This is a genomic window from Aureimonas altamirensis (genome assembly GCF_001463885.1).
GTDB classification, from domain to species: domain Bacteria; phylum Pseudomonadota; class Alphaproteobacteria; order Rhizobiales; family Rhizobiaceae; genus Aureimonas; species Aureimonas altamirensis.
The window spans coordinates 113,704-169,916 of the sequence record NZ_BBWQ01000018.1 but is presented as its reverse complement, the minus strand read 5'-3'; the positions used below and the strand labels follow the sequence as shown (position 1 = coordinate 169,916).

The following is a 56,213-nucleotide window of genomic DNA, read 5'->3' as shown; positions in this document are numbered from 1 at the left end:
AACGTAGAGGATGATGGCATGACACAGACGGCATTGGTTGTAGGCGCAAGCGGGATCATCGGCAGCGCGACTGCCGACCTTCTCACAAGAGACGGCTGGATTGTCCATGGGCTTGCGAGGCGGCCGGTTGAGCAGACGGGCGTTCACCCTGTCCCGGTGGACCTTCAGGACGCCGCGGCAACGGCGAGCGCCCTGAATGGCCTTAAGCCCGACGCGGTCTTTATCACCACCTGGGCACGCCAGAACAGTGAGAAGGAGAATATCCGCGTCAACGCCGGTATGGTGCGCAACCTGCTGGACGCATTGCGGCCGAATGGATCCGTTCGTCACGTGGCACTGGTGACGGGCCTGAAGCACTACCTCGGCCCCTTCGAAGCCTACGGAAAAGGCTCCCTGCCCGAGACGCCCTTCCGCGAAACCCAGGAGCGGCTGGACGTCGCAAACTTCTACTATGCGCAGGAGGACGAGGTTTTTGAGGCTGCCCAACAGGACGGCTTCACCTGGAGCGTCCATCGTCCGCACACGGTCATCGGCAAAGCGGTCGGCAACGCCATGAACATGGGCACGACGCTGGCGGTCTACGCCACGCTGTGCCGCGAAACGGGACGCCCGTTCCGCTTCCCCGGGTCGGCTGCGCAATGGAACGGGCTGACCGACATGACCGGCGCCGGCCAACTTGCGCGCCATCTCGTGTGGGCGGCGACCACGCCCGCCGCGGCGAACGAGGCATTCAATGTCGTCAATGGCGATGTCTTCCGCTGGAGCTGGATGTGGGGCCGCATTGCCGATTGGTTCGGCCTTGCGCCAGCACCATTCGACGGGACGATCCTGCCGCTGGAGAAGCAGATGCAGGACGATGCGGCAGTCTGGCAGCGCATCGCGGAGCGTGATGGGCTGGTGGAGCCCGACCTCTCGCGCCTCGCCTCGCCCTGGCACACGGATGCGGACCTTGGCCGCCCCATCGAAGTGGTCACTGACATGAGCAAGAGCCGGCGTCTTGGCTTTCTCGACTACCGAGCCACCGACGACGCCTTCTTCGACCTTTTCCAGCGGCTTAGGTCTGATCGTCTTATTCCATAAAGGGTGCGCCCGTATCGACCGGGGCATTCAACGGAGCGGCGCACCATGACACTGCATGCCTTTTATCGAGCTTACATCGATTGTCTGAACCGCCAGGATTGGGATGAACTCGGGCAGTATGTATCCGACGATGCCAGACACAATGGTCGGCCGTTAGGGCTTCACGGTTACCGTGCGATGCTGATCCAGGATTTCGAGGACATCCCGGACCTGCGTTTCGTTATCGATCGTCTGGCGTGCGACCCTCCCCTTATCGGTGCCAGGCTAATGTTCGACTGCGCGCCAAGACGCGACTTCCTGGGCCTCAGGATCGATGGCCGACGCATCACCTTCGCGGAGAATGTATTTTACGAAGTAAAGGACGGAAAGATCGCCGACGTGTTCTCCGTCATCGATAAGGCCGCCATCGAAGATCAGATTGCCCGATAGCGCTGCTGGCAATGCCTACTAGCGAACCGCCAATCCCGGCAGTTCGCTAGCAGCCCGGCGGGGCGCCCCCCGTGTCATACGCGTGTAACAGAATGCGGTTATGCGGAGCCGACGAAACAACCCAAGGTTATATGCGTGGCCCAGGACGCGCTTTTCGATATTGCCGCGACGCTTGTTCGGGTGGCGCGGCCCGGCAAATCCCGCAAGAAGATCATCCGTCAGGTGCAGGCCGTCCATCCCGGCGCCAGCCGCAAGGATGTCGTCAAGGCCGCATTCTATGCGGTCTCCGCCTATGGCGACGACATGGCCCCCAGCATTCGCCGGACGTAAGAGCTGCCCAACCCGGCACGCTGCGCCATATTGCCCCTCACGACAAAAGCGGGGGCGGAAGATGAAGCGCGCATTCTGCATAGCGGCCATCGCGGCAGGCATCGTATCCGGCGTTATGGATGGCGCGATGGCGGCAAGCCGGATGTCGGCCGAACGGTTCGATAGCCCGGCCCTGTCGGCCGCTCTTCCGGCCCTTGTCTACCAGCCGGATGGCCCACCGCCGAGCGGCGGCTGGCCGGTGCTGTACCTTCTGCACGGACATGGCGGCGACGAAACGAGCTGGCGCGACCTCGGCGACATCCAGGCAACCCTGGACCGGATGATCGGATCCGGCGAGATCGACCCGTTATTGGTGGTCATGCCGGGCGTTGGCGATAGCTGGTATGTGGATTCGGCCGATGTCGGCGGCCCCGGCAATTACGAGACGGCGATAACGCGCGATCTGCTGCAGGCGGTGGAAACCCGGTACGAGGTGCGAAAGGATCGCGGCGGACGCGCCATAGCCGGCCTGTCGATGGGCGGCTACGGTGCGCTTCGCCTGGCCCTGGCCCACCCGCAGCTTTATGTGGCTTCCGTCGCGCTGTCGCCCGGCCTGTGGCAGAACATTCCGCAGGATCAGCTTGACCTTGCGCCGGAGGCGATGGCCCTCATCATCGACAGCACCTATTTCCACCACGCCGATCCGACTGACGTCACCGAGGGGGTGGATCTGCCGCCGGTGCCCCCTTACTTCGGCAAGGCTTACGGCTCCCCCTTCGACGGCCGGCGCTACAACAGCCTGAACGTTTTTACGCTGCTGGAAGACCGCCTGGAGGCCGGCGACACCCTGCCCGCGCTGTACGTGACGGTGGGCGACGACGACAGCCACAAGCTGTGGCGCGGAGCGATCGCCTTGTACGAAACCATGAAGGCCGATGATCGCCCCATCGAGTTCCGCATTACCGACGGCGACCACGTCTGGCCGCTGTGGAGCGTGACCATCCAGGATGGATTGCGCTTCATACAGGGGCAATGGGGCGGGTCCGCCCCACACTGACCGGGTTTCAGCCTGCCGCGTCGCTATCCTTGCGCGGCAGGGCATCCACATCCATCAGATGGCCGGAGCGGTTTACCTTGGTGCGCAGGTAACCCTCGTTCTGCCGTGTCACTTCGCCTTCTACCGACACGCGCTCATCCACCACAATGCCGCTGCCGCGCAGATAGGCGATCTTGGCGGGATTGTTGGTAAGCAGCCGGACAGAGCCGATGCCGAGTTGCCGCAGAATGGAGACCGCCGCCTCATAGCGCCGCTCGTCGCCACCGAAACCCAGTTCCGCGTCGGCGTCCACCGTATCCAGACCCTGATGCTGGAAACCATAGGCGCGCATCTTCGAGGCGATGCCGGTGCCGCGCCCTTCCTGATCCAGATACAAAAGAACGCCGCCGCCCAGCGCCTTCAGCTTTGCAAGGCCGCCGCGCAGTTGATCGCCGCAATCGCATTTCAGCGAGCCGAAAAGATCGCCCGTGATGCACGAGGAGTGAACCCGCACCGGGACGCTGCGGGAAAAATCGGGCTCCCCAACGATCAGCGCAAGCTGGTCGCGCTGTGCGAACCCACCCCGAAAGACGGTAAAGACGACATCGCCGATATCCTTCAATGGCACCGGCGTCCGGGCCACCTCGCGGAAGTCGAGCGCCGCGGTGGAGAACCCTTCCTGGATGTCTCCGGGCTCTACTTGCGCGCAGGCATCGAACAGCGATGGTCCCTCGCCGATCACGGCCACCAGAACCGCCGGCAACAGCAGCGCCAGCCGTGCCAGAGCTGCGGCCTCCTGCATCAGGGGTGTCGCCGCGCGCCACTCGGCAGGCGCATCGGCGCCCCGCATGTAACCGAGCTTGCAGATGCTGTCATGATCTCTTGCGCGGGCCGGTATCAGCGCACCCTGCGGAGCGTCGAGGTCAAGCACCGCTGCCCGTGGCGGCGTCAGGTACAGGCACGCATCGCCATCGGTCGCGGCCAGGAACGCCTCGTAGATGGATGGGCTGGCGGCATCCAGCGCCAGGACCGCGACCCGCGATCCTTCCTGCCGCAGAACCACCGGGCGGCCGGCACGCAACTCGGCTGCGCCACGCTCGGCACGAAGCGTGCCGGGCGAGCCGAATACCAGATTGCCGACATCACGTCCCGTAACGGGGGCCTTGTCGATATTCACGCAGGATGCCTCGCAGACTGCATTGTGGCCTTCGCTCCTATATGGCCCATCCGCACGCCGGATTCCAACACCTGACGTTCACTCCCGTCGAACGCTGTGTCACGCGGCCTTGCGCCTGGCTTCGCCACGCGCCCAGCCTTCCGTCACTTCGGCAGCATAGGCCGCAAAGCGCCCTTCTTCTATGGCCGCGCGGATACCGGCCATGAGTGACTGGTAATAGGCAAGGTTGTTCCATGTCAGCAGCATGCCGCCCAATGCCTCGCTGGTGCGCACCAGATGATGCAGATACGCCCTCGAGTAATCCCGCGTTGCAGGGCAATCCGATGTCTCGTCCAGCGGCGAAGCATCTTCGGCATGGACGGCGTTGCGAAGGTTGATACGCCCGTGCCGGGTGAAGGCCAGACCGTGCCGCCCGGCGCGCGTGGGCATGACGCAGTCGAACATGTCGATGCCACGTGCGACGCTTTTGACGATGTCGTCGGGCGTTCCAACGCCCATCAGATAGCGTGGCTTGTCCACCGGCAGCGAGGGAAGCGTCTCGTCCAGCGTTTCCAGCATGACGTCCTGCGGCTCGCCGACGGCGAGACCGCCGACCGCATAGCCCTTCAGGTTCATTGCGGCCAGCTCGGTTGCGGAGCGGATGCGAAGGTCCGGCTGGTCGCCGCCCTGCACGATCCCGAACATCGCCTTGCCCGGCTGGTTGCCGAAAGCGACGGCGCACCGCTCGGCCCACCGCAGCGACATTTCCATGGCGCGCTCGATCTCGCGCCGGTCCGCCGGCAAGCGCACGCATTCATCGAGCTGCATCTGGATATCGCTGTCGAGCAGGCCCTGAATCTCGATGGAGCGCTCGGGCGTCAGCTCATGGACAGAGCCGTCGACGTGGGAGCGAAAGGTCACGCCCTTCTCGGTCAGCTTGCGCAGCGAGGCCAGCGACATGACCTGGAAGCCGCCGCTGTCCGTCAGGATCGGCCACGGCCAGCGGGCAAATTCATGGAGCCCGCCCAGCCGGCCGACGCGCTCGGCGCCGGGCCGCAGCATCAGGTGATAGACATTGCCGAGGATGATGTCCGAGCCGAGGTCGCGGACCTGCGACAGGTACATGGCCTTAACGGTGCCGGCGGTGCCCACCGGCATGAAGGCGGGCGTCCGCACCGTGCCGCGCGGCATGGTGATTTCGCCGCGCCGCGCCTTGCCGTCGGTGTGGGTGAGAGTGAATGCGAACTCTTGGCTCATGCACGTTCCAGAAGGCAGGCGTCGCCGTAGGAATAGAAGCGGTAGCCTCCGGCGATCGCGTGTTCGTAAGCCGCCCGCATCCGTTCGAGCCCGCTGAAAGCGGAAACCAGCATGAACAGGGTGGAGCGCGGCAAATGGAAATTCGTCCATAGGGCATCCACGGCCCGGAAGCGATAGCCGGGCGTGATGAAGATGTCGGTCGCCTTGCGGAAGGGGTGCAATGTCCCGTCTTCGTCGGCGGCCGACTCCAGCAGGCGAAGCGACGTCGTGCCCACGGCCACGATCCGCCGGCCCTCTTTCCGGGCGGCGTTCAACCGGTCTGCCGTTGTAGCATCGATCTCGCCGATCTCGGCATGCATGCGATGTTGGGCGGTATCGTCGGCCTTTACGGGCAGGAACGTCCCTGCCCCGACATGCAGCGTCACGAATGCAGTCTCGACGCCGCGCTCCTGCAAGTGTGCCATCAGTTCCGGCGTGAAATGCAGCCCGGCTGTCGGGGCTGCCACGGCGCCTTCCTCCCGCGCATAGATCGTCTGGTAATCGGCGCTGTCCTGCGCGTCCACGGCGCGGCGCGCCGCGATATAGGGCGGTAGCGGCAGGATTCCGACTTCGGCGATGGCGGCATCGAGGGCCGCGCCGCTTCTGTCGAAGCGCAGGGTCACCTCTCCGCCGTCGCGCTTGTCGGCGATCGTGGCAGTCAGCGCGCCATCGCCGAACTCCAGCGTCTCGCCCGCATCGATACGCTTGGCGGGTTTGACGAAGGCGCGCCATTCATCGGCGCCAAGGCGCATATGCAACGTCACCTCGACCCGCGCCATGGTGTCGCCCCGCCGCCTGACGCCTGCCAGCCGCGCCGGGATCACCCGCGTATCGTTGAAGACGAGGCAATCACCCGGCCGCAGCAGGTCCGGCAGGTCGCCGACGCGCCTGTCCTCGAAGGCCCCATGAGAAGGCACGTGTAAAAGCTTTGCCGATTCGCGCGGAAGAGCGGGTCGCAGCGCGATCCGCTCTTCCGGAAGGTCGAAATCGAACAGATCGACCCGCATGTCCGTCGCCCTCGAAACTAGAGGTCGGCGGCGACGCGCATGGTCTTGATCGAATCGGGATCGCGCACCGGCTCGCCCCGCTTGATCGTGTCGATGACATCCATGCCCTCGACGACCTTGCCCCACACCGAATATTGCTTGTCGAGCCACGGTGCCCGGTCGAAGCAGATGAAGAACTGCGAGTTCGCGGAATTCGGATTGGCCGTGCGGGCTGCCGATACGGTGCCGCGCACATGCGGCTCGGACGAGAACTCGGCCTTCAGGTCCGGCTTGTCGGAGCCGCCCGTACCCGTTCCGGTCGGGTCGCCCGTCTGGGCCATGAAGCCATCGATGACGCGATGGAAAACGACACCGTCATAGAACCCTTCGCGGGCCAGTTCCTTGATGCGCGCAACGTGGTTGGGCGCCAGATCGGGCCGCAGTTCGATAACGACCTGCCCCTTGCTGGTTTCCAGTACGAGCGTGTCTTCGGGCTTTTCGAAGGTCATCGGCCTTCCTTTCGTTCAGAGTGTGCGCAGTGAATGCCCCATCGCGCAGGCAAGCACAACCGCCGGGAGCATTGCCCGCTGGTTCAGGACGCGTTGCCGACCGTTACCGACAGCATCTTGTCCGGGTCTGCGACGCTGCCGTTCTGGGCCTCGTCGCCCTTCTTGATCTGGTCGACGATTTCCATGCCCGAGACGACGTCGCCGACAACCGTGTACTGGCCATCCAGGAAGTCGCCATCCGCAAGCATGATGAAGAATTGCGAGTTCGCCGAATTGGGGTCCTGTGCGCGTGCCATGCCCACCGTGCCGCGATCGAAGGTCTCGTTGGAGAACTCGGCCTGCAGGTCCGGCAATTGCGAGCCGCCGGTGCCGGTGCCCGTCGGGTCGCCGGTCTGCGCCATGAAGCCGTCGATCACCCGGTGGAAGACGACACCATTGTAGAACCCTTCGGCGGCCAGCTTCTTGATCTGCTCCACATGATGGGGCGCAAGATCGGGGCGAAGCTGGATGACGAACGATCCCTTGTCGGTCGTCACGGTCAACTGGTTGTCCGGATCCGGTTGCTGTGCCGAGGCGGAAAAGGTGAAGGCGGATACGAGGATGCCGGCGATAAGGCCAAGGCGGGCAAGCAGCTTCATGAGGCAGACTCCGGAACTTCTGGAAATTTCGCTTTCAGGGCGGTTACGACATTGGCTGGCACGAATGCCGAAACGTCACCGCCCAGCCCTGCGATCTGGCGCACCAATGTGGCGGTTATGGGCCTGACAGGGGGTGAAGCCGGCAGGAAGAGCGTGTCGATGTCGGCGGCCATCGCGCCGTTCATGCCGGCCATTTCCATCTCGTAGTCGAGGTCGCTGCCGCTGCGCAGCCCGCGCAGCAGGACAGACGCCCCATTGGCGCGCGCGGCGTCGACGACGAGGCCCTCGAACGCGATCACCGCCAATCCAGGCATCTGGCTGCCCACCGCGTCGCGGATCATCGTGACGCGCTCGTCGAAGGTGAAGAGCGGCTTCTTGCCCGGATGCACGCCGATCGCCACGACGACTTCGTCGAACAGGCGCAGACCACGGCGGATGATATCCAGGTGACCGTTGGTTATCGGGTCGAACGACCCGGAGTACAGCGCGCGGCGCGGCTCGTTCATAGCTTCGTAACCCTCATCGCAGGCAAGGCCATCTCGTTAAAATTGGACATATCCGCGAAACCCCTTCGCGAGCAAATCGCGGGCAAACTGCAATCAGACAGGAACATGCATGCGGTTTCGCGGAAGGCGACGCAAGGCGATGGAACCAACGGCGGGTTAACCACGTTTTCCATGCAAATTCGGAGGCTTAGGAATGCTCATCTTCGCATTGTCCATGGCCATGGTCGTCACTCTGCTTACGGCCACCGCCATTACCATACACAACGAAGCGGAGAAGGCGCGCGTCAGAGCCTCCGTCCGCAAGAACCGCGTGATGTACTGATATAGGCAGCCCGCCTGCCGTATTGGAAAAGGGGCCGATCCCATGGACGGCCCCTTTTCCTTGTTCTGAATAGACTCAGCTCTCGCTCGCCGGCTCTCCGGGCTCATCGCCACCGCCGCTCTCGTCCAGCTCGGGTACTTCCTCACCCTGATCGGGTATCCGCTCCACCGATACGACACGCTCGCCATCGGCGGTGTTGAAGATCGTCACACCCTTCGTGGCGCGGCTGGCGATACGAATGCCGTCGACGGGCACGCGGATCATCTGGCCACGATCCGAAATCAGCAGAAGCTGGTCGCTGTCTTCCACCGGGAAACCGGCCACCAGCGGGCCGATATCGCCGATGCGCGATACGTCGGTGGCGCGGATGCCCTTGCCACCCCGCCCGATGGTACGGAAATCGTACGAAGACGAACGCTTGCCGAAGCCGAACTCGCTGATCGTCAGCACGAATTCTTCTGCCGCGCTCAGGAACGCATAGCGCTCCTGCGTCAGTGCAACCTCTTCCGTGGCCTCTTCGTCGGCGACAACCTCGCTGGCCGCCTCGCCCTCGACGGCGCGGCGCATGCGAAGATAGGTGGCCCGCTCGGCCGGCGTCGCATCCACGTGACGCATGATCGCCATGGAGATCAGGCGGTCTCCTTCGGCCAAAGACATGCCGCGCACGCCAACCGAGTTGCGGCCGGCAAACACGCGCACATCCGTGGTGGGGAAGCGGATGCACTGCCCCGATGCCGCCGTCAGCAGCACGTCGTCATCTTCCGAGCAGGTCGCGACCGCAAGGATCTCGTCGCCGGCCTCGTCCAGCTTCATGGCGATCTTGCCGTTGCGGTTGACCTGCACGAAGTCGGACAGCTTGTTGCGGCGCACGGTGCCGCGCGTCGTGGCAAACATGACGTTCAGCGCCTCGGCGGCCTCTTCGTCGTTCGGCAAGGGCAGGATCGAGGTGATCCGTTCGCCCTTTTCCAGCGGCAGCATGTTCACCAATGCCTTGCCGCGGGATTGCGGCGTCGCCAGCGGCAGGCGCCACACCTTTTCCTTGTAGACGATACCTCGCGACGAGAAGAACAGGACAGGCGTGTGCGTATTGGCAACGAACAGCCGGGTGACGGAATCCTCGTCACCCTTCAGCGCCATGCCCGAACGCCCCTTGCCGCCGCGGCGCTGGGCGCGATAGGTGGCCAGCGGCACACGCTTGATGTAGCCGCCATGGCTGACGGTCACGACCATCTCCTCGCGGGGGATCAGATCCTCGTCGTCGAGGTCGGCTGCGCCTTCGCTGAGCTCCGTGCGCCGGGGCGTTGCGAACTCGTCGCGTGCGGCGGCCAGCTCTGCCTTGACGATGTCCCGCACGCGCACGCGCGAAGAGAGAATGTCGAGATAATCGCTGATCTCTTCGCCGAGCTTGTTCAGCTCGTCGCCGATCTCATCGCGCCCGAGCGCCGTCAGGCGTTGCAGCCGCAGATCGAGGATCGCGCGCGACTGCGCTTCCGACAGGCGGTAGGTACCGGCTTCGGTGATCTTGTAGACCGGATCGTCGATCAGGCGGATCAGCGGCTCGACGTCGCGCGCGTCCCAGTCGCGGCTCATCAACTGCTCTCGCGCGGTGGCCGGGTCCGGCGCCTCGCGGATCAGCTTGATGATCGCATCGATATTGGCGACGGCGATGGCCAGACCAACCAACACGTGGGCCCGCTCGCGCGCCTTGCGCAGCAGGAACTTGGTGCGGCGGTTGACCACCTCTTCGCGGAAGGCGATGAAGGCCGACAGCATGTCGACCAGTGTCATCTGCTCGGGCTTGCCGCCGTTCAGCGCCACGATATTGGCGCCGAAAGACGTCTGCAGCGGCGTGAAGCGATAAAGCTGGTTCAACACCACGTCGGACGAGGCGTCACGCTTCAGTTCGATGACGACGCGATAGCCTTCGCGGTCGCTTTCGTCGCGGATGTCGGAGATGCCCTCGACCCGCTTTTCGCGGACCAGGTCGGCCATCTTCTCGATCATCGACGCCTTGTTGACCTGGTACGGCACCTCGGTGATGACGATGGCCTCGCGCTCGCCGCGCATGGTCTCGATATGCACCTTGCCGCGCATCAGGATGGAACCGCGCCCGGTGGCGTAAGCCGACTGGATGCCGGCCCGGCCAAGCACGATCGCGCCTGTCGGGAAGTCGGGCCCGGGGATGATCTCCATCAGCTCCGGCAGGGTGATGGCCGGATTGTCGATCATGGCGATACAGCCGTCCACGACCTCGCCCAGATTGTGCGGCGGCACGTTGGTTGCCATGCCGACGGCGATGCCGCCCGAGCCGTTGACCAGAAGATTGGGAATACGTGCCGGAAGAACCGTCGGCTCGAGCTCGCGGCCGTCGTAATTCTCCTGGAAGTTCACCGTCTCCTTGTCGATATCCTCGAGCAGGGTTTCCGACAGTTTTTCCAGGCGACACTCGGTGTACCGCATCGCGGCGGGCGGATCGCCGTCGATGGAACCGAAATTGCCCTGTCCGTCGATCAGCGGCGCCCGCAGGGAGAAATCCTGCGCCATGCGCACCAGCGCGTCGTAGATGGAGGCATCGCCGTGCGGGTGGAACTTGCCCATCACCTCGCCGACGACGCCCGCCGACTTGCGGTAGGGCCGGTTATGCACGAGCCCCATTTCGGACATGGCATAAAGCACGCGGCGATGCACCGGCTTCAGCCCGTCTCTCACATCGGGCAGAGCGCGGCTGACGATGACGCTCATCGCGTAATCGAGGTAGGAGCGCTGCATCTCCTCTATGATGGACACGGGCTCGATGCCGCTGGGGCGTTCCGCCGGCGGGTTATCCTTACGATCGTCTGCCAAGACGCTTCCTTGCCTACACTTCGATCTTGCGCGCTTATAGCCTGCGGCGCATCGGATTGGCAAATCCGCGATCCCGCATCGGCGGGGATTTCCAACGTTTTTTCAACAACTTATTGCCGCTTGCGTTAGATGATGAAAAAAATGCGCCCCATGGTTGTCGCACGCACCGCATCGAGCGTGCAGGATCGCACTCGCGCTGCCGGCGCGATTCTCGACTGAAGCATTTCCAGCCGAAGCGGAATCGCTTCGGCGTGGGGTAATGCGGCAAGACGAAAGAAGGGAGCTTTCCGGTGAACCCGTGTTCACCGGAAGCGCTGTAGGGGTGTTTTTCGATGGCGGATATGCTGCTGACCGGGTTCATCACCCTTATCGTCATCATCGATCCGCTCGGTCTCATTCCGCTGTTCCTGACACTCACGCCGGGCCGCACCCGGCTGGAGCGTCGGCGGATCGCGCTTCAGGCAAGCGTCATCGCCTTCGTCATCCTGGCCGTCTTCGCGCTGTTCGGGCTTGTCATCATCGAGGCGCTCGGCGTTTCGCTGGGCGCCTTCCGCGTGGCGGGCGGGCTGTTCCTGTTCACCATCGCCTTCGAGCTGGTGTTCGAGAAGCGGCAGCACCGCAAGGAGAAGAGCGCCGGAGAGGCCGTGCCTCACCCGGAAGACGCGGCCAATGTGGCGGCGTTTCCGCTTGCCATCCCGCTGATGGCAGGACCGGGGGCCATTTCGGCCGTCATCCTGTTGTCCGGCAATCTTCCGGGCTTTGTCGGGCAGAGCCTGCTGGTGCTGGTGATCGCGCTGGTCAGCGTCGCGACATTCCTGTTCCTGGCCGTGGCCGACCGGGTAGACCGGCTGATGGGCGTGACCGGCCGTGCGGTGGTAACGCGCCTGCTGGGTGTGCTGCTGGCGGCATTGGCCGTGCAGTTCGTGGCCGATGGCGTGCGCCAGCTCTTTGCGCTCTGACGACGGCGCAAGATCAGGGCTCGGATCGCGCGGCCTAAGGCCTCCGCTTGTGCCGGCCGCTATCGGTTCGCCTTTGCGTCGTCGTACCGGGCCCCTGCTCGCTCGATGTCGGGGCCATACGTCAGCGCCCATGAACACAAGGCCTCGAAAGGCTCGCGCAACGAATGGCCAAGTGGCGTGATCGTGTACTCCACACCGATCGGCGCGGTGGGCAACACTGTCCGCGTGACAAGCCCGTTGCGCTCCAACCGCTTCAGGGCGTCGGCCAGTGCCTTGTGCGTGATCCCGTTCAGACGACGCTTGATCTCGTTGAAACGCGCAGGCTTCGGGCATAGCACGGTAAGGATCAGGATTGTCCACTTGTCCGCAATCCGATCCAGGACGGGCCTGATGCGGACCATTTCGACGCATGCCTGCTCCGACAGACGCTCAAGCTCGGTATCGTCCCGCATATCTAGTCTCTTCAAAGTGCGTTCTTGTGATTAGATAGTCATCGTATATCTGGATGCCATCGCTGAGCAAGGAGACTATGCGATGGCAAGAATCGATAATAAGACCGCCCTCGTGGTCGGAGGCGCAAAGGGGATCGGCCTGGCGGTCGCCGAACGCCTATTGGCCGAAGGGGCAACCGTTTTCCTGACCGGACGACGGGATGACGAAGTTAGCGCTGCCGTGCTGAAACTGGGTGGAAACGTCCATGGGCTGGTTGCCGATGCCGGTGTGCCGGAGGACCTCGAGCGCATCGTCGGCACGGTTGTAGAAGCGCGGGGGCGCTTGGACTATCTGGTTCTGAACGCCGGCCTATCCGAACCGTCCTCGATCCTGGATGAGACCCCTGAGCATTTCGATCGGCATTTCGGGGTGAACGTCCGTGGCATGGTGTTTGGCCTGAAAGCGGCCTTGCCCGCGTTAACTCGCGGATCCTCGGTAATCCTGATGGGATCGATCGCAGACGGGATGGGTATCCCGCCCTACAGCACCTATGCGGCCACGAAGGCGGCAGTCCGCTCCTATGCCCGTTCCTGGGCCAGGGAACTCGCCCCCATGGGTATCCGCGTCAACGTGGTGGCGCCTGGCCCAACGGATACGGCCATGATGGCGGCAGTGCCGGAAGAGGGACGTGCGGCGCTGATCGCGCCAATCCCGCTGGGCCGAATGGCCCGCGCCGACGAGGTGGCGTCCGCGGCGTTTTTCCTCCTCAGCGATGAAGCGAGCTTCATCACGGGCGCGGAGCTCTGCGTCGATGGCGGTATGAGGCAGGTCTGAGACCCGGCGCCGACGGCATCCGCTTCCGGGCCCGTTGCGTCCGGAAGCGGATGGTCTGGTTTTCACCTCGCGATTGCCGGTTTCATGCAATCGCCGAGATGTTTCTGCTTTGTGGATGTAACGCCTTTCGAACCACGGTACCGGCGTCCTGTCCCGTCGCTCAGAACGGGATTTCGTCGTCCATGTCGCCGCCGCGGCCACCGCCGCCGCCGCCGCGCTCGTCATAGCCGCCACGGCCGCCGCCGCTGCCACCGTTTCCGCCGCGATCTTCGTAACCGCCACGGCTTGCGCCGCCGCCACCGCCACCGCGTTCGTAGCCGCCGCCTCCGCCACTGCCGCCTTCAAACGAGGCACCGCCCTCGCCGCGCCCGTCGAGCATCTGTAGCTCGCCGCGGAAACGCTGCAGAACCACCTCGGTCGTGTAACGCTTCTGGCCCTGCTGGTCTTCCCAGGACCGGGTCTGCAACTGACCCTCCAGATAAACCTTCGCGCCCTTCTTGAGGTACTGCTCGGCAACCTTGACGAGGTTTTCGTTGAAGATGACAACGTTGTGCCACTCGGTGCGCTCGCGCCGCTCGCCGGACTGGCGATCGCGCCAGGTTTCGGACGTGGCGATGCGCAGATTGACGACGGCGTCGCCGGAATTCAGGCGGCGTATCTCCGGGTCGGCTCCAAGATTGCCGACCAGAATGACCTTGTTGACGCTGCCTGCCATCGGGATACCTCAGTCTATGAAAATGAATTCGAACGGGGCGGACGCTAGACTATCGCACCGTCCGTTCCAAGCGGCCCGCGCCAGGAAATCCGCCGCGATCCACACCCGTTTGATGCGTGATTGACGCGAACAAAGAAAGAACATAGACAATGGGGCGTCAAGTCTTTTTGACAGATACGTCTTTCAACCCGCCGCCCCATGCCCGATATGGGTGGCACAGGAACCGTTTCCCCCACTATCGGCCGGCCAGATGAAAAACGTCATCTCCATTCGCGGTGCCCGCGAACATAACCTCAAGAACGTCGATCTCGACATCCCGCGCGACAAGCTGGTGGTGATGACGGGGCTTTCCGGCTCGGGCAAATCGTCCCTGGCTTTCGACACCATCTACGCCGAAGGGCAGCGCCGCTACGTGGAAAGTCTGTCGGCCTATGCCCGGCAGTTTCTGGAGATGATGCAGAAGCCGGATGTCGACCAGATCGACGGCCTGTCTCCGGCAATCTCCATCGAGCAGAAGACTACCTCGCGCAATCCGCGCTCCACGGTCGGCACCGTCACCGAAATCTATGACTATCTGCGCCTGCTCTTCGCGCGGGTCGGTGTGCCCTATTCGCCCGTCACCGGACTGCCCATCGAAAGCCAGACCGTAAGCCAGATGGTGGACCGCGTGATGGCGCAGGCCGAAGGCACGCGCTTCTTTCTGCTGGCGCCGATGGTGCGCGGCCGCAAGGGCGAATACCGGAAAGAGCTTGCCGAGCTGCAGAAAAAGGGTTTTCAGCGCGTTCGCATCGACGGCGAATTCTACGACATCGCCGACGCGCCGACCCTCGACAAAAAGTACAAGCACGATATCGACGTGGTGGTCGACCGCATCGTCGTGCGCGACGACATCCAGGCACGGTTGGCCGACTCGCTGGAAACCGCTCTCAAGCTGGCCGAAGGGCTGGCGGTCGCCGAGTTCGCCGACGAAAAGGACGAGCAGGGCAAGCCGCGCCAGCTCGTCTTTTCGGAAAAGTTCGCCTGTCCGGTATCCGGGTTCACCATCCCGGAGATCGAGCCGCGCCTGTTCTCCTTCAACAACCCGTTCGGCGCCTGCCCCGTCTGCGATGGGCTGGGCTCGCAGCGCGCCATCGACCCCAAGCTCATCGTACCGGACGAAAACCGCACGCTGAAGGCCGGCGCCATCGCGCCCTGGGCCAAATCCACCTCGCCCTATTACCTGCAGACGCTGGAAGCGCTGTCGCGGGAATACGAGTTCAAGCTGACCGACAAGTGGTCGGCCCTGCCGCAAAAGGCACAGGATGCCATCCTGCACGGTACGGGCAGCCACAAGATACAGTTCCGTTACAGCGACGGCCTGCGCTCCTACAATGCCACCAAGACTTTCGAGGGGATCGTTCCCAACCTGGAGCGGCGGTGGAAGGAAACCGACTCGGCCTGGTCCCGCGAGGAGATCGAGCGTTACATGTCGGCGACGCCCTGCCCGGCCTGCAACGGGTATCGCCTCAAGCCGGAAGCGCTCGCGGTCAAGATCGCCGAGCGCCATATCGGCGAAGTGACGGAGCTTTCCATTCGCGGTGCGGCCGACTGGTTCGAGGCGCTGCCGGACAAGCTGACCGCCAAGCAGAACGAGATTGCCGTCCGCATCCTCAAGGAAATCCGCGAGCGGTTGAAATTCCTGGTCGATGTCGGGCTCGATTACCTGACCCTGTCGCGCGCCTCCGGTACGCTGTCGGGCGGCGAAAGCCAGCGCATCCGCCTGGCCTCGCAGATCGGATCGGGCCTGACGGGCGTTCTCTACGTGCTGGACGAGCCGTCGATCGGCCTGCACCAGCGTGACAATGCGCGCCTTCTGGATACGCTGAAACATCTTCGCGATATCGGCAACACGGTGATCGTCGTCGAGCACGACGAGGATGCCGTGCTGACGGCGGATTACGTGGTGGATATCGGTCCCGCCGCCGGTGTGCATGGCGGCCAGGTGATCGCCGCCGGCACGCCCGCCGAGGTCATGGCCAACCCGAAATCGCTGACCGGGCAGTATCTTTCCGGCACCCTTGGCGTTCCGGTGCCCGACAAGCGCCGCAAGAAGCAGAAGGGCAAGGCGATCAAGGTCGTCGGGGCGCGCGGCAACAACCTCAAGAACGTTTCGGCGGAAGTGCCGATGGGGCTGTTCACCTGCGTGACGGGCGTTTCGGGTGGCGGCAAATCCACCTTCCTGATCGAAACCCTGTTCAAGGCAGCGGCACGCCGCATTTCCAATGCGCGGGACGTGCCGGCAGAGCATGACCGGGTCGAGGGGCTGGAGCTGCTCGACAAGGTCATCGATATCGATCAATCGCCCATCGGCCGCACGCCGCGTTCCAACCCCGCCACCTACACCGGGGCCTTCACGCCCATCCGCGACTGGTTCGCCGGCCTGCCCGAGGCCAAGGCGCGCGGATACCAGCCGGGGCGCTTTTCCTTCAACGTCAAGGGCGGCCGCTGCGAAGCCTGCCAAGGCGATGGCGTCATCAAGATCGAAATGCACTTCCTGCCGGATGTCTACGTGACGTGCGATGTCTGCCACGGCAAGCGCTACAACCGGGAAACGCTGGACGTAACCTTCAAGGAAAAGTCGATCGCCGACGTGCTCGACATGACGGTGGAAGAGGCTGTCGAGTTTTTTGCCGCCGTCCCGGCCGTGCGCGACAAGCTCGCCACGTTGAAGGAAGTGGGGCTCGGCTACATCAAGGTCGGCCAGCAGGCAACGACGCTTTCGGGCGGCGAGGCGCAGCGCGTCAAGCTGGCAAAAGAGCTTTCACGCCGCGCGACGGGCCGCACGCTTTATATACTGGACGAGCCGACGACGGGTCTGCATTTCCACGATGTGGCCAAGCTGTTGGAAGTGCTCCACTCCCTCGTGGATCAGGGCAACACCGTTGCCGTGATCGAGCATAATCTGGAGGTGATAAAGACCGCGGATTACCTGATCGATATCGGCCCCGAGGGCGGCGACGGCGGCGGCGAGATCGTCGCCACCGGAACGCCGGAGGATATCGTCACCGAGCCGCGCTCGTGGACAGGCCGCTTCCTGAAGGAGCTACTCCTGCGGCGGCCAGCCGGGAAGGCTGAAGCCGCAGAGTGAATGCAGCCGGGCGATAGCCTGGGGTACCAGCCCCGGCAGGTCTTCGGCGATCAGGCCCGGCCCGTACAGGCGCGCGGCAACGCCATGCAGCCACACGGCAATGCAGGCCGCCTCGAAGGGCGGCACGTCGTTGGCCAGTTGCGCACCGACCAGACCGGCGAGCACATCGCCGGTGCCGGCGGTGGCCAGGGCCGGCGTTCCCGTCGCGTTGATGGCGGCGCGGCCGTCCGGCGCGGCGATCACGGTATCGCTGCCTTTCAGCACCACCACCGCGCCGGACCGCGCGGCGGCCATGCGGGCCATATACGGCTTGCCGCGTTCCGGCTCCGCCGCGATGTCGGGAAACAGCCGTGCGAACTCGCCCATATGCGGTGTCAGCACCAGGCGGGCGGCGTTGGTGGCACCCAGCAGGAACAGGTCGGCCGCGTGGTCGCGAAAGGCTGTCAGGCCGTCGGCATCCAGCACCAGTGCGCGGCGCGCTTCCAGTATTGCGGCGGCATAGGCGCGCGCCTTGTCCGCGCTGCCGAAGCCCGGCCCCAGCACGAAGGCGTTCAGGCGCCCATCGGCCAGATGATCGGCCAGTTGGCCGACATCGTCGCAGCGGCGCAGCATGACGGCCGTCAGGTGCGCGGCATTCACCGCCATCGCGCTGCCTGCGGCGAACATCGTCACCAGCCCGGCGCCACCGCGCAAGGCGGCCATCGCGGCAAGGCGCGCCGCACCGGTATGGCTTGGGCCGCCGGAAAAGACGACGGCATGCCCACGCGCATATTTATGGTCCGCCTCGCCGGGCTTCAGCAGGCGATGACGCCATAGCGGCGGCTGGTTGGCAAAGGTTTGCGGCTGGATCTGGTGCAGAACGGTTGCGGGGATGCCGATATCGGCCACCGTCACCTTGCCGCAGAGGGCCGCGCCCGGCTGCAGCAGATGGCCGGGCTTGCGGCGGAAGAAGGTCACCGTCGCCTCGGCCTGTGGCGCACTCCCCAGTACCTGCCCCGTTTCGCCGGATACGCCGCTGGGAAGGTCGATGGACAGAACCCTCGCCTTCCCTTCGCCCAGCCGCCGCACCAGTTCGGCCGCCGCGCCGTCCAGCGGCCGCTGGAGCCCTGCGCCGAAAAGGCCGTCGATGACGAGGGCGAACTCACCCGGCAGGAACGCCTCCGGCGATTCGCTTTGCGACGCCCATTCCGACATTGCCCGGCCGGCGTCGTCGCCTTTTGCCGCGCCAGGCATGAACAGCCGGACGGACCGTCCGCGTGCGCGCAAATAGTGCGCCGCCAGCACGGCGTCGCCGCCATTGTTGCCCGTGCCGGCCAGCACGGCGATGGGGCCACTAGGCGCCATCGCATCTGCCCTATTGGCAACGGCGGCCGCCGCAGCCTGCATCAATGAGTAGCTGCAACCGCCTAATTTGGCAGCCATTTCATCTGCTTGCGCCATTTCTTTCGGCGTAAGCAGACAAATACCGCTAACATCCGCATCATGCCGGTTCATTTTTTGCGCACCTTGCCTATTCTTTTTGCAACAAATTGGTGAAACAACGGGCAGAACTGGCCTTCGGTACTGTAGCGTTCAGCAAGCCGACAGGATAGACAACCTTGAGCCCGCGTGCGCATTGGAGACGACCCGATGAAGAAGATTGAAGCGATCATCAAGCCTTTCAAGCTCGATGAGGTAAAGGAAGCGCTTCAAGATGTCGGCCTTCAGGGCATTACCGTCACGGAAGCCAAGGGCTTTGGCCGCCAGAAGGGCCACACGGAGCTGTACCGGGGCGCGGAATATGTCGTCGACTTTCTGCCCAAGGTGAAGATCGAGGTCGTGCTTGCGGACGAGTCCGTGGCGGCCGCCGTGGAGGCGATCCGCAAGGCCGCCCAGACCGGCCGCATCGGCGATGGCAAGATTTTCGTTTCCAATATCGAGGAAGCCGTTCGCATCCGCACCGGGGAAGTCGGCGTCGACGCGATCTGAGCTCCCGAGCTCGTCCAACATTCGAACATTCCAAACAGGAAGGACTAAAATGACTTCGGCCAATGATGTTTTGAAGCAGATCAAGGATAACGACGTCAAATTCGTCGACCTGCGCTTCACCGACCCGAAGGGCAAGCTGCAGCACGTCACGCTCGACATCGCAATCGTGGACGAAGATCTCTTCTCCGAAGGCACGATGTTCGACGGCTCGTCGATCGGCGGCTGGAAGGCCATCAACGAATCCGACATGGTTCTGATGCCGGATCCCGAGACGGCCCACATGGACCCCTTCTTCGCGCAGTCGACCATGTCGATCTACTGCGACATCCTCGACCCGATCTCGGGCGAGTCCTACAACCGCGATCCGCGCAGCACGGCCAAGAAGGCCGAGGCCTATCTGCAGCAGTCCGGTATCGGCGATACGGCGTTCTTCGGCCCGGAAGCCGAGTTCTTCATCTTCGACGACGTCCGCTACAAGGCCGACCCGTACAACACCGGCTTCAAGCTGGACTCGACCGAGCTGCCGTCCAACGACGACACTGAGTACGAGACCGGCAATCTCGGCCACCGTCCGCGCGTCAAGGGCGGCTACTTCCCCGTGCCTCCGGTCGATTCCTGCCAGGACATGCGCTCCGAGATGCTCACCGTGATGGCCGAAATGGGCGTCTCGGTCGAGAAGCATCACCACGAAGTGGCGGCAGCCCAGCACGAGCTCGGCATCAAGTTCGACACGCTCGTCCGCAACGCCGACAAGATGCAGATCTACAAGTATGTGATCCATCAGGTCGCCAACGCCTACGGCAAGACGGCCACGTTCATGCCGAAGCCGATCTTCGGCGACAACGGCTCGGGCATGCACGTCCACCAGTCGATCTGGAAGGGCGGCAAGCCGACCTTCGCCGGTAACGAGTATGCGGGCCTGTCCGAGACGGCGCTGTTCTACATCGGCGGCATCATCAAGCATGCCAAGTCGCTGAACGCATTCACCAACCCGTCCACCAACTCGTTCAAGCGTCTGGTGCCGGGCTACGAGGCACCGGTTCTGCTGGCCTATTCGGCACGCAACCGCTCGGCTTCCTGCCGTATCCCGTTCGGCCAGTCGCCGAAGGCCAAGCGCGTGGAAGTTCGCTTCCCCGACCCGACGGCAAACCCGTATCTCGCCTTCTCGGCCATGCTGATGGCCGGCCTCGACGGCATCAAGAACAAGATCCATCCGGGCTCGGCCATGGACAAGGATCTGTACGACCTGCCGCCGGAAGAGCTGAAGGAAATCCCGACCGTCTGCCGCTCGCTGCGTGAGGCGCTGGAAGCCCTCGACAGCGACCGCGACTACCTGAAGGCCGGCGGCGTGTTCGACGACGACCAGATCGATGCCTTCATCGAGCTCAAGATGGCTGAAGTGCTGCGCTTCGAAATGACGCCGCACCCGGTCGAGTTCGACATGTACTACTCGGTCTGATCGTCAGGCCTAGCTGAAGCATCAAAAGCCCCGGTCGCGCCTGCGTGGCCGGGGCTTTGTCATTCTCCGCCGAACACGCTCAGCAGCACCGCAAGGCCCAGGCCGGCATAGAACTGCAGGCTGGCATCGGCAAAAAAATCGATGATCGAAGACATCACACACCTCCCGTAGGGCCGGTCTTGCATGCCGGCTCGCTGAACGGCGAAGCGGGGCGCGTGTCCGCGCGGATGTCTGGCATTGGCTACACGAACGAGCAGCCTCCTTCGCCATCCATAAGTATAGCGCAACTGTTTGCTGAGGCAACTTTGGCTTCTACTGCGCGAAAACCCAGTTCAACGTATCGCGCCAGTCGACCATGCGGATCGGCGTGCCGTGGCTGCCTGTCTCGAACCCGACGAAGCGGATCGGGTAGCCCGGGAACGCGGCTGCAACCTCATCCGTGACATGGCGCTGCAAGTCGAAATCATAGACCTTGTCGGCCGAGCCATGGGCAATCAGCGTCGGCAGCGGCCGTCCACCCCGAGCCTTCATCGCGGCGCGGACATCGCCCGTCGAACTCTGCCCGCCCAGCAGGACAAGACCCGAAAGAAGGCTTGCCTGACGCCCCTCCGCGATCGACCAGCACAGCCGCCCGCCCATGGAGCCGCAGGCCACCACGATGCGCGCGGACGGATGGCGCGCGGCGATCTCCGCAACGAGGCCCGACGCCCGCTTCTGGTCCGCCTCGGCGAACAGGCCCGCGCTCATGGTCATGTACAGCCCACCGGAGCGTTGGGCGATGTTCTTGAGCCGGTTGAAATTGCCGCCGAACGTCCAGTCGTTCATGCCGAGGCGGCGGTCGCCGCCCTTGCCATGGATAAAAAGCACGACGAAGGCGGGATCGCGCCTGACGCCGGCCAGCGACACCTCGACCGGGCCGGCCTCGGTGTGCCAGGTTTCGTCGGTCTGGCGACGCGTCGGAGACAGGTCCACATAGTCGCGCCGCACCCGCCGTTCCGGAACCTGGTCGCGCCGGTCGATATCGATCTCTGCCGTATAGGGAACATCCAGGACGCGCCCGCCCTTCAGGCTGGCCGTGCCTTCCCGGTAGGCGAACAGCGCGTCCTTGTAAGGCGCGATGCTCTGGCCTGCCGCAGGCAGGCTGCCCGCCGGGATGGCCAAGGCCGCAAGGGCCAGCGCCGGCAGAAACGAGGAACGACGTCGTGGCACGGCTTCTCCGGGGAATCATCTGGCTTTCGGCCACAGAGTGGCGGCTGGGGCCGCGCTTGTCGAGACGCAGGGGCAGCCGACGAAAACCGTGGAAAAGCGCATGTTTCCAAGCTTTTGCCACCTGAAATAGCAGCGTTGCGCTTGTAGAACATTTCGTGAAAGTATACCCAGAGACATGCGGATGGAGGCGGGTGCGAAAGGTTTGGCATTGCGGCACGAAGGTGGGGCACGGATATGAGCGACGATCTGTTTTCCGGTTCCGCCGCGCGCGTCGTTCCAGTGTCTGACGCCTCCGCCCAGAAGCCGCGCGCGCCGCAGCGTGCCCCGCAGGCCCCATCCGACAGCGACTATACCGCCGCCGATATCGAGGTGCTGGAAGGGCTGGAACCTGTCCGTCGACGCCCGGGCATGTATGTCGGCGGCACGGACTCCAAGGCGCTTCACCACCTGTTCGCCGAAGTCATCGACAATTCGATGGACGAGGCGGTGGCCGGCCACGCCACCTTCATCGAGGTCGCGCTGGACACGCAGGGTTTCCTGTCCGTCACCGACAATGGGCGCGGCATTCCGGTGGACCCGCATCCCAAATACAAGGACAAGTCGGCACTCGAAGTCATCATGACCACGCTGCATGCCGGCGGCAAGTTCGACTCCAAGGTCTATGAAACCTCCGGTGGCCTGCATGGCGTCGGCGTATCGGTGGTCAATGCCCTGTCCGATGTGCTGGAGGTGGAGATCGCGCGCAACCGCCGGCTCTACCGGCAAAGCTATGCGCGCGGCGTTGCCACAAGCACCCTCCAGGAGGTCGGCGAGGTACAGAACCGTCGCGGTACGCGCGTGCGGTTCCGCCCGGACAGCCAGATCTTCGGCGAAGGGGCGACGTTCGATCCGGCACGGCTGTTCGCCATGGCGCGGTCCAAGGCCTATCTGTTCGGCGGGGTCGAAATCCGGTGGTCCTGCGATCCGGCCCTTCTGGGCGAAGCCGAAGTTCCGCCCAAGGCCACCTTCCACTTTCCCGGCGGCCTGAAGGACTACCTCGAGACGAGCATCGGCTCCGAGCATCGCGTGACGACGCAGGTGTTTTCCGGCCGCACGCAGAAGGCGTCCGGCCACGGCGCGGTGGAATGGGCGGTCTGCTGGACGGCAGCGGACGGCGCTGTCCGCTCCTACTGCAACACCATTCCCACGCCGGAGGGCGGCACGCACGAGGCCGGACTGCGCAGCGTCCTGCTGCGCGGCATCAAGGCCTTCGCGGAGGTGTCCGGCAACAAGCGGGCCAGCGTCATCACCGCCGAAGACATCATGGTGACGGCCTCGGCCATGTTGTCGGTCTTCATCCGCGAGCCGGAATTCGTCGGCCAGACCAAGGATCGCCTGGCCACCGGCGAAGCCCACCGCATCGTCGAGAACGCCATCCGCGACAGTTTCGACATCTGGCTTGCCAGCTCGCCGCAGGATGCCGCGCGCCTGATCGACTGGGTGGTCGAACGCGCCGACGAACGGCTTCGGCGGCGCGCCGAAAAGGAAGTCAGCCGCAAGACCGCAACGCGCAAGCTGCGGTTGCCGGGCAAGCTGGCCGACTGCTCGCAGAACGGCGCGGCGGGCGCCGAACTCTTCATCGTCGAGGGCGACTCGGCCGGCGGTTCGGCCAAGCAGGCACGTGACCGGACCCGTCAGGCCATTCTGCCGTTGCGCGGCAAGATATTGAACGTCGCCAGCGCCGGCCGCGAAAAGGTGGGCGCCAACCAGCAGCTCGCCGATCTTATCCTGGCGCTCGGCTGCGGGACGCGCGGCAAATACCGCGAGGGCGACCTGCGCTACGAGCGCGTCATCATCATGACCGACGCCGATGTGGACGGCGCGCATATCGCTTCGCTTCTCATCACATTCTTCTTCCAGGAAATGCCGGAGCTGATCCGCGGCGGGCACCTGTTCCTGGCCGTACCGCCGCTTTACAAGCTCAGTCAGGGCGGCAAGACGATCTATGCCCGCGACGATGCCGACCGAGAGCGGCTGATGCAGCGCGAGTTCAAGGGCAAGGGCAAGGTAGAGATCAGCCGGTTCAAAGGCCTTGGCGAGATGCTGCCCGGCCAGTTGAAGGAAACCACCATGGACCCGCGCAAGCGCACGCTGTTGCGGGTCGAAATGGACGACCTTCCGGAATCCGGAACCGCCGGCGCGGTGGAAGCCTTGATGGGAAACAAGCCCGAAGCCCGTTTCCGCTTCATTCAGGAGCGGGCCGCATTCGTCGAAGATCTGGACGTCTGATCATGAAATCACGCATTTTGCCCGCTTTCTCCCTTGCCTGCCTGCTGGCCATGCCGGCCTTTGCGCAGGAGGCCACACCTGACGCCGCCGAGCCGCAGCAGGCCGCGCCGTCGCAAACGGCCCCGCAGGCGGCAGCCGCCCTGGAACTGGATCAGCTCTCGCCCTACATCACCGATGTGCAGGTGCTGGGCCCCTGGGCCGACGGCGACAGGAATGGCGTCTGGCGTACGGCTTTGCTGCAGGCGGCCGGAGACCCGAACGGCAACCGCTTCTTCGTGCAGCAGATCTTGGAGAATGAAGGGCAGCTTTCGGTATTGACGACGACAGAGATCACGGAAATTGCCGGGCTCAACGGCGCCATCGTCAATTATCGCGCGGACGAGCCGTCGGAAGATGCCCCCTCCACGCTGTCTCTCTTCCTCGACATCGTACCGCTGGACGGCGAGATCGCCGAGACATACGAGCTGTTCGTCACTCCCGGCGAACCCTATACGTTCGGCCCGGCATCCAATTGAAGCCTGATCCGGTCATAGATCGCACTTAAGAAAAACCGGCAGATCGTGCCGGTTTTCCAATTGGCTTACCGTATTCCGCCGCTCTTAATGTTGCGACAACTTGACATTTGGGGCTTGCAGTTCTATGGCCGGTGCGAATGCATATGCCTTCCCCAACCTTGTCTTCGACCATTGAGATCAAGAGATTAAACCCCTTCATGCCATTTTCAGAGCTGGGACTTAGCGCCAAGGTTCTCGAGGCCGTCGAGAAAGCCGGATATTCGGAGCCCACGCCCATCCAGGCGCAGGCTATCCCGCATGCCCTGCAACGCCGCGACGTGCTGGGCATCGCCCAGACCGGAACGGGCAAGACGGCATCTTTCGTGCTGCCCATGCTGACCCTGCTGGAAAAGGGGCGCGCCCGGGCCCGTATGCCACGGACGCTGATCATCGAGCCGACGCGCGAGCTGGCGGCCCAGGTCGAGGAATCCTTCGAGAAATACGGCATCAACAGCCGGCTGAACGTCGCTCTGCTGATCGGCGGCGTCTCTTTCGAAGATCAGAACCGCAAGCTGGAGCGTGGCGTCGACGTATTGATCGCGACGCCGGGCCGGCTTCTCGATCATTTCGAGCGCGGCAAGCTTCTGATGACCGGCGTTGAGATCCTCGTCATCGACGAGGCGGACCGGATGCTCGACATGGGCTTCATTCCGGATATCGAGCGCATCTGCAAGATGATCCCTTTCACGCGGCAGACGCTTTTCTTCTCGGCCACGATGCCGCCGGAAATCACCCGTCTGGCCGACCAGTTCCTGCAGAACCCCGTGCGCGTCGAGGTGGCAAAGCCCGCCTCAACCGCGCTGACGGTGGAGCAGAAGCTTGTTGCCACCGCTTCCAAGGATTACGACAAGCGCGACCGGCTGCGTGGCCTGATCCGCGATGAGGGCGAGACCCTCACCAACGCGATCATCTTCTGCAACCGCAAACGCGATGTCTCCACCCTGTTCCGCTCGCTGGACAAGCACGGTTTCTCGGTTGGCGCCCTGCATGGCGACATGGACCAGCGCGCCCGCACGATGACGCTGCAGGCCTTCCGCGACAACAAGCTGACGCTGCTGGTGGCATCCGACGTTGCGGCGCGCGGTCTGGATATTCCCATGGTCAGCCACGTCTTCAACTTCGACGTGCCGACCCATGCGGAAGATTATGTCCACCGCATTGGCCGCACCGGCCGGGCCGGTCGGTCCGGCAAGGCATTCACGCTCGTCACGCGTGAGGACGGCAAGTACCTGGATGCCATCGAGAAGATGATCTCCAAGGATATCGAATGGCTCGATGGCGACCTGTCGACCGTTTCCGAAAGTGCGGACAGCGGCGATAAGCGCGGCAAGCGGGGCACCCGCAAGGCCAGCGGCTCATCCGAGCGTGGCCGTGGTTCCGGCAGCTCTTCCGAGCGCGGCCGTGGCAGGGGTGCGAAGCGCGACACGCCGGTGGACGAGCCTGCCGAGGCGCTGGACGCGCCGGTGGAGGCCTCTGAAGAGCCCGCCGCCAAGCCTGCAAAAGTCGAGCGTGGGGACAAGCCTGCCGAAAACGCACGCCGCAAGCCGGAGCCTGCTAACGCTCACGCCGCACCGCGCCCGCAGGAGCCGTCCCGTAATGGCCGCCACCGCGGCGGCAACGACCATGGCAACGAGCCGTCCCCGGTGGGCTTCGGCGAGGAGATCCCCGCCTTCATGCTGATCCGCACCGGCGCCTAAATCGGCCTGACAGGCTGAACGAATAAGCGGCAGGAGCCTTCCGGGCTCCTGCCTTTTTTGTCTTATCCGGCTTTCGCCGCTTCGGGCGCCTTGTCGACCATGCGGGCCAGTTGCGTGGCGATGACGGCGGCACCGTTGAGACGCTGTTCCGGCTTTGGCCAATCCCGCATGAAGACGATGGACTGATCGGGCCGGATCTTGGCGGACACGCCCTGCTCTCCGATGAAGCGCACGAGCGCCGCCGGATTGGCGAAGTTCTTGTCGCGGAACTGCACGACGACGCCCTTGGGCCCTGCATCCAGTTTCTCGACATTCGCCTTGCGGCACAGCGCCTTGATGAAGACCACCTTCAACAGATGGTCCACCTCTGGAGGTAGCGGGCCGAACCTGTCGATCAATTCGGCGCCGAATGCGTCGATCTCCTTGGCGTCGGCCAGATCCGCCAGCCGCCGATACAGGGTCATGCGCAATTGCAGGTCGGGGACGTAGCTTTCCGGAATCATGACCGCAGTGCCGAGCGTGATCTGCGGCGACCACATGCCGTTCGTCTCAGGCTCCTCGCCCTTCATCTCGGCGACGGCCTCTTCCAGCATCTGCTGGTAGAGCTCGAAACCGACTTCCTTGACGTGTCCGCTCTGCTCCTCGCCCAGGATGTTGCCGGCGCCGCGCTGGTCCAGATCGTGGCTGGCAAGCTGGAAGCCGGCGCCCAGCGTGTCCAGCGACTGCAGAACCTTCAATCGGCGGTCGGCGCCCGCCGTCGGCGTCTTGTTGGCCGGAATGGTCATGAGCGCATAGGCGCGCTGCTTGGAGCGGCCGACGCGCCCGCGCAACTGGTAAAGCTGCGCCAGGCCGAACATGTCCGCGCGATGCACGATCATGGTGTTGGCCGTCGGGATATCCAGGCCAGACTCCACGATGGTGGTGGACAGCAGCACATCGTACTGCCCCTCGTGGAAGGCATTCATGATGTCGTCGAGTTCGCCCGCCGGCATCTGCCCGTGCGCCACGGCCACCTTCAGCTCGGGGACCTGCTCGTCCAGAAATTCCTTGATACCGGCCAGGTCCGCCAGGCGCGGCGCGACATAGAAGCTCTGTCCGCCGCGATAGCGCTCGCGCAGCAGGGTTTCGCGCACGACGAGCGGATCGAAGGGCGAAACGAAAGTGCGTACGGCCATCCGGTCCACCGGCGGTGTCGTGATGAGGGACAGTTCGCGCACGCCGGTCAGCGCAAGCTGCAGCGTGCGCGGGATGGGCGTTGCCGACAGCGTCAGCACATGGATGTCGGACTTCAGTTCCTTCAGCCGTTCCTTGTGCTTGACGCCGAAATGCTGCTCCTCGTCGATGATCAGCAGACCGAGATTCTTGAAGTCGACGGACTTGCCCAAAAGGGCGTGCGTGCCGACGACGATGTCGACCGTACCTTCCTGGATGCCCTTCTTGGTGGCCGCCAGCTCCTTGCCGGTTACCAGCCGCGAGGCCTGCGACACGGTCAGCGGCAGGCCACGGAAACGCTCCATGAATGTCTTGTAGTGCTGGCGCGACAGAAGCGTCGTCGGAACCACCACCGCAACCTGCAAGCCGTTCATCGCGGCAATGAAGGCTGCCCGCAGCGCCACTTCCGTCTTGCCGAAGCCCACATCGCCGCAGACGAGGCGGTCCATCGGCCGGCCGGCGCCAAGATCGTCGGCCACCGCCTCGATGGCGCCCAACTGGTCATCCGTCTCCTCGTAGGGGAAACGCGCCTGGAATTCGTCCCACAACCCTTCGGGGGGCAACAGCTTGGGCGCGCCGCGCGTCTGGCGTACGGCAGCAATGCGAATGAGTTCACCCGCCATGTCCAGAAGCCGACGCTTGAGCTTGGCCTTGCGCGCCTGCCATGCGCCGCCGCCGAGCTTGTCCAGATTGGCTTCGGACCCCTCGCCGCCATAGCGCGACAGAAGCTCGATATTCTCGACCGGCAGGAACAGCCGGTCGTCTCCGGCGTAACGCAGCTCGACGCAATCATGGGGGGCGCCTGCCGCCTCGATCGTGCGCAGGCCGACGAAGCGCCCGATGCCGTGATCGACGTGGACGACGATGTCGCCCTCGGCAAGGCCAGACGCCTCGCTGATGAAGTCCGATCCGCGCTTGCGCCGCCGGGCGCGGCGGATCAGCCTGTCGCCGAGTATGTCCTGCTCGCCAACAACGGCGATGCGCTGGGTTTCGAAGCCGGCTTCCACGCCAAGGACGGCGGTGGCAACCGTGTTCCGGCCGATCTCCAGAGCTTGGCTCAGCGTGTCGACGGGCTTGATGTTGCCCAGACCATGCTCTTCCACGATCTGGGTGAGCCGGTCTCGCGATCCTTCCGTCCAGGCGGCCAGGATCACCTGCTTGCCGTCTGCCCGCAGCCGCGAGATATGGTCCACCGCCGCGGAAAACACATTGACGTCGCCGGCCTGCCGCTCTCCCGCGAAGGTGCGGCCGCGCGTCACGTCGAGGTTCAGCGTATCGGCGCCGCCGGCGTCGGTTTGCGCATAGGCCGACAGGCGCACGGGCGCGGATGCCGCGATCCGGTCGGTCAGCTCGTCCATCGGAAGGTACAATTCGTCCGGGGCGATCGGATTGTAGGGCACGCCCCCCGCACTCTCGGCGGCGATGGATCGACGCCGCGCCTCGTAATAATCGTCGATCAGCTTCCGGCGCTCGCCCGCGGCCTCGGTCAACAGATGGTCGAGTACGATCGGAAACCCGTCGACATAATCGAACACGGTCTCGAGACGCTCGTAAAAGAGCGGCAGCCAGTGTTCCATGCCGGCGAAGCGCTTGCCCTCGGAGATGGAGGCGTAAAGCCCATCCTCGCGCGAGGGCGCGCCGAACCTGCGCACGTAATTGCTGCGGAACCGCGAGATCGAGTCCTCGCGCAGCGAAACCTCCGACACCGGCGCAAGCTCGAATGTCTTGCGGGTGCCGGTACTGCGCTGCGTGGCAGGGTCGAAGCTGCGGATCGTCTCCAGCGTATCGCCGAAGAAATCCAGGCGCACCGGTTCGTCCTCGCCGGGGGCATACAGGTCCAGTATGCCGCCGCGCACCGCAAATTCGCCGGCCTCGCGCACGGTGGTGACGCGCTCGAACCCGCCGAGCTGCAGCGCATCCACGATCTGCTTCATCGGCACGCGGCCGCTGGCTTTGGCGCGGATCGTCTCTTCCATCAGCGTCGACAGCGGCGGCATGCGTTGCAGAAGGGCGTTCGCCGTCGTCAAAATCACGGCGCGGTGCGGCTGGGCGCGCAATTCGCCAATGGCCGTCATCGCAGCAAGGCGGGTGGCCGCCGTGCCCGAAGACGGGCCGACGCGGTCGTATGGAAGGCAGTCCCAGGCGGGAAGCGTCAGGACAGGAAGATCCGGTGCGACGAAGCGCAAGGCATCCTCGACCTCTCCCATGGAGCCGCCATCGCGCATGACGAAGACGATGGGCCGGTCACCGCCCCGGTGGCGGGCGATCTCGGCCAGAATGAAAGGTACATAGCCATCCAGCACGTTGCCGATGGTCAGCGCACCGTCCTTGGACAAGCGCTTCTTGAGATCGGCCGGCTGGCTCATTGGGCATCGCCTTCCGGCAGGGCATAGAAATCGCGGATGCGCCGGAACACCGGCGTATCGTACTCGGCCGGGGTCGCCTCCGTGCCCGTGATCCAGGAGAAGATTTCCCGGTCGGGCGCGTCGATCAGCGCTTCGTAGATGGTCAGTTCCTCGTCGCTCAGCCGGTCGATCTCGGCATCGGCGAAGCGGCCCAGCACCAGATCCATCTCGCGCGTGCCGCGATGCCAGGAGCGGAACAGCACCTTGCGCCTGCGCGGGTCGAGATCGCTGGATGTGCGGCCAATGCCTGTCATCGTTTTTCCTTGCGGCTCCTTGCGGTACGAGCGCGCACATATAGGGCATCGCGGACGCAAACGGATAGCCCGGAGCTTGCATCTGCGGCCTGCCGGCGTCATGGAAAGGCATGCGCCCTTCCGCCCTCGATCCTCTATTCGCGCCGATTACGACCCTGCCCGGCGTCGGGCCCAAGGTGGCTGCCGTCATGGCCGGCCTCGTCGCGCCCTCGGGCGGCGGGGATGCACGCGTCCGCGACCTTCTTTTTCATCTTCCTTCCGGTGTCGTCGACCGGCGAAGGCGCGTCGCCGTGGCCGATGCCCCGGAGGGGGAGATCGTCAGCCTGGCGCTGCGCGTGACGCGGCACTTCTTTCCCGGGGGCAAGGGCAGCAACCAGCCGGCCCGAATCCTGGCCAGCGACGAGACCGGAGAGATCACCCTCACCTATTTCCGGCCGAACCGCCCGTGGATCGAAAAGCTGCTGCCGCTGGATGCCGAACTTCTCGTCTCCGGCAAGGTCGAGCGTTTCAATGGCCGTCCGTCCATGGTGCATCCGGACTTCGTGGCGCCGCTGGACGAGGTGGAACACCTGGCACTGGTGGAACCCGTCTATCCGATGACGGCCGGCCTGTCGCCGCGCACGCTGCGCAAGGCTGTAGAGGCGGCGCTGACCGGCGTTCCGCCGCTGGACGAGTGGATAGAGCCGCATTCATTGGCGCGCCTGCGCTTTCCGTCCTTCGCCGAGGCCCTGCTGCAGATCCACAATCCTGAAACCCCCGCCCATGCCGAACCGGTGAGCCCGGCCTTCCAGCGCCTTGCCTATGACGAGTTCCTGGCCAGCCAGATGGCGCTGGCCTTGTCGCGCCAGCGCATGCGCAAGCTGCCCGGCCAGTGCCTTGGCGGCGATGGGGCGCTACGTGCGCGCGTTCTGGATGCGCTGCCGTTCAGGCTGACGGAAGCGCAAGGCACCGCGCTTGAGGAAATCTACGCCGATATGGGCGCGCCCGACAGGATGCTGCGCCTTCTGCAGGGCGATGTCGGCGCCGGCAAGACGGTCGTCGCGCTGATGGCGATGGCCGCCGCGCGCGAGTCCGGTGCCCAATCGGCGCTGCTGGCGCCAACGGAAATCCTTGCGCGCCAGCACTTTGCCGGGCTGGAGACAATCTGCGCCAAGGCCGGCCTGTCCATCGCGCTTCTGACGGGGCGCGACAATGGCAAGGCCCGCGAGCGCAAATTACAGGCCATCGCCGACGGGACAGTCGACATCGTGGTCGGAACGCACGCGCTGTTCCAGGCGGATGTCGTCTACGGCAATCTCGGCCTCGTCGTGGTGGACGAGCAGCATCGCTTCGGCGTCCATCAACGCCTGCAACTGACCCGCAAGGGCACCGCGCCCGATCTATTGGTCATGACCGCGACGCCGATCCCGCGCACGCTCGTGCTGGCGGCCTTCGGCGACATGGACGTGTCCCGGTTGACGGGCAAGCCGGCCGGCCGGCTTCCCATCACCACCGTTGCCGTCTCCACCGAGCGGATCGGCGAAATCGTGCAGCGCATCGGCAAGGCCATGGAGAGCGGCGACCGCGTCTATTGGGTCTGCCCGCTCGTCGAGGAATCGGAGAAAAGCGACCTTACCGCCGCGCAGGAGCGGCACGAAACGCTGAAAAGCTGGTTCGGCGACACGGTCGGGCTGGTCCATGGCCAGATGAGCGGCGACGAAAAAGACGCCGCGATGGCCGCCTTCAAGGCTGGCCACACTAAGCTGATTGTGGCGACGACGGTAATCGAGGTGGGCGTCGATGTGCCGGAAGCCTCCATCATCGTCATCGAGCATGCCGAGCGCTTCGGCCTTTCGCAGTTGCACCAGTTGCGCGGACGTGTCGGCCGTGGAACGCGCGCCTCGACCTGCGTTCTGCTTTATCGCGGGCCGCTTGGGCAGACGGCGCATGCCAGGCTGGCCATCATGCGGGAAACGGAAGACGGCTTCCGGATCGCAGAGGAAGATCTGCGCCTGAGGGGTGAAGGCGATATCCTCGGTACGCGCCAATCCGGCATGCAGAGCTTTCGCATCGCACGTCTGGACACACACTCCGCCCTCATGGAAATCGCCCGCGACGATGCACGCCTGCTTCTGACGCAGGACCCGGACTTGTCCTCGCCGCGCGGACAGGCCGTCCGCGCCCTCCTGTACCTGTTCGGCAAGGACGAGGCGGTGCGCCTTTTGCGCTCCGGCTGACTACTCCACCGTAACCGACTTGGCGAGGTTTCTGGGCTGGTCGACATCGGTGCCCATCTGCACCGCCGTATGATAGGCCAGCATCTGCAACGGCACCGCATAGACGATGGGCGTCAGGATTTCCGGCATGACCGGCAGTATCAGCGTGCGCAGGCCGCGCATGGCACCGGCTTCCGCGCCCGGCGCATCGGTGATCAGCAGAATACGCCCGCCGCGCGCCGCAACCTCCTGCATGTTGGACACCGTCTTGTCGAAGACGCGGTCATGCGGGGCGATCACCACTACGTCCATCGTCTCGTCGATCAGGGCGATCGGCCCGTGCTTCAGCTCACCCGCTGCATAACCTTCTGCGTGGATGTAGCTGATTTCCTTCAGCTTCAGCGCACCCTCAAGTGCCAGCGGGAAAGAGAATCCACGGCCCAGATACAGAGCGTGCCGCTTGCCGGCAAGCTCGTGACCGGACAGCTCGATCTCCGGCTCCAGTGCCAGCGCCTCGTTGACCAACCGCGGAACTTCCATCAACTGACGCGTCAATTCGAGTTCCTGCTCGGCATCGATCACGCCGCGCGCCACGCCGGCGCGGATGGCAAGGGCCGCCAGGGCCGTGAGCTGGCAGGTGAAGGCCTTGGTGGAGGCGACGCCGATCTCCGGTCCGGCAAGCGTCGGCCACACGACATCGGCCTCGCGGGCGATGGTGGATTCCGGCACATTCACGATAGCCGCGGCGCGTACGCCCTGCGACTTTGCGTACCGAAGCGAGGCCAGCGTATCGGCCGTCTCGCCGGACTGGGAAATGAAGAGCGCCAGATCGATGCCGCCCAGCGGGCTTTCGCGGTAGCGGAACTCGGAGGCGACATCGAGGTCGCAGGCGATACGCGCGTAGCGCTCGAAGTAATAGCGGCCCACCAGCGCCGCATAATAGCCCGTTCCGCAGGCCGACAGGGCGATCCGCCCCACCTTGGAAAAATCGATCTCCGCGCCGGCCGGCAGGCGCGTCCGTCCGCTGGCCATGTCGACGAAGGCGCCGAGGGTGTGGGAGATGACTTCCGGTTGCTCGAACATCTCCTTCTGCATGAAGTGGCGGTAGTTGCCCTTGTCGACATTGAAGCTCTTGCCCACCGCCTGACGCACCGGGCGGTCGACCGGCCGGTTTTCGGCGTCGAATATTTCGGCATTGTCGTGGCTGAGGACGACCCAGTCGCCGTCATTCAGGTAACGCACGGTATCGGTAAAGGGCGACAGGGCGATGGCATCGGAGCCGAGGAACATTTCACCCTCGCCGGAGCCGACGGCAAGCGGGCTACCGCGCCGTGCGCCGATCATGAGGTTTTCCTTGCCCTCGAACAGGAAAGCCAGGGCGAATGCGCCTTCCAGCCTGGGCAGGATGCGCGAAACGGCGTCGCGCGGCGCAGCGCCGTTCTTCAATTCGCGCGCCACCATCACGGCGACGATCTCGGTGTCGGTCTCGCTTTCGAAGGCGAAGCCGTCGGCAATCAGCTCGTTCTTGAGCTCGCGGAAATTCTCGATGATGCCGTTATGGACAACGCACACCGGCCCGGATGCATGCGGATGCGCATTCGCTTCCGTAGCCGCCCCATGCGTGGCCCAGCGCGTATGGCCGATGCCGATCGTTCCCGGCAAAGGCGCTTCGCCAAGCCGCCCCTCCAGATTGCGCAGCTTGCCTTCGGCACGACGACGATCCAGCCGACCGCCATCCAGCGTCGCGATGCCGGCCGAGTCGTATCCGCGATATTCGAGGCGCTTCAGCGAGTCGACGAGGCGCCCGGCCACGGGCTGGTTGCTGATGATGCCGATGATGCCGCACATGGGGATAGCTCCAGAAACCGACGCGGTACGTTTTGACGCAGCTTTAGCCGAAGCAGCGCGCGAAGGGTGTCAATTTTGATGTCCGTTCGTGTCGCCGCGCGAAGGCGCTCAACCGGACTGCTTTCCTGCCTTGCGCGCCGCCTTGGCCGCAGCGTTGCGCTGGCGGATCGCCAGGCCCCGCCCATCCTTCACCACCTGCCGCGCACGCCCGAAGGCCAGCGCATCGGCCGGCACGTCATCGGTCAGGACGCTTCCCGAGGCGACATAAGCCCCGTCGCCGATCGATATGGGGGCCACCAGCGACGAGTTGGAGCCGATGAAGGTCTCTGCGCCGATGTCGGTATGGTGCTTCAATGCGCCATCATAATTGCAGGTGATGGTGCCGGCGCCGATATTGGCCTGCGCTCCGACACGGGCGTCACCAATATAGGACAAATGGTTGATCTTCGCGCCGCGCTCGACCTTGGCATTCTTCGTTTCGCAGAAATTGCCCACCTTTGCCTCGTCCGCCAGCTCGGTACCGGGGCGCAGCCGCGCGAAGGGCCCGATCTGCGAATGGCCCGCAAGCGTGGCGCCCTCGATATGGCAGAAGGCGTGGATGGTGCATCCGGGCCCGACCGAGACGCCCGGGCCAAAAAAGACATTCGGCTCCAGGACGCAGTCGGCCGCGATCTGCGTATCGAAGGACAGGAAGACCGTGGCGGGGTCGATCATCGTCACCCCTGCTTCCATGACTTGGCGCCGCCGTCGCGCCTGCCATGCCGCCTCGACAGACGCCAGATCGGCGCGGTCGTTGACGCCCTGCAACTCGCTTTCCTCGGTCTCCATGGCAATGACGCGCTCGCCGGCCTCGCGCGCCAGCGCCACGATGTCGGTCAGGTAGTACTCGCCCTTGGCGTTCTGGTTGCCGATACGTCGCAGCAGAGGGGCGACACGTCGCCCGTCCAGCGCCATCAGCCCGCCATTGCAGAAGGTGATTTCCCGCTCTTGCGGCGATGCGTCCCTTTCCTCGCGGATGGCGACCAGCTCGCCGTTCTCGGTGACCAGTCGCCCGTAACCCGTTGGGTTTTTGGCATGGAAGCCGAAGACGACCACGCCCGCGCCGTCGGCCAGTTGTGCCCGCGCCTTGGCAAGGCTTTCGGGCGTCAGCAGCGGCGTATCGCCGAACAGGACGAGGATATCGTCGTAGCCATGGTCTATCTGCGGTTCGGCCGCAAGAACGGCATGCGCCGTACCGAGACGCTCGACCTGCCGGAAAGATTGAACGCCGCCGTGATAAATGGCGACAGCCGCTTCCACCGCCTCGGCATCCCGGCCTGTCACCAGCGCAATGGCATCCGCCCCCGCCTTTTGCGCGGCGGCCGCCACATGGCAGACGAGCGGCAATCCGGCCACCGGGTGCAGCACCTTGGCGCGGCCGGACTTCATCCGTGTACCTTCACCGGCAGCGAGGATGATGGTGAGGCAGGTTCTGGTCATGAGTATCCATTCGTCGGTCGGCGGCAGCATAGAATGGTTTAGCCGATCATCTGCAGCGCAGGGAAGGTTTCCAGCAGCCAGAACGCCATGGTTTGCATGCCGCCGGTCAGGAAGAGAATGCCGGTGACGACCAGAAGCCCGCCCATGGCCTTCTCGACAGTTCCGTAATAGGCGCGAAAGCGTCCGAGCCCGCGCAGGAACACGCCGGAAAACGCGGCCGCCAGAATGAACGGAATGCCGAGGCCCGCCGAATAGAAGCCGAGCAGCACCGCGCCCTGGCCCACCGTCTGTTGTGCGCCGGCCAGCCCCAGTATCGCGCCCAGTACCGGGCCGATGCATGGCGTCCACCCGAATGCGAAGGCAAGGCCCATCAGATAGGCGCCCCAGAAGCTGCGTGGCTTGTCCGGCGCCGCCACGCGCATCTCCCGCGACAGGAAGGAAAGCCGAAAGACGCCAAGGAAGTTGAGGCCCATGGCGATGATCGCGACGCCCGCCAGAACACCCAGCCAGTCGAGGTTTTGCCGCAGGATCTGGCCGATGCTGGAGGCGCCCGCGCCGAGCGCGATGAAGACGCTGGAGAAGCCGAGCACGAAAACCACCGCGCTGGCCACCACCCGGCCCTGTACGCGCGGCGCGGCCGTATGGCCGGCGCGAAGATCGTCGGCCGATACGCCCGCCATGTAGCACAGATAGGGCGGCACAAGGGGCAGCACGCAGGGTGAAAGGAACGAGAGCGCGCCGGCCAGCACGGCTGTTGGGTATGACAGTTCCAGCATCGGTACGCCGTCTTCCTTGGAATACGAGGCGTTCTTATCGCGCCTGCCCGCCCCGCGCAAACCGGTTTGCAGGCACGGCAAACTGGGCATTGACGCATCAGTCAGCCATGCATATGGTCCGCCCGTTTCCGCGACTCGTTTGACGCGTTGTGAGCGCGTAGCTCAGTTGGTAGAGCACGTGACTTTTAATCATGGGGTCCAGGGTTCGAATCCCTGCGCGCTCACCAAGAAACATAGGGGTTTCAGGCCCCTAACTCCCCTCACTGCAAACCCTTATGTTAGCACACCGGCGGCACAGCCTGATATCCGGTGGTGGCACGTTCCGTAAGCCGCAGTTGTCGTGCGAACCAGAGATAGAACTGCTATGATCTATTGCGAAATTGCTATGGTTTCGCTATAGAAAACTCATGAAAGTGGTCACCTACACCGCGCAAGCCCTTCGGTCCCTGTCAAGAATGCCTCACAACATCGCGACCCGCATTCAAACGAAGGTCGAGCAATTCGCAGCGGACCCGGCCTCGCTTGCGAACAACGTGAAAGCACTCAAGGGCGAACCATCGGGTACGTACCGCCTCCGCGTTGGTGACTATAGGGTGATCTTAAACGACCAAGGCGTTGTCCTTATCGTCATCAAGGTCGGCCATCGTCGCGACATTTACGAATGAGAGGAACGACCATGTCCGTCCAGTATATCACAACCCCGGCCGGCGAGACGCTCGCCGTGCTGCCCAAGTCCGAATACGAGGCCCTTATCGAGCGCCTGGAAGATATCGTCGACTTGGCTGCCGCCGCCGACGTCCTCGCAAGGATCAATAAGGGCGAGGAAGAATTGATCCCGGCTGCCGTAGTCAAGCGCATCGTCGACGGTGAGAGCAAGGTGCGGGTATGGCGCGAGCATCGCGGCATGAGCGTCACCGCCTTGGCGAAGGCCAGTGGGTTATCGCAAGCCTATGTGAGCCAGATAGAAAACGGCGCACGGGCCGCCCGCCCGGATAAAAGGGCGGCAATAGCCGAAGCTCTCAACTTGGCTGTCGACGACCTGTTCTAACGGCACTGCCGGGCCGCTTCGACAATCTGGCGGCTCGTAACCTCGACCGCGCCGGTCTCGACGGCTTGGCGGCGGATAACCTTGCCTCAATGCGCTGAAGGCGCAATCGGTGCGCAGCTTTCCCCGAGGATCAGCGCGGGCTGAAAGACGATATTGCGTGGCCCGGGCGGTGAACGCGCCTCTATCCGATCCACCAGCAAACGGAGCGCTTCCCGCGTCATGTCGGCGATGGGATGCTCCGTTCGTGTCAGCCGTGGCCGCAACCCACCGATCCCCGGGATGGTGTCCGTGGACGCAATGGACACATCGCGCGGGCACGACAGGCCAAGATCCGCCAGAGCCCGCATGACCCCAAGCGCCATGACACCGTTGGCGACATAGATGGCCGTTGGCGGCTCGGCCTCGGTCATGAGGTCGCGTGCGGCCGCATACGCAACCTCCTCGCGGAATGCGCCATCGCGGATGTGGCGGGGCTCCGGCGCCAGGCCGCGTTGCGCCATTCCTTCCAGCATGCCGTCGAGACGGCCGCGGCCCGTGGTCAAATGAAGCGGCCCGGTGATCGTGGCGATGCGCCTGTGACCGAGATCGAGCAGGTAGTTGGTTACCTGACGTGCGGCCGAGCAATTATCGATCGTCACCGTGTCGGATCGCTCATTTTCCACCACCCGCCCAAACAGGACCGTCGGCATCGTGCCGCCCTCTCCGTCGCGACCCTCGTTGCGGCCGGCCGGCTCTATCGGAACCCATACGAGCCCGTCGCAGGACAAGGCACGCACCCGGGACAGAATCCGCTTTTCATTTTCCGGCTTCTCGTCGCTGTTGAACAGCACCAGCGAATAGCCCCATTCGGTCACGGCTGCCTCGGCAGCACAAACGAACCGCGCGAAGAACGGGTTGGCAAGGTCGGCAACCACCAGGGCAATAAGCTGGCTGCGGCCCCGCTTCAGGTTACGGGCCGCAGACATCGGCGCATAGTCGAGTTCCTTAACCGCCGCCATCACCCGTGCCTTCAGGGCAACGCTGACATAGGCCGAGCCGTTGACCACGGCCGACACCGTTGCGGTCGAAACGCCGGCGGCTTTGGCGACATCGCGTATAGTGGCCAAAATCACAATTCCAGTTAATCGTTTCGCCGGATCATTTCGAAGTAGCAGCACTCTGTCTAGGCCGTGTGGCGGTATTTCGCAGCGACGCATCTTGCAATTGCCGATTAAATGGGGAACGCTGGCAAAACGGTTAGTCGTTGTTCGCCGGGAGGGCGACGCGAGTTCGAGTGCCGTTGGGAGGATCAAATGAAACATCCGGTTACGGCTGCGGTCGCCGCATGCCTTGCCATGACGCTCGTGCCGGCTGCCGCTCAGGATCGGCCGCTTCTCGGGATCGTGTCGATCTCCGCCACGGAAGCAAACAATGTTCGCTACATCGCGGGCGCCACTGCCGCTGCGGAGAAGGCCGGCTGGGAGGTCTCGGTCATCGATGCCGCCGGCAGCGCGGATCAGGCCAACTCCGCGATCCAGAACTTTGCCGGCCGTGGGGCCACCGCAATCATAGACATGGTCTTCCCCTATTCGTCCATCGGAGCGGGGCTGGCCGCTGCGCGCGATGCGGATATACCGGTGGTCACGTGGGGCGGAGGGCTAGGCAGTTCCGTTGCGGCAACCAACGGCTCCGGGGCGCCGATCGCCCAGCCGGTGATTGAGAAGATGATCGCCGATCTCGGCGGCGAGGGAAACCTTCTTGCGCTGACATATCGCACCGGCGAGGTCTGCCGTAACCGCGAGGTGCTGCTGGACGAGATGCTCGCCGATCATCCGGGAATTACTGTCACCAAGAACGAGGTGCGTATTCCCGGCTATTTTGAGGACGGCGCACAGTATGCCAACGCATGGCTGGCCTCCAACCCGCCAGGGGATGGAAAGCTGGCGATATGGGGCTGCTGGGACGACCCCGCCATCGGGGCCATCGGGGCCTTGCGGCAGCAGGGCCGTGACGACGTCGAGGTGTATGGCGTCAATGGCAACGCACAGGCCATCGAAAATATCCGCAACGGACATATGACGGCGACCGCCTGGGAGGACAGTTTCACCGAAGGTCAGCGGATGGTGGAGCTGTTGCAGGAGATCAAGGCCGCCGGCAGCGCTTGGCAACCCAAGGCGGTGGAAGTGCCAGCCGTGCTGGTGACGCAGGAAACCGTGGAAGCCTTCGTCGCAGAGCACCCCGAGGCCCTCGGACAATAATGTTGAAGGACGGACGCCTGTCTTGCGACCTTGCTTCCGGCGAGAGCCGCGAGGTGTTCCTGGAGGCACTGGACATCACCAAATCCTTTGGCGGTGTCCAGGCGCTGAAAGGTGTTTCGCTGACCCTTAAAGCCGGCGAGGTGCATGGACTCGTCGGGGCGAACGGGGCGGGAAAATCCACCCTGATACGCATTCTGGCAGGCCTGAACCAACCGGATGAAGGGCGGATTACCGTCGACGGCCAGCCCGTCTTCATCGGCTCGCCGCAGCATTCTACCGAGCTTGGCATGACGTTCATTCATCAGGAGTTGGCTTTCGTACCGGGCATGACGGTCCTGCAGAACATCATGCTGGGTGTGCCCAAGCGCAGCCGCTTCGGCATAGTCGACTGGCGCGCCATTGCAACTGAGGTTGCCCCGGTCGCGCGGCGTGTGGGCCTGACTGCACCGCTGTCGTCCAGCGTCAGGGGCCTCAGCGTCGCCGAGAAGTGGCTCATCAACATCTGCCGGGCACTGGTGCGCAAGGCCCGGCTGATCGTCATGGACGAGCCGACTGCTTCGCTGTCGGCATCCGAGGCGGAGTCGCTGCTGCGCATCGTGGAGGATCTGTCGGCCTCGGGCGTCTCGGTGCTCTATGTCTCACACCGGCTGGATGAAATCCTGCGTCTTTGCCATCGCGTTACGGCATTCCGCGATGGCCGGTCGATCGCGACCATGGATCGCGCCGGCCTGACCCGACCGATCCTGGTGGAGGCGATCGTCGGCAGCACGGTCCAGAACACACGCAAGGTGGAAGCCGCGCCAACACGTGGCGAGGTCGTGCTTGCCGTCGAGGGACTTACGCGCCTGCCGCGCGTGCGCGATATCGCCCTTACGTTGCACCGGAGTGAAATCCTGGGCATCGGGGGGCTCGTCGGCGCCGGGCGCACCGAGCTGGCACGCCTTCTGTATGGCGCCGACCGCTGCGACGCCGGACAAATGATGCTTGCCGGACGTCCATTTGCGCCGCGGCGTCCTGCCGACGCGGTGCGCGCCGGCCTTGGCCTCGTGCCGGAGGAACGCCGTAGCGAGGGGTTGATCCTCAGCAAAAGCGTCGCCTTCAACCTTCATCTGTCGAGCTTGTCGCGGATCGTGACAAGCTCTGCGGTTCCCCTTGTCAGCAACCGAAAGCGGAGCCGGCTTTCGGCGAAGATGATCGCCGACCTGTCGATCCGCACGCCCGGCGCGCAGCCACCGGTCGGCCGGCTCAGCGGCGGCAACCAGCAGAAGGTCGTGATCGGGCGCTGGCTGCTTCGCGCACCTCAGGTGCTGATCCTCGATGAACCGACGCGCGGGGTCGACGTCGGCGCCCGCGCCGAAATCCATCGTCTTATCCGGGCGCTTGCCCGCGATGGCATGGCGGTGCTGGTGATCTCGTCCGAGCCGGACGAACTGCCCGATCTCTGCGACCGGGTTCTGGTGATGGCGGAAGGACGGATCGTCCAGGAACTCACCGGCGAGGCCATAAGCCGGAGCGCCATAATCGAGGCAAGTTACGCCGAAGGCCTGCACGCTGGAGTTCGACCATCATGAGCAATGCCGTTTCCGCAAGAAGGCGCCTGTCGCCACGTGCCAAAGCCGCACTTGGACTGTTTGCACGCTACGCCACCATCATCGGCCTCGTAGCGATGATCGCAGCTTTTTCCATCCTGTCCCCCCGCGCCTTTCCCACGGTGTCCAACTTCACCAACGTTCTCAACCAGGCATCGCTGGCGATGATTATCGCCGCGGGGCTGACCCTGGCAGTCGTGGTGGGGGAACTGGATTTGTCGATCGGCTTTGCAGCCAGCCTGCACGGCATCCTCGTCACCGGGCTCATCGTATCGAACAAGTTGCCCATCCCGGTCGCCGTGGTCATCGTGCTTGCGGCAGGCGCCCTGATCGGGCTGGTCAACGGGCTGATCGTAACGAAGGTGAAGGTGAACTCCGTCATCGCCACGCTCGGTGTCGGGACCATCCTTACCGGCCTTGCCTTTGCCTACTCGGCCGGCGTTCCAATCGTCTCGGGCGTGCCCGAGGCGTTCCTGCAACTGTCGCTCGGCCGGTGGCTGTTCGGTATTCCCAACAACATCGTCGTGATGGCCATCGTGGTCGGAAGCCTCTGGATACTGGTCGAGCGCAGCGCGCTCGGCCAGGAAATCCAGGCCGTCGGCGGCAACCCGGCCGCCGCCCGGCTGGCCGGCATCGACGTGGACAGGATCAAGATCCTCGGCTTCGTCATCTCGGGGGTCTGTGCCGCCCTGACCGGCATCCTTTTGGCATCCCGCCTGGGCAGCGGCACCGCAAGCGCGGCCGACAGCTATCTGCTTACCGCATTCGCGGCTGTTTTCCTCGGGTCCGCAACGTTGCGTGACGGGGAATTCCATGTGCTGGGCACGCTGATCGGCGCGTTGATCATCGCTTTCGGGTTCAATGGCCTCAACATCTTCGGTGCCCCGACCTATTCGCAATACGTGCTGCAAGGCGCGATCCTGATTGTCGCTGTCGGGCTATCCAGCCTTGGCCGCTCCGCCGCGGAGAGCTGATGTCCATGTCCACCACCCGCCCCGTTCCGACCTGGAATGTCCACGTCATCGAGTTTGCCCGATCAAAGGATCAGCTCGTTGCCGGGCTCGTCCACGATGCCTACGACGAAGGCCGTATCGATGTGCCCTTTTCATTCGTGTTGGCGCGCCATGGCGCGCATGTCGCCCTCATCGATACCGGCTTCATGAAGGAAGGCAGCGGCCAGGCGATGAGCGAGAAATTCGGCGTGCCGTTCTGGATTTCGCCGCTGCGCATGCTGGGCGAACTCGGCGTCGCCCCGGACGCCGTTACCGATATCGTCCTCAGCCACGCACATTTCGACCATATGGGTTCGATCCACCAGTTCCCGCGCGCCCGGATCCATATCCAGAAGCGCGAACTCCTGTCCTGGATCGAGGCTCTGGCCATGCCGCGGCAGTTCGGCTACCTCACCGAGATCATCAATCCCGACGATCTGCGAAATGCCTTCGATGCCTCGCTCGAGCATCGGTTGAACCTCGTCGATGGCGACCTGGATAACCTGCTGCCAGGCCTGCATCTGAGGCTCGGGGAAGGCCATACGGTCGGCCAGCAATTCGTGGTCCTGGAAACGCAGCGCGGCCGGCTGGTCATATCCGGCGACTGCGTCTATTCGCAGCGGAACATCTGCGGACACAATCACGACGGTGTCTATGTGCCGCTGGCGAACGCGACCGGCAGCGTATGGGATCAGTTGCGCACATTCGACCGCATCAACAAGGAGATCGAGGGCGATCTCAGCCGGCTCGTCATTCTCCACGACATGCAGCGATGGTCGCACCTGCCGGTCGAAATGGAAGTCGAAGGCTTTCGCATCGCCAGGGCCTCCTGAACGCACGCAACCCTGAACGGTCCCTTGTGGCAATTGACGCAAACGCGCCCTACCGAAGGCTCTGTTCCCATGCGGCAACCAGCAACGAGGCAAGAAGCGTCAGGCAGGGCAGCGCGTGACGCAGTTCACGCTGCCTGAACAGCACGATCAATATGGCGGCCGATAGCGCTACACCGAGGCCCAGGCCGATCATGCGGCTGGCCGGTAGCAGGATCAGCACCCCGATCACGACCTGGATTGCGCCGTTGACGAGGTGGAACCAGCGCGGAAAACCCCAGCGGAAGAAGGCTGCGCGCATGGATTCCGGCCCGTACAGGTTCACCAGCCCATTGGCGATGAAAAAGGTCGCGATGATCCATCCGAGCACGACCCCCAGCATGCACCTCTCCGCCGTTCAATGCCCGTAAAATCATGACACAAGCGGAGTGCGGCGGATAGATCGCCGCATGTCTCGGCGCCTGTCATGAAACCGTTGCGTGACGCGGATAGACGACCCACGACACCGAGCTACAACGCCGCCCGCCGTCCGACCCGGCCTGCGGCGGGGTCGCGGTGTTCAGGCGGTTGCTAGCGGTATGTCCCAGGCAGAGCTTGGCCACAGGGCCCGGAACCGCGTCGTATCCAGCTCCGCGTTGCGCATGGCGGACTCCAGCGCCGAGGGCGGCGCATCGATCGCCTCGTCCGTTAGCTGGAACGTGCCCCAATGATGGCCGGCGGCAAAGCTGGCGTTGCACAGCTTGAAGCCCTCGACGGCGTCTTCGGGGTTCTGATGCTGCGCACGCATGAACCAGCGGGGCTCATAGGCGCCGATGGGCAAGCATGCCAGGCGAAACCCCGTGAACTTACGGGCGGCGTCGCGGTAGTTGATGCCGGAATGAAAGCCGGTATCGCCGATATGATACAGATTGCCGGCCGGATGGGTGATCGCGAAAGCGCTCCAGAGTGCCATGCGCCTGTCGCCGATGCCCCGCGCCGACCAATGATGCGCCGGTTCGCAATGCACCGTCACCGGCCCGAACGCAAAGGATTGCCCCCAATCCATGACGGTGATCCGCATATCGGGCACATGGCGCAATACGATCACGTCATTGCCCAGCGGCGTCGCCACCAGCGGGTCATGCGTGGCTTTCAGGCGCGCCAGCGTATCCACGTCCAGATGGTCGTAGTGGTTATGCGTCAGCAGCACGAGGTCGATGGGCGGCAGATCCTCGAAGCGGATGCCGGGAGGGTTCACCCGCTTTGGCCCTGCGAAGCCGACCGGCGATGCACGGTCCGAATAGACGGGGTCTGTCAGAATGTTCAACCCGGCCATCTGGATCAGATAGGTCGCATGGCCGATCAGCGTCACCCGCATCGCGCCTTCGGCCAATCGGTCTGCCGGCGTTGCGAACTGCGGTTCCGAAGGCCACCGCTCCGGCCAGCGGGCGCGCGCTCCATTCAGCTTCCAGCGCAGCAGGTTGCCGAGTCCGCCCGGCTCCTCGCCGCCGGGGTTGAAGAACCGCGTTCCGTCGAAATGGTCGGAGACCGGGCCACCGTAATATCGGTTGGCCGCCTGCGCCTTGCGCGTCGCCAGGCCAGCGGCTCCTGCCACGGCGCCAACCGCCGCCATGGTTTTCAACAGGCGGCGGCGGTTCACGTGCAGCCCCTTAGAAGAGGTCGAGGGAGAATGTCTTGGAAATGCCGATGCCGAAATAGAGCTGGTCGCGGCTGCCCGCCTCGACGATGGGCGAATCCGCAGCGTCGCCGACGAGGCGGTCGTAGCCGAACTCCCCGTTCAGGAACCAGGTCGGGCGGACTTCGAACCGCGATTCCGCGCGAAGGCCGACCGTCTTGAAGCCGCCCGACGCCTCATAGGCCTCGAGCCGGCCCCCGGTCGCGAGGCTTTCCTCGGGCGAGACGGAGAAGTAGGTCTCGGCATAGTCGCTGGAGGCCAGCGTAGCATTGGGCCCGAGCTTCAACGTCAGCAGCTCGGTCGGGCGGAAGATGGCGTTGGCGCCGAAACCACCGACGAAACCTTCGGCTTCGTTGAAGGCATAGCGCGCCTCACCGTAGACTTCCGCTCCATAGGCGGCGCTTAAATCCCAACCATAGCCGAGCCGCAGGCCGAGCTCGTAGGTGGCGTCGAGATCGCGCAAGCCGGAAAGCTGGGGCGCGTCGGAGGCCTTGCGCTCGCCGACGTAACCGAAGGACGGCCCGATGCTCAGGCCGGAATCCAGCCCGCCGCCGAATTCGATCAGGCCCGGAATGTTCAGGTAGTGGACGCGGATGGTCGGGCTGGCCACGACCTCGTACTTGTTGGCGCCTTCGAAGTTGGGGCGGGCAAGCGGCCCGACGCCGAGCTCGATGACGATATCCGTACCGGGCGCCGGCGCGTTGGCCGTAACCGGCGCTTCCTGAGCTTGCGCGGCGCCGATGCCGGCCAATACGCTGCATGCCATCAGCTGTGCGATGAAGTTGCGCATGTCCCTCGACCCTCGAACGCAATGAACCTTGCCGGCACAATTGTCAGTTATCCGGAATGGATCAAGTGGGCGTCGGCGCATCGCCGGGGCATTATGGCTATTGGGCAACTATGGTGCACCGCGCGATGCTTAGCGCACCTGATCCAGAAGACGCTTCAATTCCAGCAGTTCCAGAAGCACCTGGTTTAGCCGCGCGGCGGCATCCGGCGGCAGGGCGCTGCCGCCCATCACGTCGCGATCGCGCCGGAGCAGGTTGGAAAGCCCGCTTTTCTGGCGTTCTGCCTGCGGCTCCAGATCGCGCGGGGGCGCTTCCGCGACATGGCCGGCCTGCGGAGCCGGCATCGAATCCAGGCCCTGCGTATCCCCGGCGCCAATGGCGATCACGAAGCGGTTACTGTTTTCCTTGAGGATCTTCTGGACACCCTTGATCGTGTATCCCTTGACGTACAGGAGATACCGGATGCCGCGCAGCAGATCGATGTCGTCGGGGCGATAATAGCGTCGGCCCCCGCCTCGCTTCATGGGCTTGATCTGCGGAAATCGCGTTTCCCAGAAACGAAGCACATGCTGCGGCAGGTCGAGGTCTTCTGCGACCTCGCTGATCGTGCGGAATGCGTCGGCGCTCTTGTCAACCATGGTCGGCGCGGCCCTTTATTCGGCGGCCTTGAGGACGCCTTCCTCGGTGCGCGCCATATGGGCGGCCAGTATACGCTCTTTCATCACGTTGGACGGTTTGAACACCGTGACGCGGCGCGGAGAAATGGGCACCTCTTCGCCGGTCTTGGGGTTGCGACCGACACGCTCGTTCTTGTCGCGCACCAGAAACGAGCCGAAGGAAGATATCTTCACGCTCTCGCCACGGGCGATCGTGGCGCAGATTTCCTCGAGGATGGATTCGACCAGATAGGCCGATTCCGTCCGGGAAAGTCCGATCTTCCGAAACACCGCTTCAGCCAGATCGGCGCGCGTGACCGTCCTGTCGCTCATATCTACCCCTCGATCTGAAAAACCGCGGAAGAGGGCACCCCCTGCCCGTCCGCTGCGGACCTATGGTCGAACCATACCGAATAGCCGAATGAAATCAAGGATATTCAAGACCACCGGATGATGGAAGCACCCCAGGTGAAGCCACCGCCCATCGCCTCGATGAGGACGAGGTCGCCCTTTTCGATGCGTCCGTCGCGTACCGCAAGGTCCAGCGCAAGCGGGATAGAGGCGGCCGATGTGTTGCCATGATTCTCGACCGTCATGACCACTTTTTCCGGCGCGATGCCCAGCTTTCTGGCCGATGCGTCGATGATGCGGCGGTTGGCCTGATGCGGTACGAACCAGTCGATATCGTCGGGCCCGATGGCAAGAGCCTGGAAAGAATCGTCGATGACATCGGTGATCATGCCCACCGCATGCTTGAAGACCTCCCGGCCCTCCATGCGCAGCTTGCCGACCGTACCGGTGGTCGAGGGGCCGCCATCGACGAAAAGCTTTTCCTTGTGCTGGCCATCCGACCGCAGCTTGGACACGAGGATGCCCTCGTCGGCCAGGTCTCCGTTGCCCTGCACCGCTTCCAGCACCACGGCGCCCGCCCCGTCGCCGAACAGGACGCAGGTCGTGCGATCGGTCCAGTCAAGGATGCGAGAAAAGGTTTCCGAGCCGATCACCAGCGCGCGTCGCGCCATGCCGGACCGCAGATAAAGATCGGCCGTGGTGACGGCGTAGACGAACCCGCTGCATACGGCCTGCAGGTCGAAGGCGAAACCGTGGTCGATGCCCAGCCGGTGCTGCACCTGCACGGACGACGCCGGGAATGTGTTGTCCGGTGTCGCCGTGGCCAGGATGATGAGATCGATGTCGGAGGGCTGCAGCCCAGCCGCATCCAGTGCACGCCGCGCGGCCTTCTCGCCCATCGAGGCTGTCGTGTCTTCGGGCGCGGCGATATGGCGATTGGCTATGCCCGTGCGCTGGCGGATCCACTCGTCCGACGTCTCGACGACGCCCTCGAAGTCGCGGTTGGCCATGATGCGGTCGGGCAGATAGGAGCCGGTGCCGCGAACGACGGATCGTAGAACAGTCATTGGGCGCGCTCCGCGGCTTGGTCCGAAGGCGCTACGGACGCAGTCAGGCCCAGGTTGAAAATTTCCAGATCCCTGGCGATCTTCCGGACGAGATCGGCCGTCGCCATGGCATGCGCGATGTCCATCGCCGCGGCTGTACCCTCCGCGTCGGAGCCGCCATGGCTCTTGATGACGATGCCGTTCAGCCCCAGGAACACCCCGCCGTTCACCTTGCGCGGATCCAGCTTTTCCCGCAGGCGGGCGAATGCGCCGCGCGCCAGGAAATAGCCAAGCCGCGACAGCAACGTCCGGCTGAGCGAATCGCGCAGGTAGGAGGCCACCTGCTTGACCGTGCCTTCGGCCGTCTTCAGGGCGACGTTGCCGGTAAAGCCCTCGGTCACCACCACGTCCACCGTACCGCGCCCAAGGTCGTTGCCTTCAACGAAGCCGTGATAGCTGAGGTCCTCGATCGTGCTTTCGCGCAGGAGGCGCCCGGCTTCGCGGATCTCATCCTGGCCCTTCACCTCTTCCACGCCGATGTTGAGCAGGCCGATCGTCGGGCGCTGGATGGCCAGCACGGCGCGTGCCATGGCGGCGCCCATGACCGAAAAGTCCACCAGTTGCTGCGCGTCGGCGCCGATGGTGGCGCCGACGTCGAGGACGATGCTCTCGCCCTTGATGGTCGGCCAGATGCAGGCGATCGCCGGTCGCTCGATATTGGCCATGGTGCGCAGGCAGAACTTGGCCATCGCCATGAGGGCGCCGGTGTTGCCGGCCGAAACGGCAACATCCGCCTCGCCTGTCTTGACCGCGTCGATTGCCCGCCACATCGACGATTTGTAGCGTCCCTGCCGCAGTGCCTGCGACGGCTTGTCGTCCATGCGGACGGAAACTTCGCAGTGGTGGAATGTCGAGACGGCCTTCAGCCGAGGATATTTTTCCAGCTCGGGCAGCACTTCCTCTTCGCGCCCGAACAGCACGAAGCGCATATCCGGATGCCGCTCGAGGGCGATGTCCGCGCCAGCCAGGATGACGGATGGGCCATGGTCGCCCCCCATGACATCCACCGCGATGCGGATTCCAGCATTGGAACTCAAGTCTCGATACCTTCCATCGCGGCACTTCGCGGCCAGTGGGCCGCGGCGCGCCAAAATATCCAAATGTTAGCGGACAGCAACAGCCTCAATCGTTTTCTTCGGGCTTCGCCGCCTTCAATCCCTTAAGCCCCGCAAAGGGCGATGGCGCGCGCGCGTCGGGCTCCGGATCGGTGTCGAAAGCCTCGAAAGCGGCTCCATCCTCGCGCGGGTAAGGCTCCAGCGCCAGGGCGAGCTGCTCGACAAGCGCTGCCCCGAGATCGATCCGGTCGCCGCTGAAAGTTTCGGGAATATCGTCTCCTTCGGGATCGAGATGAATCTCTCCATCCTCGCCGGAGTCGATTCGCGCCAACCTGGAATGCTCCGGCAGGAAGACGAGGTCCAGATGCTGGTCGATCCGCTCTTCCACCGGCTCCAGCGTCACCACGGAAGCCTGCCGCACCACGGCCGACATCGTGCCCCTGACGCTGATACCGTCCCGCCGCCAGGGCGCAACCGTCAGGTCCGCCTTCAGCGTATCGACCGACAGAATCCCCAGAAACGCAGCCAGTGCCGTGCGCTCGCGGTCGGATGCCTCGAAGATTATCCGGTTGCCCGTCCGCGGCAAACTGCGGACGACGACCGTCAGATCGAGGCCGTGTTGGCCCGCATCAACCACCGGTTTTTCACCCTTCATTTTTGCCGCTCCTGCCCGGATCGACCGGCCATTGGCCGGCAAGGATCTCGGTTCGATCGATTGCCGCATATAGGTGTGACGTGTCGAGAATGTGAGCGGCCCAGAAGGCGATGTGCGCATCGGACAAGGCTTCGCCGCCGCCCAGCTTCTCGCCCGCCAGGGCCGCCGCAAGAGCGTCGCGGTCGGCGCGGTCCAGCGGACCGCCAAGCGCACGAACCCTCTGGTAGAAAAGCCCCGCCAGCTTGCGCATGCGTTTGGGCACGGTCATGTAGCCTATGCCGATCTCGCGCATGGAGTGGTCCATGTCGGTCATGAACCGGTCCACCACATCCTGCGCCAACGGCTGCAGCGCGGGCTCGCTTCCGCAGCGGCGCAAAAACAGGAACATCTCGATGGCAAGGGCGTCGAACCGCCCCATCACCGTATCGGGAAGGCCCCCCGCCTCGAAGAAACGCGGAGCGCGGGCGCGCGCGACGACCCCGTCATAGAGTTGCTCGACGATCGCCTTGTTGCGGCGCTTGCGGCGGAAACGTTCAAGCATCCCTTCTCATCCGGCAGGTCTCGGTGCGGACAGGCGTTCGCATGGCCGGACGACAATTGCAACGTCGACGCCGCGCAATCGCCCTGTTCCAATTGGATACACGTTGCTCTAAATGTGCGTCACCGGCGCCCTTGGCGCCCATGCACGTATGGATGCCTTTGCGCGTCGACAGCAGGGAGACGAACCGCGTGACCAGACTTGCCCCTCCCATCCGACCGTTGCTGGCTGCATTGGGGATGGCGTCCGCCCTCGCCCTTGCAGGCTGCCAGACGGCGGAGGTTTACAATCAGGGCTATATAATCGACGAACAGGCCCTGTCGCTGGTGCCGGTCGGCTCCAGCCGCGAGCAGGTGCTGCTGGCGCTCGGATCGCCGTCCACCACCGCGATCTTCGACAACGAGGTGTTCTACTACATCTCGCAGAAGCGCGTTCGCCAGTTTGCCTTCATGCAGCCGAGCCTGGTGGATCAGCGCATCCTGGCCGTCTACTTCAACAAGGACAATCGCGTCGACCGCATCGCCAATTACGGCCTGCAGAACGGCGAATTGTTCGATTTCGTGACGCGCACGACGCCCACCGGCGGACGCGACGCCAGCTTCCTGGGCTCGATCCTGTCCGAGCAGCCGGATCCATCGGCCATCCAGCGCACGCTGCAGCGCGACCAGCCGGGCTCCATGTAAGGGTCTGGCTTACGAGCCTCGATACAAGAACGGCCACCCATCGGGTGGCCGTTTCGCATAATGGGCCTCTGTCTGCCGCAGGCCCGGAATGCTCAATCCCTGGTTTCGATCTCTCGACCGCGGCCTTCCCCACGGGCGCGGCGCGACACACGATCCAGCACTGCATTGACAAGGCGCGGCTCGTCTTCCGAGTAGAAGGCCTTGGCGATGTCCACATACTCGGTCACGATGACCGCCACGGGCACGTCCTTGCGCTCGATGACCTCATAGGAGCCGGCACGCAGGATGGCGCGCAGGGTGGCGTCCAGCCGCGACAGCGGCCAATCGGCCGTCAGGGACGAATGGATCAGCGGGTCGATGCTCTTCTGCGCCCGCACCACGCCGGATACGATATCGCGAAACCAGGCCGCGTCTGCCTCGCGATACGTATCGCCATCGAGTTCGCGCCCAAGCCGGAACGACTCGTATTCGGCCACGGTCTCGACCAGGCCGGTGCCACCCACATCCATCTGGTACAAAGCCTGCACCGCCGCCAGCCGGGCAGCGCCGCGCTTGTTGGCCTGGCGGATGGGGCGCGGGGTTTCTTCGGACATGCTCACAACCCCATGCGGTTGCGCAGATCGATCATCGTCAGCGCCGCCGCAGCCGCCGAGGCGCCCTTGTTCTTGCGCGACACCATGGCCCTGTCGAGCGCCTGCTCTTCGTTCTCGACGGTGAGGATCCCGTTGCCGATGGCAACGCCTTCCATCGACAGGTCCATCAAGGCGCGGCTGGACTCGTTGGCGACGATCTCGAAATGATAGGTCTCGCCCCGGATGACGCAGCCGAGAGCCACGAAACCGTCATAGGACTTGCCACCGGTATCTTCCCCGGCGAGGGCGAAAGTGATCGCACCGGGGATTTCGAGCGCCCCCGGAACCGTGACGACATCACAGGTCGCACCCGCACGCTCGATCTCGCCGCGAGCCCCCTCGATGAGGTGGTCGGCCAGATGGTCGTAGAAGCGTGCCTCGACGATGAGGAGGTGCGGTGCCTGAGCCATGTCTTTCGAATATCCCGATGTCAGAAAACTGGGGAGAACGCCCCGTGTGCGTGCAGGAGAGCCGACCGTCAATCGCCGTGCATACCGGAGTTGGCCCCGAACAGGCGTTCCGCATAGCGCGCAATCTGGTCGACCTCAAGATTGACGATGTCACCTTTTTGTCTTTCGCCCCAGGTGGTCACCTCCAGCGAATGGCGGATCAGGAGCACGTCGAACACATCGTCGTCGACGCCGTTGACCGTCAGCGAGGTGCCATCCATGCAGACCGAACCCTTGACGGCAATGAACCGCTTGAGCTCCGGCGACACGCGAACGCGAAAGCGGGTCGCCTCTCCCTCGGTCTCCACGGCGACGATTTCGCCGGTTCCGTCGACATGGCCGGACACGAGATGCCCGCCGAGTTCATCGCCCACTCGAAGCGCCCGCTCCAGGTTGATGCGTGTTCCTTCATCCCAGGCGCGGGCCGTCGTCAGCCGCAGGGCCTCCTCCCAAGCCTCGACCTCGAACCAGCGCGTGTTCGACTCTTCCGGCGACAGCGCGGTGACTGTCAGGCACACGCCGGAGCACGCGATAGAGGCGCCGATATCGATGCCGGCGGGATCATAGGCCGTCTCGACGCGGAAGGCCCGCCCTTCATCCAGGGTGCGAACGGCGGCAACCCGCCCGACATCGGTGACGATACCGGTAAACATCGGCTTTCATATCCTCTCATATTCGCGCCAGACGTCGCATCCAAAACGCTCTTCGCGCGTCAGGCGCATGGCGGACAGATGATCATCGCGCACCGGAGAAACAACCCGCCCCGGCCCCAGCACCATCGGCGCCCGCACCACGACGATCCTGTCGGCAAGGCCGGCATCCAGAACCGACCGGCCGAGCCGTTCTCCCGCCTCGAACAGCACGGACGATACACGCCGCTCGCCCAGGTGGCGCAGCAGAGCCTCCGGCCCCTCGCCCTCCGCCAGCGTAATGAATTCGCATCCCGCTTCGCGGAAGGCGTCACGCCGCTCGTTGGGAACGCCCTCTCGAATGGCGAGGATGGTGGGGACCTGTCCTGCGGTGGATACCAGCTTTGCGTCGATCCGTGTGCGAAGCGCAGGGTCGTAGACGACACGGATGGGCGAGCGGCCCTCGAGGCCTGGCAGCCTGCAGGTCAGCATCGGATCGTCGCTGGCCACCGTGCCCACCCCCACCAGGATGACGTCCGAGCGCGCGCGCACCAGATGCGTCTGCGCGTTGGCGATGGACGAGGTGATCTGCGCCGGGCGGTGGCCGGCCCGGGCAATGCCGCCATCGGCGGACACCGCCACCTTGACCGTCAGCAGCGGGCGGCCTGTCAGCATGCGCGTCATGAACCCGGCCAGCGGATCGCGCGCATGGGCCGCGCCGACCTTTTCCACCACATCCACGCCGCCGGCCCGCAGCATGGCGAAACCGCGTCCGTCCACCCGCCCATCGGGATCGCCCAGGGCAACCACCACGCGCCTGACGCCGGCACGCAGCAATGCGCTGGCGCAGGGCGGCGTCAGGCCATGGTGCGAGCATGGCTCCAGCGTGACATAGACAGTGGCGCCACGCGCCGCATCGCCGGCTTCCGACAGGGCAACGACTTCGGCATGCGGCCGCCCGCCACCGGCCGTCACGCCGCGCCCCACCACGCGTGGTTCGCCGGCCCCGTCGAAGCGCACGATCAGGGCGCCGACCGAGGGGTTGGAGCCCGTAACGCCGACATGACGTTGCGACAGGCGGATTGCCGCCGCCATGAAGCGTTCGTCATCCTGCGTGTTCGGCGCAATGGCCATATCAGTCCTTGTCGTCGGAAACCGTCGGCGGTGACGCGAGCTCGCTGATCAGCGTCTCGAAGTCGCGCGCTTCCCTGAAATCCCGGTAGACGGAGGCAAAGCGCACATAGGCGACATCGTCCACCCCGCGCAGCGCTTCCATGACGAGGCGGCCGATCTCTTCGGAGGCGACATCCCCGTCGCTGGTGGATTCGAGCTGGCGGACGATACCGGAGATCATCCTGTCCACCCGCTCCTGGTCCACCGAGCGCTTGCGCAGCGCCGTTTCAACCGAGCGCGCCAGCTTGTCCCTGTCGAAGGGCACGCGCCGGCCCGATCGCTTCACCACCACCAGATCGCGTAGCTGCACCCGCTCGAAGGTTGTGAAACGGCCGCTGCAATCGGGGCAGATCCGGCGCCGCCTGATGGCGGCGCCTTCCTCGGCTGGCCGGGAATCCTTGACCTGCGTTTCCTGCGATCCGCAGAAGGGGCAGCGCATGGATCAGCCGAGCGTCGGGTAGATCGGGAAGCGTTCGGTAAGGGCAAGCACCTTGGTCTTCACCGCCGCCTCGACCGCCGCGTTGCCCTCCGGGTCGTTGGAGCGCTTCAGGCCGTCCAGCACCTCGACGATGAGCTGCCCGACCTCGCGGAACTCGGCCGTGCCGAAGCCGCGCGTCGTCGCGGCCGGGGTGCCAAGCCGAACGCCGGAGGTGATGGTGGGCTTTTCCGGATCGTTCGGAACGCCGTTCTTGTTGCAGGTGATGCCGGCGCGGCCCAGGGCCACTTCCGACACCTTGCCCGTCAGCATCTTGGGCCGCAGGTCCACCAGCATCAGGTGCGTATCGGTGCCGCCCGAAACGATATCGAGACCGCCTTCCCGCAACGTCTCGGCCAGAACCTTGGCGTTTTCCGCAACGGCCTTCATGTAGCTCTTGTATTCCGGTGCAAGCGCCTCCTTGAAGGCCACCGCCTTGCCGGCGATCACATGCATCAGCGGCCCGCCCTGGAGCCCGGGGAAGATCGCCGAATTGATCTTCTTGGCGATGTCCTCGTTATTCGTCAGCACCAGTCCACCGCGCGGGCCGCGCAGGGTCTTGTGCGTGGTGGAGGTGACGACATCGGCATGCGGGAACGGGCTCGGATGCTCTCCTGCGGCGACGAGGCCGGCAAAATGCGCCATGTCGACCCACAGGAACGCCCCGACCGCGTCGGCAATGGCGCGGAAGCGCGCGAAATCGATACGACGCGAATAGGCAGAGCCGCCGGCCACGATGATGCGCGGCTTATGCTCTTCCGCCAGCGCGGCCACCTGATCGTAGTCGATCAGGCCGGTTTCCACGTCGAGGCCGTACTGCACGGCGTTGAACCAGCGCCCCGAAAGGTTGGGCTTTGCGCCATGCGTCAGGTGGCCACCGGCATCGAGGCTCATGCCGAGGATGGTTTCGCCCGGCTTGGACAGCGCCATCAGAACGGCCTGGTTGGCCTGGCTGCCGGAATTGGGCTGCACATTGGCGAAGCCGCAGCCGAACAGCTCACGCGCCCGGTCGATGGCCAGTTGCTCGGCGATGTCGACATACTCGCAACCGCCATAGTAGCGACGGCCGGGATAGCCCTCGGCATACTTGTTGGTCAGAACGGATCCCTGCGCCTCCAGCACCGCGCGGGAGACGATGTTTTCCGAGGCGATCAACTCGATCTCGTGGCTCTGGCGGCTGAGTTCGCCCTTCATCGCGGCGAAGAGCTCCGGATCGACGGACGCGATACCTTCGTTGAAGAAGGCGTCATGACGATGCGACGGTTGCTGCGCGTAAGCCTGCGACATTCCTGATGCTCCGATTTGACCGGCCGGGGCTGCCTTTGCCCTGCGGCGATGGGGTGCCGTCTATCACGGAAGGTTAACGCACGCCACCAAATCTATCCGGTGCACAAACGACAAAAGCCGGCAGCTGTGCGCCGCCGGCTCCTGTCAAATCCGACCGGGCACAAGGGTCAGTAGCTGATGCCCGTGGAAACCTGCTCGCCCGGCTGGTAGGCCACCGGACGCACGTCCGACATGGCAAGCTGCTCGGAACCGTCGCGACGGTAGATATCGTCGCGGAACTGCACGACCGTCGGGTCGGTCGCCCAGGCCGTGAGGTAAGTGAAGGTCAGCGGCACCGGATCGACGAGGTTTACGTCCTTGCGCTCGCGCCGCGCGATGACCTGCTCCATCGTGGCGCGGTCCCAGCCGGGCGTATTCTTGGCCAGCCAGACGATCAGGTCGCGGACGTTCTGCACACGGACGCAGCCGGACGATTCGAAGCGCATGAGCTGCGAGAACACGCTCTGCTGCGGCGTATCGTGCATGTACACCGAATGCTGGTTCGGGAAGTTGATCTTCACCGAGGACATCGCGTTGTTCTTTCCCGGATTCTGCCGGAACAGATAGCGGGTCGCCTCTTCCGTGTTCCAGTCGATCTGCGACGGCGGAATGACGCTGCCATCGCCGGCATAGATGAAGATGTCGTTCCGCTCCAGGTAGGTCGGGTCCTTCCGCATCAGCGGAATGATGTCCTTGCGCACGATGGAAGTCGGCGCATGCCAGTACGGGTTCATGTTGAGATTGGTGATCCGCGACTTCAAAAGCGGGGTCTGCCGGTCGATCTTGCCGACAACCGCCGTGTGGCGCTGCACGACGCGGCCGCC

Annotated in this window: 54 protein-coding genes and 1 tRNA gene (1 of these 55 running past the window's edge); 22 read left to right on the top strand and 33 right to left on the bottom strand. The window is 64.3% G+C overall.

The genetic code is table 11. The features are described 5' to 3' along the window. Window positions 1-18 precede the first annotated feature (18 nt). The 4 genes from AUL31_RS13640 (at window position 19) to AUL31_RS13625 (ending at window position 2,875) form a co-directional block, all read left to right on the top strand. The gene (locus AUL31_RS13640; protein WP_060607505.1) at window positions 19-1,080 is read left to right on the top strand and encodes an SDR family oxidoreductase; all 1,062 of its coding nucleotides are present in this window, start codon (window positions 19-21) and stop codon (window positions 1,078-1,080) included. Window positions 1,081-1,125: 45 nt separating this feature from the next. Further along, window positions 1,126-1,509: an ester cyclase gene (locus AUL31_RS13635; protein ID WP_060607502.1), complete on the top strand. Its 384-nt coding sequence runs from the start codon at window positions 1,126-1,128 to the stop codon at window positions 1,507-1,509. A 135-nt stretch (window positions 1,510-1,644) separates the two neighbouring features. Continuing rightward, entirely contained in the window at window positions 1,645-1,839 is a 195-nt protein-coding gene (locus tag AUL31_RS20515; protein ID WP_060607499.1) for a hypothetical protein, read from the top strand. A 61-nt stretch (window positions 1,840-1,900) separates the two neighbouring features. Then, window positions 1,901-2,875 carry an alpha/beta hydrolase gene (locus AUL31_RS13625; protein WP_060607497.1) on the top strand — a complete coding sequence of 325 codons (975 nt, stop codon included), beginning with the start codon at window positions 1,901-1,903 and terminating at the stop codon, window positions 2,873-2,875. Window positions 2,876-2,882: 7 nt separating this feature from the next. On the opposite strand, the gene ribA is transcribed toward AUL31_RS13625, so the two are convergent. The 6 genes from ribA to coaD form a co-directional block, all read right to left on the bottom strand. Then, window positions 2,883-4,031: a GTP cyclohydrolase II RibA gene (gene ribA, locus AUL31_RS13620; protein ID WP_244489411.1), complete on the bottom strand. Its 1,149-nt coding sequence runs from the start codon at window positions 4,029-4,031 to the stop codon at window positions 2,883-2,885. Window positions 4,032-4,130: 99 nt separating this feature from the next. Beyond that, window positions 4,131-5,267, bottom strand: a complete 1,137-nt coding sequence (gene tgt / locus AUL31_RS13615) for a tRNA guanosine(34) transglycosylase Tgt (protein WP_060607494.1) — start codon at window positions 5,265-5,267, stop codon at window positions 4,131-4,133. Continuing rightward, the gene (queA, locus tag AUL31_RS13610; protein ID WP_060607491.1) at window positions 5,264-6,313 is read right to left on the bottom strand and encodes a tRNA preQ1(34) S-adenosylmethionine ribosyltransferase-isomerase QueA; all 1,050 of its coding nucleotides are present in this window, start codon (window positions 6,311-6,313) and stop codon (window positions 5,264-5,266) included. The genes tgt and queA overlap by 4 nt, the downstream gene beginning before the upstream one ends. Window positions 6,314-6,330: 17 nt before the next feature. Continuing rightward, the gene (locus AUL31_RS13605) at window positions 6,331-6,801 is read right to left on the bottom strand and encodes a peptidylprolyl isomerase (protein ID WP_060607488.1); all 471 of its coding nucleotides are present in this window, start codon (window positions 6,799-6,801) and stop codon (window positions 6,331-6,333) included. A gap of 83 nt (window positions 6,802-6,884) precedes the next feature. Beyond that, window positions 6,885-7,439 carry a peptidylprolyl isomerase gene (locus AUL31_RS13600; RefSeq protein WP_060607483.1) on the bottom strand — a complete coding sequence of 185 codons (555 nt, stop codon included), beginning with the start codon at window positions 7,437-7,439 and terminating at the stop codon, window positions 6,885-6,887. Then, on the bottom strand, window positions 7,436-7,945 hold the full coding sequence (coaD, locus tag AUL31_RS13595) for a pantetheine-phosphate adenylyltransferase (protein WP_060607482.1): 510 nt from the start codon (window positions 7,943-7,945) through the stop codon (window positions 7,436-7,438). The genes AUL31_RS13600 and coaD overlap by 4 nt, the downstream gene beginning before the upstream one ends. Before the next feature lie 193 nt (window positions 7,946-8,138). Between coaD and AUL31_RS20805 the strand changes: the two genes are divergently transcribed. Beyond that, window positions 8,139-8,267, top strand: coding sequence for a hypothetical protein (locus tag AUL31_RS20805; protein ID WP_269757790.1), 129 nt, complete (start codon window positions 8,139-8,141; stop codon window positions 8,265-8,267). A 75-nt stretch (window positions 8,268-8,342) separates the two neighbouring features. Here AUL31_RS20805 and gyrA read toward each other — a convergent pair whose 3' ends face one another. Then, the gene (gyrA, locus tag AUL31_RS13590; protein ID WP_073469277.1) at window positions 8,343-11,111 is read right to left on the bottom strand and encodes a DNA gyrase subunit A; all 2,769 of its coding nucleotides are present in this window, start codon (window positions 11,109-11,111) and stop codon (window positions 8,343-8,345) included. Window positions 11,112-11,443: 332 nt separating this feature from the next. Between gyrA and AUL31_RS13585 the strand changes: the two genes are divergently transcribed. Next, window positions 11,444-12,070: a MarC family protein gene (locus AUL31_RS13585; protein WP_060607479.1), complete on the top strand. Its 627-nt coding sequence runs from the start codon at window positions 11,444-11,446 to the stop codon at window positions 12,068-12,070. 59 nt (window positions 12,071-12,129) lie between these two features. On the opposite strand, the gene AUL31_RS13580 is transcribed toward AUL31_RS13585, so the two are convergent. Then, window positions 12,130-12,522, bottom strand: a complete 393-nt coding sequence (locus AUL31_RS13580; RefSeq protein ID WP_060607477.1) for a winged helix-turn-helix transcriptional regulator — start codon at window positions 12,520-12,522, stop codon at window positions 12,130-12,132. Window positions 12,523-12,604: 82 nt separating this feature from the next. Between AUL31_RS13580 and AUL31_RS13575 the strand changes: the two genes are divergently transcribed. After that, window positions 12,605-13,336 (top strand): SDR family NAD(P)-dependent oxidoreductase, encoded by a 732-nt coding sequence (locus AUL31_RS13575; RefSeq protein ID WP_060607474.1) that lies wholly within the window; start codon window positions 12,605-12,607, stop codon window positions 13,334-13,336. 160 nt (window positions 13,337-13,496) lie between these two features. Here AUL31_RS13575 and ssb read toward each other — a convergent pair whose 3' ends face one another. Next, window positions 13,497-14,051 carry a single-stranded DNA-binding protein gene (ssb, locus tag AUL31_RS13570; RefSeq protein WP_060607470.1) on the bottom strand — a complete coding sequence of 185 codons (555 nt, stop codon included), beginning with the start codon at window positions 14,049-14,051 and terminating at the stop codon, window positions 13,497-13,499. Window positions 14,052-14,301: 250 nt separating this feature from the next. Here ssb and uvrA point away from each other — a divergent pair, with 250 nt between their 5' ends. Beyond that, window positions 14,302-17,178, top strand: coding sequence for an excinuclease ABC subunit UvrA (gene uvrA, locus AUL31_RS13565; protein WP_060607466.1), 2,877 nt, complete (start codon window positions 14,302-14,304; stop codon window positions 17,176-17,178). On the opposite strand, the gene AUL31_RS13560 is transcribed toward uvrA, so the two are convergent. Then, window positions 17,134-18,672 (bottom strand): NAD(P)H-hydrate dehydratase, encoded by a 1,539-nt coding sequence (locus AUL31_RS13560; protein ID WP_244489410.1) that lies wholly within the window; start codon window positions 18,670-18,672, stop codon window positions 17,134-17,136. The two genes, uvrA and AUL31_RS13560, sit on opposite strands and share 45 nt — an antisense overlap. A gap of 135 nt (window positions 18,673-18,807) precedes the next feature. On the opposite strand from AUL31_RS13560, the gene AUL31_RS13555 reads away from it, so the two are divergent. Further along, entirely contained in the window at window positions 18,808-19,146 is a 339-nt protein-coding gene (locus tag AUL31_RS13555) for a P-II family nitrogen regulator (protein WP_039196266.1), read from the top strand. A 49-nt stretch (window positions 19,147-19,195) separates the two neighbouring features. Further along, a complete protein-coding gene (glnA, locus tag AUL31_RS13550; protein ID WP_039196268.1) occupies window positions 19,196-20,605 on the top strand; it encodes a type I glutamate--ammonia ligase in 1,410 nt (469 codons plus the stop codon). A gap of 312 nt (window positions 20,606-20,917) precedes the next feature. On the opposite strand, the gene AUL31_RS13545 is transcribed toward glnA, so the two are convergent. Continuing rightward, window positions 20,918-21,814, bottom strand: coding sequence for an alpha/beta hydrolase (locus AUL31_RS13545; RefSeq protein ID WP_060607464.1), 897 nt, complete (start codon window positions 21,812-21,814; stop codon window positions 20,918-20,920). A gap of 234 nt (window positions 21,815-22,048) precedes the next feature. Here AUL31_RS13545 and parE point away from each other — a divergent pair, with 234 nt between their 5' ends. The 3 genes from parE (at window position 22,049) to AUL31_RS13530 (ending at window position 26,333) form a co-directional block, all read left to right on the top strand. Next, complete coding sequence (gene parE / locus AUL31_RS13540; protein ID WP_060607462.1) at window positions 22,049-24,082, top strand: DNA topoisomerase IV subunit B; 2,034 nt, start codon at window positions 22,049-22,051, stop codon at window positions 24,080-24,082. Between the two features lie 2 nt (window positions 24,083-24,084). Continuing rightward, window positions 24,085-24,597 (top strand): hypothetical protein, encoded by a 513-nt coding sequence (locus AUL31_RS13535; protein WP_060607460.1) that lies wholly within the window; start codon window positions 24,085-24,087, stop codon window positions 24,595-24,597. Window positions 24,598-24,794: 197 nt separating this feature from the next. Continuing rightward, window positions 24,795-26,333, top strand: a complete 1,539-nt coding sequence (locus tag AUL31_RS13530; protein WP_060607458.1) for a DEAD/DEAH box helicase — start codon at window positions 24,795-24,797, stop codon at window positions 26,331-26,333. A 62-nt stretch (window positions 26,334-26,395) separates the two neighbouring features. On the opposite strand, the gene mfd is transcribed toward AUL31_RS13530, so the two are convergent. Beyond that, complete coding sequence (gene mfd / locus AUL31_RS13525) at window positions 26,396-29,770, bottom strand: transcription-repair coupling factor (protein WP_244489418.1); 3,375 nt, start codon at window positions 29,768-29,770, stop codon at window positions 26,396-26,398. 137 nt (window positions 29,771-29,907) lie between these two features. Continuing rightward, a complete protein-coding gene (locus AUL31_RS13520) occupies window positions 29,908-30,204 on the bottom strand; it encodes an FAD assembly factor SdhE (RefSeq protein ID WP_060607451.1) in 297 nt (98 codons plus the stop codon). A 110-nt stretch (window positions 30,205-30,314) separates the two neighbouring features. On the opposite strand from AUL31_RS13520, the gene recG reads away from it, so the two are divergent. Then, the gene (gene recG, locus AUL31_RS13515; RefSeq protein ID WP_060607449.1) at window positions 30,315-32,420 is read left to right on the top strand and encodes an ATP-dependent DNA helicase RecG; all 2,106 of its coding nucleotides are present in this window, start codon (window positions 30,315-30,317) and stop codon (window positions 32,418-32,420) included. On the opposite strand, the gene glmS is transcribed toward recG, so the two are convergent. From glmS to AUL31_RS13500, 3 genes are all read right to left on the bottom strand, one after another. Beyond that, window positions 32,421-34,247, bottom strand: a complete 1,827-nt coding sequence (gene glmS / locus AUL31_RS13510) for a glutamine--fructose-6-phosphate transaminase (isomerizing) (protein ID WP_060607446.1) — start codon at window positions 34,245-34,247, stop codon at window positions 32,421-32,423. 108 nt (window positions 34,248-34,355) lie between these two features. After that, a complete protein-coding gene (glmU, locus tag AUL31_RS13505) occupies window positions 34,356-35,726 on the bottom strand; it encodes a bifunctional UDP-N-acetylglucosamine diphosphorylase/glucosamine-1-phosphate N-acetyltransferase GlmU (RefSeq protein WP_060608097.1) in 1,371 nt (456 codons plus the stop codon). 38 nt (window positions 35,727-35,764) lie between these two features. Next, window positions 35,765-36,502, bottom strand: coding sequence for a cytochrome c biogenesis CcdA family protein (locus tag AUL31_RS13500; RefSeq protein WP_060608092.1), 738 nt, complete (start codon window positions 36,500-36,502; stop codon window positions 35,765-35,767). 151 nt (window positions 36,503-36,653) lie between these two features. Here AUL31_RS13500 and AUL31_RS13495 point away from each other — a divergent pair. From AUL31_RS13495 to AUL31_RS13485, 3 genes are all read left to right on the top strand, one after another. Then, a tRNA-Lys gene (locus tag AUL31_RS13495) sits at window positions 36,654-36,729 on the top strand. 180 nt (window positions 36,730-36,909) lie between these two features. Then, the gene (locus AUL31_RS13490; protein WP_060607444.1) at window positions 36,910-37,167 is read left to right on the top strand and encodes a type II toxin-antitoxin system RelE family toxin; all 258 of its coding nucleotides are present in this window, start codon (window positions 36,910-36,912) and stop codon (window positions 37,165-37,167) included. Window positions 37,168-37,178: 11 nt separating this feature from the next. Next, window positions 37,179-37,550 carry a helix-turn-helix domain-containing protein gene (locus tag AUL31_RS13485; RefSeq protein WP_060607440.1) on the top strand — a complete coding sequence of 124 codons (372 nt, stop codon included), beginning with the start codon at window positions 37,179-37,181 and terminating at the stop codon, window positions 37,548-37,550. 86 nt (window positions 37,551-37,636) lie between these two features. Here AUL31_RS13485 and AUL31_RS13480 read toward each other — a convergent pair whose 3' ends face one another. Then, a complete protein-coding gene (locus AUL31_RS13480) occupies window positions 37,637-38,662 on the bottom strand; it encodes a LacI family DNA-binding transcriptional regulator (protein ID WP_409359971.1) in 1,026 nt (341 codons plus the stop codon). Between the two features lie 180 nt (window positions 38,663-38,842). Between AUL31_RS13480 and AUL31_RS13475 the strand changes: the two genes are divergently transcribed. The 4 genes from AUL31_RS13475 to AUL31_RS13460 are packed head-to-tail and all read left to right on the top strand — an operon-like array spanning window position 38,843 to window position 43,201. Then, window positions 38,843-39,787 (top strand): sugar ABC transporter substrate-binding protein, encoded by a 945-nt coding sequence (locus AUL31_RS13475; RefSeq protein WP_060607434.1) that lies wholly within the window; start codon window positions 38,843-38,845, stop codon window positions 39,785-39,787. Then, window positions 39,787-41,358, top strand: a complete 1,572-nt coding sequence (locus AUL31_RS13470; protein ID WP_060607431.1) for a sugar ABC transporter ATP-binding protein — start codon at window positions 39,787-39,789, stop codon at window positions 41,356-41,358. Before AUL31_RS13475 ends, AUL31_RS13470 begins: the two co-directional genes overlap by 1 nt. After that, window positions 41,355-42,350: an ABC transporter permease gene (locus AUL31_RS13465; RefSeq protein WP_060607429.1), complete on the top strand. Its 996-nt coding sequence runs from the start codon at window positions 41,355-41,357 to the stop codon at window positions 42,348-42,350. The genes AUL31_RS13470 and AUL31_RS13465 overlap by 4 nt, the downstream gene beginning before the upstream one ends. Continuing rightward, window positions 42,350-43,201 (top strand): N-acyl homoserine lactonase family protein, encoded by an 852-nt coding sequence (locus AUL31_RS13460; protein ID WP_244489409.1) that lies wholly within the window; start codon window positions 42,350-42,352, stop codon window positions 43,199-43,201. Before AUL31_RS13465 ends, AUL31_RS13460 begins: the two co-directional genes overlap by 1 nt. A 49-nt stretch (window positions 43,202-43,250) precedes the next feature. Here AUL31_RS13460 and AUL31_RS13455 read toward each other — a convergent pair whose 3' ends face one another. From AUL31_RS13455 to AUL31_RS13415, 9 genes are all read right to left on the bottom strand, one after another. Beyond that, entirely contained in the window at window positions 43,251-43,580 is a 330-nt protein-coding gene (locus tag AUL31_RS13455) for a DoxX family protein (RefSeq protein ID WP_060607427.1), read from the bottom strand. Window positions 43,581-43,757: 177 nt separating this feature from the next. Next, window positions 43,758-44,837, bottom strand: coding sequence for an MBL fold metallo-hydrolase (locus AUL31_RS13450; RefSeq protein ID WP_409359970.1), 1,080 nt, complete (start codon window positions 44,835-44,837; stop codon window positions 43,758-43,760). A gap of 10 nt (window positions 44,838-44,847) precedes the next feature. Beyond that, a complete protein-coding gene (locus tag AUL31_RS13445; protein WP_060607422.1) occupies window positions 44,848-45,663 on the bottom strand; it encodes a MipA/OmpV family protein in 816 nt (271 codons plus the stop codon). A 129-nt stretch (window positions 45,664-45,792) separates the two neighbouring features. Then, window positions 45,793-46,299: a MerR family transcriptional regulator gene (locus AUL31_RS13440; protein ID WP_060607419.1), complete on the bottom strand. Its 507-nt coding sequence runs from the start codon at window positions 46,297-46,299 to the stop codon at window positions 45,793-45,795. 15 nt (window positions 46,300-46,314) lie between these two features. Further along, entirely contained in the window at window positions 46,315-46,650 is a 336-nt protein-coding gene (locus tag AUL31_RS13435; RefSeq protein ID WP_039190270.1) for an integration host factor subunit alpha, read from the bottom strand. A gap of 104 nt (window positions 46,651-46,754) precedes the next feature. Further along, window positions 46,755-47,735, bottom strand: coding sequence for a beta-ketoacyl-ACP synthase III (locus AUL31_RS13430; protein WP_060607415.1), 981 nt, complete (start codon window positions 47,733-47,735; stop codon window positions 46,755-46,757). Continuing rightward, entirely contained in the window at window positions 47,732-48,811 is a 1,080-nt protein-coding gene (gene plsX / locus AUL31_RS13425; protein WP_073469280.1) for a phosphate acyltransferase PlsX, read from the bottom strand. The genes AUL31_RS13430 and plsX overlap by 4 nt, the downstream gene beginning before the upstream one ends. Before the next feature lie 85 nt (window positions 48,812-48,896). Further along, window positions 48,897-49,484, bottom strand: a complete 588-nt coding sequence (locus AUL31_RS13420; protein ID WP_060607412.1) for a YceD family protein — start codon at window positions 49,482-49,484, stop codon at window positions 48,897-48,899. After that, the gene (locus AUL31_RS13415; RefSeq protein ID WP_073469282.1) at window positions 49,474-50,025 is read right to left on the bottom strand and encodes a ubiquinol-cytochrome C chaperone family protein; all 552 of its coding nucleotides are present in this window, start codon (window positions 50,023-50,025) and stop codon (window positions 49,474-49,476) included. The genes AUL31_RS13420 and AUL31_RS13415 overlap by 11 nt, the downstream gene beginning before the upstream one ends. A 152-nt stretch (window positions 50,026-50,177) precedes the next feature. Here AUL31_RS13415 and AUL31_RS13410 point away from each other — a divergent pair, with 152 nt between their 5' ends. Continuing rightward, window positions 50,178-50,705, top strand: a complete 528-nt coding sequence (locus AUL31_RS13410; RefSeq protein WP_060608082.1) for an outer membrane protein assembly factor BamE — start codon at window positions 50,178-50,180, stop codon at window positions 50,703-50,705. Between the two features lie 92 nt (window positions 50,706-50,797). Here the strand turns inward: AUL31_RS13410 and nusB are convergent, their stop codons facing one another. The 7 genes from nusB to AUL31_RS13375 all read right to left on the bottom strand — a co-directional run. Beyond that, window positions 50,798-51,298: a transcription antitermination factor NusB gene (nusB, locus tag AUL31_RS13405; RefSeq protein WP_060607409.1), complete on the bottom strand. Its 501-nt coding sequence runs from the start codon at window positions 51,296-51,298 to the stop codon at window positions 50,798-50,800. A gap of 2 nt (window positions 51,299-51,300) precedes the next feature. After that, a complete protein-coding gene (locus AUL31_RS13400) occupies window positions 51,301-51,747 on the bottom strand; it encodes a 6,7-dimethyl-8-ribityllumazine synthase (RefSeq protein ID WP_060607406.1) in 447 nt (148 codons plus the stop codon). Between the two features lie 68 nt (window positions 51,748-51,815). Continuing rightward, window positions 51,816-52,439, bottom strand: a complete 624-nt coding sequence (locus AUL31_RS13395; protein ID WP_060607403.1) for a riboflavin synthase — start codon at window positions 52,437-52,439, stop codon at window positions 51,816-51,818. A 6-nt stretch (window positions 52,440-52,445) separates the two neighbouring features. Then, window positions 52,446-53,549, bottom strand: coding sequence for a bifunctional diaminohydroxyphosphoribosylaminopyrimidine deaminase/5-amino-6-(5-phosphoribosylamino)uracil reductase RibD (gene ribD / locus AUL31_RS13390; RefSeq protein ID WP_060607400.1), 1,104 nt, complete (start codon window positions 53,547-53,549; stop codon window positions 52,446-52,448). 1 nt (window position 53,550) lies between these two features. Continuing rightward, window positions 53,551-54,027 (bottom strand): transcriptional regulator NrdR, encoded by a 477-nt coding sequence (gene nrdR / locus AUL31_RS13385; RefSeq protein WP_060607397.1) that lies wholly within the window; start codon window positions 54,025-54,027, stop codon window positions 53,551-53,553. Between the two features lie 3 nt (window positions 54,028-54,030). Further along, the gene (gene glyA / locus AUL31_RS13380) at window positions 54,031-55,350 is read right to left on the bottom strand and encodes a serine hydroxymethyltransferase (RefSeq protein ID WP_060607394.1); all 1,320 of its coding nucleotides are present in this window, start codon (window positions 55,348-55,350) and stop codon (window positions 54,031-54,033) included. Between the two features lie 167 nt (window positions 55,351-55,517). Further along, window positions 55,518-56,213, bottom strand: partial view of a L,D-transpeptidase family protein gene (locus AUL31_RS13375; RefSeq protein WP_060608079.1) — the 3' portion only. It continues 633 nt past the right edge of the window; only the last 696 of its 1,329 coding nucleotides appear in the window; its start codon lies off the right edge, out of view; the stop codon is at window positions 55,518-55,520.

Coding starts and splice junctions, on each gene's coding strand:
- AUL31_RS13640 (WP_060607505.1), top strand. CDS start 19: ATGACACAGACGGCATTGGTTGTAGGCGCAAGCGGGATCATCGGCAGC.
- AUL31_RS13635 (WP_060607502.1), top strand. CDS start 1,126: ATGACACTGCATGCCTTTTATCGAGCTTACATCGATTGTCTGAACCGC.
- AUL31_RS13625 (WP_060607497.1), top strand. CDS start 1,901: ATGAAGCGCGCATTCTGCATAGCGGCCATCGCGGCAGGCATCGTATCC.
- tgt (WP_060607494.1), bottom strand. CDS start 5,267: ATGAGCCAAGAGTTCGCATTCACTCTCACCCACACCGACGGCAAGGCG.
- queA (WP_060607491.1), bottom strand. CDS start 6,313: ATGCGGGTCGATCTGTTCGATTTCGACCTTCCGGAAGAGCGGATCGCG.
- AUL31_RS13605 (WP_060607488.1), bottom strand. CDS start 6,801: ATGACCTTCGAAAAGCCCGAAGACACGCTCGTACTGGAAACCAGCAAG.
- AUL31_RS13600 (WP_060607483.1), bottom strand. CDS start 7,439: ATGAAGCTGCTTGCCCGCCTTGGCCTTATCGCCGGCATCCTCGTATCC.
- coaD (WP_060607482.1), bottom strand. CDS start 7,945: ATGAACGAGCCGCGCCGCGCGCTGTACTCCGGGTCGTTCGACCCGATA.
- AUL31_RS20805 (WP_269757790.1), top strand. CDS start 8,139: ATGCTCATCTTCGCATTGTCCATGGCCATGGTCGTCACTCTGCTTACG.
- AUL31_RS13585 (WP_060607479.1), top strand. CDS start 11,444: ATGGCGGATATGCTGCTGACCGGGTTCATCACCCTTATCGTCATCATC.
- AUL31_RS13580 (WP_060607477.1), bottom strand. CDS start 12,522: ATGCGGGACGATACCGAGCTTGAGCGTCTGTCGGAGCAGGCATGCGTC.
- AUL31_RS13575 (WP_060607474.1), top strand. CDS start 12,605: ATGGCAAGAATCGATAATAAGACCGCCCTCGTGGTCGGAGGCGCAAAG.
- ssb (WP_060607470.1), bottom strand. CDS start 14,051: ATGGCAGGCAGCGTCAACAAGGTCATTCTGGTCGGCAATCTTGGAGCC.
- uvrA (WP_060607466.1), top strand. CDS start 14,302: ATGAAAAACGTCATCTCCATTCGCGGTGCCCGCGAACATAACCTCAAG.
- AUL31_RS13560 (WP_244489410.1), bottom strand. CDS start 18,672: ATGAACCGGCATGATGCGGATGTTAGCGGTATTTGTCTGCTTACGCCG.
- AUL31_RS13555 (WP_039196266.1), top strand. CDS start 18,808: ATGAAGAAGATTGAAGCGATCATCAAGCCTTTCAAGCTCGATGAGGTA.
- glnA (WP_039196268.1), top strand. CDS start 19,196: ATGACTTCGGCCAATGATGTTTTGAAGCAGATCAAGGATAACGACGTC.
- parE (WP_060607462.1), top strand. CDS start 22,049: ATGAGCGACGATCTGTTTTCCGGTTCCGCCGCGCGCGTCGTTCCAGTG.
- AUL31_RS13535 (WP_060607460.1), top strand. CDS start 24,085: ATGAAATCACGCATTTTGCCCGCTTTCTCCCTTGCCTGCCTGCTGGCC.
- AUL31_RS13530 (WP_060607458.1), top strand. CDS start 24,795: ATGCCATTTTCAGAGCTGGGACTTAGCGCCAAGGTTCTCGAGGCCGTC.
- mfd (WP_244489418.1), bottom strand. CDS start 29,770: ATGCGCGATGGCGGCTCCATGGGAGAGGTCGAGGATGCCTTGCGCTTC.
- AUL31_RS13520 (WP_060607451.1), bottom strand. CDS start 30,204: ATGACAGGCATTGGCCGCACATCCAGCGATCTCGACCCGCGCAGGCGC.
- recG (WP_060607449.1), top strand. CDS start 30,315: ATGCGCCCTTCCGCCCTCGATCCTCTATTCGCGCCGATTACGACCCTG.
- glmS (WP_060607446.1), bottom strand. CDS start 34,247: ATGTGCGGCATCATCGGCATCATCAGCAACCAGCCCGTGGCCGGGCGC.
- glmU (WP_060608097.1), bottom strand. CDS start 35,726: ATGACCAGAACCTGCCTCACCATCATCCTCGCTGCCGGTGAAGGTACA.
- AUL31_RS13500 (WP_060608092.1), bottom strand. CDS start 36,502: ATGCTGGAACTGTCATACCCAACAGCCGTGCTGGCCGGCGCGCTCTCG.
- AUL31_RS13490 (WP_060607444.1), top strand. CDS start 36,910: ATGAAAGTGGTCACCTACACCGCGCAAGCCCTTCGGTCCCTGTCAAGA.
- AUL31_RS13485 (WP_060607440.1), top strand. CDS start 37,179: ATGTCCGTCCAGTATATCACAACCCCGGCCGGCGAGACGCTCGCCGTG.
- AUL31_RS13475 (WP_060607434.1), top strand. CDS start 38,843: ATGAAACATCCGGTTACGGCTGCGGTCGCCGCATGCCTTGCCATGACG.
- AUL31_RS13470 (WP_060607431.1), top strand. CDS start 39,787: ATGTTGAAGGACGGACGCCTGTCTTGCGACCTTGCTTCCGGCGAGAGC.
- AUL31_RS13465 (WP_060607429.1), top strand. CDS start 41,355: ATGAGCAATGCCGTTTCCGCAAGAAGGCGCCTGTCGCCACGTGCCAAA.
- AUL31_RS13460 (WP_244489409.1), top strand. CDS start 42,350: ATGTCCATGTCCACCACCCGCCCCGTTCCGACCTGGAATGTCCACGTC.
- AUL31_RS13455 (WP_060607427.1), bottom strand. CDS start 43,580: ATGCTGGGGGTCGTGCTCGGATGGATCATCGCGACCTTTTTCATCGCC.
- AUL31_RS13445 (WP_060607422.1), bottom strand. CDS start 45,663: ATGCGCAACTTCATCGCACAGCTGATGGCATGCAGCGTATTGGCCGGC.
- AUL31_RS13440 (WP_060607419.1), bottom strand. CDS start 46,299: ATGGTTGACAAGAGCGCCGACGCATTCCGCACGATCAGCGAGGTCGCA.
- AUL31_RS13435 (WP_039190270.1), bottom strand. CDS start 46,650: ATGAGCGACAGGACGGTCACGCGCGCCGATCTGGCTGAAGCGGTGTTT.
- AUL31_RS13430 (WP_060607415.1), bottom strand. CDS start 47,735: ATGACTGTTCTACGATCCGTCGTTCGCGGCACCGGCTCCTATCTGCCC.
- AUL31_RS13420 (WP_060607412.1), bottom strand. CDS start 49,484: ATGAAGGGTGAAAAACCGGTGGTTGATGCGGGCCAACACGGCCTCGAT.
- AUL31_RS13415 (WP_073469282.1), bottom strand. CDS start 50,025: ATGCTTGAACGTTTCCGCCGCAAGCGCCGCAACAAGGCGATCGTCGAG.
- AUL31_RS13410 (WP_060608082.1), top strand. CDS start 50,178: ATGCCTTTGCGCGTCGACAGCAGGGAGACGAACCGCGTGACCAGACTT.
- nusB (WP_060607409.1), bottom strand. CDS start 51,298: ATGTCCGAAGAAACCCCGCGCCCCATCCGCCAGGCCAACAAGCGCGGC.
- AUL31_RS13400 (WP_060607406.1), bottom strand. CDS start 51,747: ATGGCTCAGGCACCGCACCTCCTCATCGTCGAGGCACGCTTCTACGAC.
- AUL31_RS13395 (WP_060607403.1), bottom strand. CDS start 52,439: ATGTTTACCGGTATCGTCACCGATGTCGGGCGGGTTGCCGCCGTTCGC.
- ribD (WP_060607400.1), bottom strand. CDS start 53,549: ATGGCCATTGCGCCGAACACGCAGGATGACGAACGCTTCATGGCGGCG.
- nrdR (WP_060607397.1), bottom strand. CDS start 54,027: ATGCGCTGCCCCTTCTGCGGATCGCAGGAAACGCAGGTCAAGGATTCC.
- glyA (WP_060607394.1), bottom strand. CDS start 55,350: ATGTCGCAGGCTTACGCGCAGCAACCGTCGCATCGTCATGACGCCTTC.